This window comes from Mesorhizobium sp. BH1-1-5 (assembly GCF_020165615.1).
GTDB lineage: Bacteria > Pseudomonadota > Alphaproteobacteria > Rhizobiales > Rhizobiaceae > Mesorhizobium.
The window spans coordinates 1-57,671 of record NZ_JAIUIM010000021.1 but is presented as its reverse complement, the minus strand read 5'-3'; the positions used below and the strand labels follow the sequence as shown (position 1 = coordinate 57,671).

The 57,671-nt window shown below is 65.3% G+C and carries 46 protein-coding genes (1 of these 46 running past the window's edge); 24 read left to right on the top strand and 22 right to left on the bottom strand.

Annotated features, from left to right (window positions below):
- A protein-coding gene (locus LB572_RS24910; protein WP_224669595.1) for a GlxA family transcriptional regulator crosses the window boundary here: on the bottom strand, positions 1 to 311 show its 5' portion. Its footprint begins 670 nt before the window's first position; only the first 311 of its 981 coding nucleotides appear in the window; it begins with the start codon at positions 309 to 311; its stop codon lies off the left edge, out of view.
- 131 nt (positions 312 to 442) lie between these two features.
- Between LB572_RS24910 and LB572_RS24905 the strand changes: the two genes are divergently transcribed.
- The 12 genes from LB572_RS24905 (at position 443) to LB572_RS24850 (ending at position 17,943) form a co-directional block, all read left to right on the top strand.
- Positions 443 to 1,366 (top strand): 3-keto-5-aminohexanoate cleavage protein, encoded by a 924-nt coding sequence (locus tag LB572_RS24905; protein ID WP_140804716.1) that lies wholly within the window; start codon positions 443 to 445, stop codon positions 1,364 to 1,366.
- 14 nt (positions 1,367 to 1,380) lie between these two features.
- Positions 1,381 to 2,007 (top strand): HD domain-containing protein, encoded by a 627-nt coding sequence (locus LB572_RS24900; RefSeq protein WP_140804714.1) that lies wholly within the window; start codon positions 1,381 to 1,383, stop codon positions 2,005 to 2,007.
- A gap of 5 nt (positions 2,008 to 2,012) precedes the next feature.
- Complete coding sequence (locus LB572_RS24895) at positions 2,013 to 3,149, top strand: carnitine 3-dehydrogenase (protein ID WP_140804712.1); 1,137 nt, start codon at positions 2,013 to 2,015, stop codon at positions 3,147 to 3,149.
- Between the two features lie 4 nt (positions 3,150 to 3,153).
- On the top strand, positions 3,154 to 4,317 hold the full coding sequence (locus LB572_RS24890; RefSeq protein WP_224669594.1) for an acyl-CoA dehydrogenase family protein: 1,164 nt from the start codon (positions 3,154 to 3,156) through the stop codon (positions 4,315 to 4,317).
- Between the two features lie 64 nt (positions 4,318 to 4,381).
- On the top strand, positions 4,382 to 6,460 hold the full coding sequence (locus LB572_RS24885; protein ID WP_224669593.1) for an acetate--CoA ligase family protein: 2,079 nt from the start codon (positions 4,382 to 4,384) through the stop codon (positions 6,458 to 6,460).
- Positions 6,453 to 7,235: a carnitinyl-CoA dehydratase gene (locus LB572_RS24880; protein ID WP_224669592.1), complete on the top strand. Its 783-nt coding sequence runs from the start codon at positions 6,453 to 6,455 to the stop codon at positions 7,233 to 7,235. Before LB572_RS24885 ends, LB572_RS24880 begins: the two co-directional genes overlap by 8 nt.
- A gap of 26 nt (positions 7,236 to 7,261) precedes the next feature.
- Positions 7,262 to 8,203, top strand: a complete 942-nt coding sequence (locus LB572_RS24875; RefSeq protein WP_224669591.1) for an alpha/beta hydrolase — start codon at positions 7,262 to 7,264, stop codon at positions 8,201 to 8,203.
- A 365-nt stretch (positions 8,204 to 8,568) separates the two neighbouring features.
- Positions 8,569 to 10,533, top strand: a complete 1,965-nt coding sequence (locus LB572_RS24870) for a hypothetical protein (protein ID WP_224669590.1) — start codon at positions 8,569 to 8,571, stop codon at positions 10,531 to 10,533.
- Positions 10,534 to 10,544: 11 nt separating this feature from the next.
- Positions 10,545 to 14,423, top strand: a complete 3,879-nt coding sequence (locus LB572_RS24865) for a DUF11 domain-containing protein (RefSeq protein WP_224669589.1) — start codon at positions 10,545 to 10,547, stop codon at positions 14,421 to 14,423.
- 120 nt (positions 14,424 to 14,543) lie between these two features.
- The gene (gene rpe, locus LB572_RS24860) at positions 14,544 to 15,221 is read left to right on the top strand and encodes a ribulose-phosphate 3-epimerase (protein ID WP_224669588.1); all 678 of its coding nucleotides are present in this window, start codon (positions 14,544 to 14,546) and stop codon (positions 15,219 to 15,221) included.
- A gap of 260 nt (positions 15,222 to 15,481) precedes the next feature.
- On the top strand, positions 15,482 to 16,219 hold the full coding sequence (locus tag LB572_RS24855; protein ID WP_224669587.1) for a GntR family transcriptional regulator: 738 nt from the start codon (positions 15,482 to 15,484) through the stop codon (positions 16,217 to 16,219).
- 203 nt (positions 16,220 to 16,422) lie between these two features.
- Positions 16,423 to 17,943, top strand: a complete 1,521-nt coding sequence (locus LB572_RS24850) for a malonate--CoA ligase (RefSeq protein ID WP_224669586.1) — start codon at positions 16,423 to 16,425, stop codon at positions 17,941 to 17,943.
- Between the two features lie 308 nt (positions 17,944 to 18,251).
- Here LB572_RS24850 and nagA read toward each other — a convergent pair whose 3' ends face one another.
- From nagA to LB572_RS24830, 4 genes are read right to left on the bottom strand one after another with little or no spacing between them, the layout of a single operon-like run.
- The gene (gene nagA, locus LB572_RS24845; RefSeq protein WP_224669585.1) at positions 18,252 to 19,409 is read right to left on the bottom strand and encodes an N-acetylglucosamine-6-phosphate deacetylase; all 1,158 of its coding nucleotides are present in this window, start codon (positions 19,407 to 19,409) and stop codon (positions 18,252 to 18,254) included.
- The gene (locus tag LB572_RS24840) at positions 19,406 to 20,437 is read right to left on the bottom strand and encodes an SIS domain-containing protein (RefSeq protein ID WP_224669584.1); all 1,032 of its coding nucleotides are present in this window, start codon (positions 20,435 to 20,437) and stop codon (positions 19,406 to 19,408) included. The genes nagA and LB572_RS24840 overlap by 4 nt, the downstream gene beginning before the upstream one ends.
- A complete protein-coding gene (locus LB572_RS24835) occupies positions 20,434 to 21,213 on the bottom strand; it encodes a GntR family transcriptional regulator (protein WP_224669583.1) in 780 nt (259 codons plus the stop codon). Before LB572_RS24835 ends, LB572_RS24840 begins: the two co-directional genes overlap by 4 nt.
- Positions 21,210 to 22,091, bottom strand: coding sequence for a BadF/BadG/BcrA/BcrD ATPase family protein (locus LB572_RS24830; protein WP_224669582.1), 882 nt, complete (start codon positions 22,089 to 22,091; stop codon positions 21,210 to 21,212). Before LB572_RS24830 ends, LB572_RS24835 begins: the two co-directional genes overlap by 4 nt.
- A gap of 199 nt (positions 22,092 to 22,290) precedes the next feature.
- Here LB572_RS24830 and LB572_RS24825 point away from each other — a divergent pair, with 199 nt between their 5' ends.
- The 6 genes from LB572_RS24825 to LB572_RS24800 all read left to right on the top strand — a co-directional run bounded on the left by LB572_RS24825 (position 22,291) and on the right by LB572_RS24800 (position 28,605).
- Complete coding sequence (locus LB572_RS24825) at positions 22,291 to 23,199, top strand: N-acetylmuramic acid 6-phosphate etherase (protein WP_224669581.1); 909 nt, start codon at positions 22,291 to 22,293, stop codon at positions 23,197 to 23,199.
- Between the two features lie 53 nt (positions 23,200 to 23,252).
- Positions 23,253 to 24,512, top strand: a complete 1,260-nt coding sequence (locus tag LB572_RS24820) for an ABC transporter substrate-binding protein (protein ID WP_224669580.1) — start codon at positions 23,253 to 23,255, stop codon at positions 24,510 to 24,512.
- A gap of 243 nt (positions 24,513 to 24,755) precedes the next feature.
- Positions 24,756 to 25,685, top strand: coding sequence for a carbohydrate ABC transporter permease (locus LB572_RS24815; protein WP_224669642.1), 930 nt, complete (start codon positions 24,756 to 24,758; stop codon positions 25,683 to 25,685).
- A gap of 8 nt (positions 25,686 to 25,693) precedes the next feature.
- A complete protein-coding gene (locus LB572_RS24810; RefSeq protein ID WP_140804682.1) occupies positions 25,694 to 26,533 on the top strand; it encodes a carbohydrate ABC transporter permease in 840 nt (279 codons plus the stop codon).
- Entirely contained in the window at positions 26,530 to 27,591 is a 1,062-nt protein-coding gene (locus LB572_RS24805; protein WP_224669579.1) for a Gfo/Idh/MocA family protein, read from the top strand. The genes LB572_RS24810 and LB572_RS24805 overlap by 4 nt, the downstream gene beginning before the upstream one ends.
- 15 nt (positions 27,592 to 27,606) lie before the next feature.
- Positions 27,607 to 28,605 (top strand): ABC transporter ATP-binding protein, encoded by a 999-nt coding sequence (locus LB572_RS24800; RefSeq protein ID WP_224669578.1) that lies wholly within the window; start codon positions 27,607 to 27,609, stop codon positions 28,603 to 28,605.
- Between the two features lie 204 nt (positions 28,606 to 28,809).
- On the opposite strand, the gene LB572_RS24795 is transcribed toward LB572_RS24800, so the two are convergent.
- The 5 genes from LB572_RS24795 to LB572_RS24775 all read right to left on the bottom strand — a co-directional run bounded on the left by LB572_RS24795 (position 28,810) and on the right by LB572_RS24775 (position 35,425).
- Positions 28,810 to 29,655 carry a fumarylacetoacetate hydrolase family protein gene (locus tag LB572_RS24795; protein WP_224669577.1) on the bottom strand — a complete coding sequence of 282 codons (846 nt, stop codon included), beginning with the start codon at positions 29,653 to 29,655 and terminating at the stop codon, positions 28,810 to 28,812.
- A gap of 208 nt (positions 29,656 to 29,863) precedes the next feature.
- Complete coding sequence (locus LB572_RS24790) at positions 29,864 to 30,595, bottom strand: SDR family oxidoreductase (protein WP_224669576.1); 732 nt, start codon at positions 30,593 to 30,595, stop codon at positions 29,864 to 29,866.
- Positions 30,596 to 30,783: 188 nt separating this feature from the next.
- Positions 30,784 to 33,159 carry an aldehyde dehydrogenase family protein gene (locus tag LB572_RS24785; protein WP_224669575.1) on the bottom strand — a complete coding sequence of 792 codons (2,376 nt, stop codon included), beginning with the start codon at positions 33,157 to 33,159 and terminating at the stop codon, positions 30,784 to 30,786.
- A gap of 237 nt (positions 33,160 to 33,396) precedes the next feature.
- Positions 33,397 to 34,443, bottom strand: coding sequence for a deoxyribose-phosphate aldolase (deoC, locus tag LB572_RS24780; RefSeq protein WP_140804671.1), 1,047 nt, complete (start codon positions 34,441 to 34,443; stop codon positions 33,397 to 33,399).
- Positions 34,444 to 34,597: 154 nt separating this feature from the next.
- Entirely contained in the window at positions 34,598 to 35,425 is an 828-nt protein-coding gene (locus LB572_RS24775) for a ferredoxin--NADP reductase (protein ID WP_140804669.1), read from the bottom strand.
- A gap of 221 nt (positions 35,426 to 35,646) precedes the next feature.
- On the opposite strand from LB572_RS24775, the gene LB572_RS24770 reads away from it, so the two are divergent.
- From LB572_RS24770 to LB572_RS24760, 3 genes are all read left to right on the top strand, one after another.
- A complete protein-coding gene (locus tag LB572_RS24770; protein WP_224669574.1) occupies positions 35,647 to 37,719 on the top strand; it encodes a hydantoinase/oxoprolinase family protein in 2,073 nt (690 codons plus the stop codon).
- Position 37,720: 1 nt separating this feature from the next.
- On the top strand, positions 37,721 to 39,433 hold the full coding sequence (locus LB572_RS24765) for a hydantoinase B/oxoprolinase family protein (protein WP_224669573.1): 1,713 nt from the start codon (positions 37,721 to 37,723) through the stop codon (positions 39,431 to 39,433).
- Between the two features lie 124 nt (positions 39,434 to 39,557).
- Positions 39,558 to 40,631: a phosphatase PAP2 family protein gene (locus LB572_RS24760; protein ID WP_224669572.1), complete on the top strand. Its 1,074-nt coding sequence runs from the start codon at positions 39,558 to 39,560 to the stop codon at positions 40,629 to 40,631.
- A gap of 68 nt (positions 40,632 to 40,699) precedes the next feature.
- Here LB572_RS24760 and LB572_RS24755 read toward each other — a convergent pair whose 3' ends face one another.
- From LB572_RS24755 to LB572_RS24730, 6 genes are read right to left on the bottom strand one after another with little or no spacing between them, the layout of a single operon-like run.
- A complete protein-coding gene (locus tag LB572_RS24755; RefSeq protein WP_140804726.1) occupies positions 40,700 to 41,161 on the bottom strand; it encodes a MarR family winged helix-turn-helix transcriptional regulator in 462 nt (153 codons plus the stop codon).
- The gene (locus tag LB572_RS24750; RefSeq protein ID WP_224669571.1) at positions 41,158 to 41,742 is read right to left on the bottom strand and encodes an amino acid synthesis family protein; all 585 of its coding nucleotides are present in this window, start codon (positions 41,740 to 41,742) and stop codon (positions 41,158 to 41,160) included. The genes LB572_RS24755 and LB572_RS24750 overlap by 4 nt, the downstream gene beginning before the upstream one ends.
- Positions 41,735 to 42,619 carry a UPF0280 family protein gene (locus tag LB572_RS24745; protein WP_224669570.1) on the bottom strand — a complete coding sequence of 295 codons (885 nt, stop codon included), beginning with the start codon at positions 42,617 to 42,619 and terminating at the stop codon, positions 41,735 to 41,737. The genes LB572_RS24750 and LB572_RS24745 overlap by 8 nt, the downstream gene beginning before the upstream one ends.
- Positions 42,619 to 44,160 carry a 6-hydroxynicotinate reductase gene (locus tag LB572_RS24740; protein WP_224669569.1) on the bottom strand — a complete coding sequence of 514 codons (1,542 nt, stop codon included), beginning with the start codon at positions 44,158 to 44,160 and terminating at the stop codon, positions 42,619 to 42,621. The genes LB572_RS24745 and LB572_RS24740 overlap by 1 nt, the downstream gene beginning before the upstream one ends.
- Positions 44,157 to 46,940, bottom strand: coding sequence for a molybdopterin-dependent oxidoreductase (locus tag LB572_RS24735; RefSeq protein ID WP_224669568.1), 2,784 nt, complete (start codon positions 46,938 to 46,940; stop codon positions 44,157 to 44,159). The genes LB572_RS24740 and LB572_RS24735 overlap by 4 nt, the downstream gene beginning before the upstream one ends.
- Entirely contained in the window at positions 46,937 to 47,794 is an 858-nt protein-coding gene (locus LB572_RS24730) for an FAD binding domain-containing protein (RefSeq protein WP_224669567.1), read from the bottom strand. The genes LB572_RS24735 and LB572_RS24730 overlap by 4 nt, the downstream gene beginning before the upstream one ends.
- Before the next feature lie 302 nt (positions 47,795 to 48,096).
- On the opposite strand from LB572_RS24730, the gene pncA reads away from it, so the two are divergent.
- The 3 genes from pncA to LB572_RS24715 all read left to right on the top strand — a co-directional run bounded on the left by pncA (position 48,097) and on the right by LB572_RS24715 (position 51,324).
- The gene (gene pncA / locus LB572_RS24725; RefSeq protein WP_224669566.1) at positions 48,097 to 48,711 is read left to right on the top strand and encodes a bifunctional nicotinamidase/pyrazinamidase; all 615 of its coding nucleotides are present in this window, start codon (positions 48,097 to 48,099) and stop codon (positions 48,709 to 48,711) included.
- A 171-nt stretch (positions 48,712 to 48,882) separates the two neighbouring features.
- On the top strand, positions 48,883 to 50,304 hold the full coding sequence (locus LB572_RS24720; RefSeq protein ID WP_224669565.1) for a sodium:proton antiporter: 1,422 nt from the start codon (positions 48,883 to 48,885) through the stop codon (positions 50,302 to 50,304).
- A gap of 63 nt (positions 50,305 to 50,367) precedes the next feature.
- Positions 50,368 to 51,324, top strand: coding sequence for an ornithine cyclodeaminase family protein (locus LB572_RS24715; RefSeq protein ID WP_224669564.1), 957 nt, complete (start codon positions 50,368 to 50,370; stop codon positions 51,322 to 51,324).
- A gap of 27 nt (positions 51,325 to 51,351) precedes the next feature.
- Here the strand turns inward: LB572_RS24715 and LB572_RS24710 are convergent, their stop codons facing one another.
- The 6 genes from LB572_RS24710 to LB572_RS24685 all read right to left on the bottom strand — a co-directional run.
- Complete coding sequence (locus LB572_RS24710) at positions 51,352 to 52,080, bottom strand: ABC transporter ATP-binding protein (RefSeq protein ID WP_224669563.1); 729 nt, start codon at positions 52,078 to 52,080, stop codon at positions 51,352 to 51,354.
- A complete protein-coding gene (locus tag LB572_RS24705; protein WP_224669562.1) occupies positions 52,073 to 52,801 on the bottom strand; it encodes an ABC transporter ATP-binding protein in 729 nt (242 codons plus the stop codon). Before LB572_RS24705 ends, LB572_RS24710 begins: the two co-directional genes overlap by 8 nt.
- Positions 52,798 to 53,760 (bottom strand): branched-chain amino acid ABC transporter permease, encoded by a 963-nt coding sequence (locus LB572_RS24700; RefSeq protein ID WP_224669561.1) that lies wholly within the window; start codon positions 53,758 to 53,760, stop codon positions 52,798 to 52,800. The genes LB572_RS24705 and LB572_RS24700 overlap by 4 nt, the downstream gene beginning before the upstream one ends.
- Positions 53,757 to 54,638 (bottom strand): branched-chain amino acid ABC transporter permease, encoded by an 882-nt coding sequence (locus tag LB572_RS24695; RefSeq protein WP_224669641.1) that lies wholly within the window; start codon positions 54,636 to 54,638, stop codon positions 53,757 to 53,759. Before LB572_RS24695 ends, LB572_RS24700 begins: the two co-directional genes overlap by 4 nt.
- 210 nt (positions 54,639 to 54,848) lie before the next feature.
- Positions 54,849 to 56,153 carry an ABC transporter substrate-binding protein gene (locus tag LB572_RS24690; RefSeq protein WP_140811300.1) on the bottom strand — a complete coding sequence of 435 codons (1,305 nt, stop codon included), beginning with the start codon at positions 56,151 to 56,153 and terminating at the stop codon, positions 54,849 to 54,851.
- Positions 56,154 to 56,309: 156 nt separating this feature from the next.
- The coding region (locus tag LB572_RS24685) for a hypothetical protein (protein WP_224669560.1) at positions 56,310 to 57,671 on the bottom strand (1,362 nt) is incomplete at its 5' end.

Here is a 57,671-nt window from a genome sequence, read left to right as displayed (position 1 = left end):
GCAAGCAGCGCCGACGTGGCGTAGTTCTGGGTGCCGAAGCCGGCGACGACGACCAGCATGTCCGTCGGTTCGGCGGCATCGAAGCGGCCGCTGACCGCCACAGGCAAGCCGCAGGTGGTGACCGGCGCCTCGCCGGTGACCGAGACCAGCTTGAAGTCGAACAATGTCTCGCCGGAAATGCGGTTGGCCGCGCGCAGCGGGTCAACGGCGGAGGCGACGCACATGATCGACGAGCCCGAGAACACCAGGAACGTCACCTTGAGTGTTTCGCGTTCGGATCGAAAGATCGTCGGTTTTTCGCTTTTGATCATGAGGTCTTCGTAAAACGCAAAACAGTTTCCGGCAAGTCGGGCATTCTTGATGAATTCCCGTGCATGCCGTGCCGTTGTCGGCTCCCGCTTCTGGGTGGCATGCGTGGCTGATCGAATCTGGGAGGATCAAGATGCCGCTTGCGATGAACCGCGAGGTTTTCATTACCTGTGCCGTGACCGGTTCCGGCGGCACGCAGGACCGCAGCCCGCATGTGCCGCGCTCGCCCAAGCAGATCGCCGATTCGGCGATCGACGCCGCCAAGGCGGGTGCGGCGATCGTCCACTGCCATGTGCGCGACCCCGAGACCGGTAAGCCCAGGCGCGACGTGCACCTCTACCGCGAAGTGACCGAGCGCATCCGCGACGCGAACGTCGACGTCGTGCTCAACCTCACCGCCGGCATGGGCGGCGACATGGTGTTCGGCTCGACCGAGGCACCGCTGCCGCTCAATGAAAAAGGCACCGACATGGGCGGCGCGACCAACCGCATGGAGCATGTGCGCCAGTGCCTGCCGGAGATCTGCACGCTGGATTGCGGCACGATGAACTTCAACGAGGCCGATTACGTGATGACCAACACGCCCGGCATGCTGCGCGCCATGGGCGGCATGATGACGGCGCTGGGCGTCAAGCCCGAGATCGAAGCCTTCGACACCGGTCATCTGTGGTTCGCCAAGCAACTCGTCGAGGAAAAGGTGCTCAACGCCGACGCGCTGGTGCAGCTCTGCATGGGCGTGCCGTGGGGCGCGCCGGACGACCTCAACACCTTCATGGCGATGGTCAACAACGTGCCCTCGACCTGGAACTGGTCGGCCTTCGCCATCGGCCGCAACCAGATGGCCTATGCCGCGGCGGCGGTGCTTGCCGGCGGCAATGTCCGCGTCGGCCTGGAAGACAATCTGTGGCTCGACAAGGGCGTGCTGGCGACCAATGCGCAGCTCGTCGAACGCGCTGCGAGCATCGTCACCAATCTCGGCGCCAGGATCCTCGGGCCGGAGGAAGTGCGCAAGAAGCTCAACCTCACCAAGCGGGCGCCGATCGCAGCGGCGGCGTAAGGCGGGCGTTGGTCATGGCTGATACCGTCAAGTTCACCGCGATGAAGGACGGCGACAGGGAAGACTACGAATTCCTGACCGCCCATGAGATCGACTATGCCGCCAAGACCGGCGACCGGCTGCTCGATGCGCTCGTGCAGCTTGACGAGGGTCTTTCCGGCTACAAGATCACCCGGCTCGGCCATTCGCTGCAGGCGGCGACGCGCGCCTGGCGCGATGGTGCCGACACCGATTGGATCGTCTGCGCCCTGCTGCACGACATCGGCGACATTTACGCGCCCTACAATCACGACGAATATGCGGCTGCGATCCTGAAGCCTTTCGTGCGCCAGCAATGCACCTGGGTGGTGGAAAAGCACGGCGACTTCCAGCGCCTCTATTACGCGCATCACGTTGGTGGCAACCGGCATGCGCGCGAGCGCTTTGCCGGCCACCTCTATTTCGACGATTGCGACCAGTTCTGCGAGCGCTGGGACCAGTCGAGCTTCGATCCCGACTACGAGACGCGGCCGGTCGAGTTCTTCCGGCCCTTCGTGCTCGAAGTCTTCGCCCGCAAGGCCTATGACCCGGCGGTGATCCGCGCCGGCGAGCGCGTGGCCCTCACCAACCCCGATACAGCCAAGACGAGAACCGGAGCCTGACAAGCATGAGCATCATCAACAAGGCGGCCGCCATCGGCGGCGGTGTCATCGGCGCCGGCTGGGTGGCGCGGCTGCTGCTCAACGGCATCGACGTCTCGATCTTCGATCCCGATCCCGAGGCCTCCCGCAAGGTCGGCGAAGTGATGAAGGGCGCGCGCCGCGCCTATAAGCAGATGCTGCCCGGCGGCCTGCCCAAGGAAGGCAAGCTCACCTTCGCCAAGACCATCGCCGAGGCGGTAGCGGACGCCGATTTCATCCAGGAAAGCGTGCCGGAGCGGCTCGACCTCAAGCACAAGGTGCTGGCCGAGATCGACGCGCATGCGCCGGCCAACGCCATCGTCGGCTCGTCGACCTCCGGCATCAAGCCGACCGACATGCAGGTGGCGATGAAGAAGCACCCGGAGCGGCTGGTGGTCGGCCATCCGTTCAACCCGGTCTACCTCCTGCCGCTGGTCGAGATCGTCGGCGGCCAGCAGACTTTCCCCGAGGCTATCGAGGTGGCCAAGGAGCTCTACGCCTCGATCGGCATGAAGCCGGTGGTGGTGCGCAAGGAGATCGAGGCCTTCGTCGGCGACCGCCTGCTCGAAGCCGCGTGGCGCGAGGCGCTGTGGCTGGTCAAGGACGGCATCTGCACCGTCGAGGAACTCGACGACATCATGCGCTATTCCTTCGGCCTGCGCTGGGCGCAGATGGGCATGTTCCAGGTCTACCGCGTCGCTGGCGGCGAGGCCGGCATGCGTCACTTCATGGCGCAGTTCGGGCCGTGCCTGAAATGGCCATGGACCAAGCTGATGGACGTGCCGGAGTTCAACGACGAGCTGGTCGATCTCATCGCCACCCAGTCGGACGAGCAGGCGCACGGCCTGTCGATCCGCGAGCTGGAGAAGATCCGCGACGACAATCTGGTCGCGATCATGGAAGCGCTGTCGAAGCAGAACAAGGGCAAGGGCTGGGGCGCCGGCGCGCTGCACAAGGATTATACCAAGCAGCTCGCCAAGCTGGCGGCGAAGCCGGCCGCCAAGGCAGACGGCAAGGCCAAGGCCGCCAAGCCGGCGAAGAAGGCCGCAACGCCGGCAAAGGTTGAAAAGCCAGTAAAAGCTGGCAAGGCCGACAAGGCGAAAAAGAGCAAGAAGAAGGGCTGAGGCGATGGATTTCGGGCTTTCGGAAGAGCAGAAGCTGATCGTCGAGACGACGCGCGCCTTCGTCGAGAACGAGCTTTATCCGCATGAGCGCGAGGTGGAGCGCACCGGCGAGCTGCGCCGCGAACTGATCGACGAATTGAAGGCCAAGGCGATCGGGGCAGGCCTCTACGCGGCCAACATGCCGGCCGATGTCGGCGGCGCGGGTCTCGATACGGTGAGCTGGCTGCTCTACGAGAAGGAGCTTGGCCGCGCCAATTACGCGCTGCACTGGACCTGCGTGGCGCGCCCGTCCAACATCCTGCTCGCCGGCACGCCGGAGCAGCGCGAGAAATACCTGTTCCCCTGCATCCGCGGCGAGAAGTGGGACTGCCTGGCGATGACCGAGCCGGGCGCCGGTTCCGACCTGCGCGGCATGAAGGCGACCGCCGTGCAGGACGGCTCGGACTGGGTGCTCAACGGCACCAAGCATTTCATCTCCCATGCCGACATCGCCGACTTCGCCATCGTTTTCATGGCTTCAGGCGAAGAGGATTCGCCGCGCGGCAAGCGGAAGAAGATCACCGCCTTCTTCGTCGACAAGGGCACCAAGGGTTTTTCGGTGCGCGATGGCTACCGCAACGTCTCGCATCGCGGCTACACCAATTCGATCCTGGAATTTGACGACTGCCGGCTGCCGGCTTCCCAGGTGCTCGGCGAAGTGCACAAGGGTTTTGATGTCGCCAATTCCTGGCTCGGCGCCACGCGGCTGCAGGTCGGCGCAACCTGCCTCGGCCGTGCCGAGCGCGCGTTGTCGCACGCCATCGAATATGCCGCGCAGCGCCAGCAGTTCGGCCAGCAGATCGGCAAGTTCCAGGGCGTCTCCTTCAAGCTCGCCGACATGGCGACGGAGCTGAAGGCCGCCGACCTGATGGTGTTCGAAGCCGGCTGGAAGTACGATCAGGGCACCGTCACCGACCAGGACATGGCGATGGCCAAGCTGAAGGCCACCGAGATGCTGGCCTTCGTCGCCGACGAAGCCATCCAGATCCATGGCGGCATGGGGTTGATGGACGACCTGCCGCTGGAGCGCATCTGGCGCGATGCCCGCGTCGAGCGCATCTGGGAAGGCACGTCGGAGATTCAGCGACATATTATTTCGCGGGCGCTGCTGCGTCCGTTCGGAGCTTAGAGCATGATGCGCCAAAGCCAGGATCCGGCTTTGGACAGGATCGTGCTCAAACGAAAAGATGGCCATGCATAAACTCGAACGTCTCCTGCGCCCGAAATCGATCGCCGTGTTCGGCGGGGCGCAGGCCGCCGCCGTCGTCGCGCAATCGATCAAGATGGGCTTTGCCGGCGAAATCTGGCCGGTGCATCCGACCAAGGACGAGGTCGCCGGCCGCAAGGCCTACCGCTCCGTCGCCGACCTGCCCGGCGCGCCGGACGCGGCCTTTGTCGGCGTCAACCGGCATCTCACCATCGAGGTGATCAAGGCGCTGGCCGAGCGCGGCGCTGGCGGCGCCGTCTGCTTTGCCGCGGGCTTCCTGGAAACCGAGGCCTATGACGAGGACGGCGAGCGGCTGCAGGCGGAGCTCGTCACTGCTGCCGGCCAGATGCCGATCATCGGGCCGAACTGCTACGGCCTGATCAACTATGCCGACGGCGCTCTTTTGTGGCCCGACCAGCATGGCGGCATCCGGCTGGCCGAGGGCGGCAGGGGCGTCGCCATCATCACCCAGTCGTCCAACATCGCCATCAACATGACGATGCAGAAGCGCGGCCTGCCGATCGCCTTCCTGATGACGGCGGGCAACCAGGCGCAGACCGGCCTTTCGGAAATGGCGCTCGGCCTGATCGAGGACGAGCGCGTCACCTCGCTCGGCCTGCATATCGAGGCCTTCGATTCGGTAGCCGGCTTCGAGCGGCTCGCCGCGCGTGCGCGCGAATTGAAGAAGCCGATCATCGCCATGAAAGTCGGGCGGTCCGAGCAGGCGCGGCAGGCGACCGTGTCGCACACCGCCTCGCTCGCCGGCTCCGACGCCGCCTCCGGCGCGTTCCTGAAGCGGCTCGGCATTGCGCGCGTCGATTCCATTCCCGCCTTCATCGAGGCGCTGAAGCTCCTGCACATCACCGGACCCTTGCCCGGCTACAAGCTCTCGTCGATGAGCTGCTCGGGCGGCGAGGCTTCCGTGATGGCCGACAGCGCCGAGGGGCGCTGGGTGCATTTCCCGGCGCTTACCGATCAGCATCGCGCGCATGTCAAATCGACGCTCGGACCGCTGGTCGCGGTCGCCAATCCGCTCGACTACCACACCTTCATCTGGAACAACGAGCCGGCGATGACCGCCACCTTCACCGCCATGGTGTCGGGCGGCTTCGACCTCAACATGCTGGTGCTCGACTTCCCGCGTCCCGATCGTTGCTCCGACGTCGACTGGTGGGCGACGCTGCGCGCCTTCGAGGCGGCGCTGAAGACCAACAAGGCGCAAGGCGCGATCGTCTCCTCGCTGCCGGAGAACCTGCCGGAGGAATACACCGCCGGCCTGATGGCGCGCGGCATGGTGCCGTTGTTCGGCATCTCGGAGGCCATGGACGCCGCCCAGGCCGCCGCCTTCATCGGCTGGGCCTGGCGCGAGCCGCAGGCACAGCCGGTCGACACCACTGCGGCAGGCGCGTCCGAAGCCAAGCGCGTGACGCCGGACGAAGCCGAGGCCAAGGAAAGGCTGATCAAGGCCGGCCTGCCGGTGCCGAAGGGCGAGCGCGCCTCCAACGCGGTCGAGGCGGTGATCTCGTCGATGACGCTGGGCTTCCCGGTGGCGCTGAAGGCGCTCGGCGTGACGCACAAGTCGGAAGTCGGCGCGGTCAGGCTGAACCTCAAGGACGCCGAATCCGTCAGCGCCGCCGCGCATGATCTTCTGCCGCTCGGCACCGGGCTCTATGCCGAGCGCATGGTCCGCGACGGCGTCGCCGAGCTGATCGTCGGCTTCACCCGCGACCCGATGTTCGGCGTGGTGATGACGCTCGGCACCGGCGGCGTGCTGGTCGAGCTGTTGCGCGACAGCGTCACCCTGATGCTGCCGGCGACGCGCGACGACATCGAGGCGGCGCTGCGTGGATTGAAGCTCTATCCGCTGCTCGAAGGCTATCGCGGACGGCCCAGGGCCGACGTCGACGCCGCCATCGACGCCATCGCCGGCATTGCCGGTTTCGTGCAGAAGAACGAAGGCGAGATCGAGGAACTCGACATCAACCCGCTGATCGTCTGCGCCAAAGGCAAGGGCGCCTGGATCGCGGACGCCCTGCTCGTGCTTGGAGAAAAGAAGAATGGCTGACGTCATCACCACCCGCCGCGAAGGCGCTGTCCTCGAAGTCACGCTCGACCGGCCGAAGGCCAACGCCATCGACCTCAAGACGTCGCGGCTGATGGGCGAGACCTTCAAGGCGTTCCGCGACGATCCGGAGCTGCGCGTAGCCATCGTCAAGACGGCCGGCGACAAGTTCTTCAGCGCCGGCTGGGACCTGAAGGCGGCGGCGGCCGGCGACGCGGTCGACGGCGACTATGGCGTCGGCGGCTTTGCCGGGCTGCAGGAGCTGCGCGACCTCAACAAGCCGGTGATCGCCTGCGTCAACGGCATGGCGGTGGGCGGCGGCTTCGAGCTGGCGCTGTCCTGCGACCTCATCTACGCGTCGGACCATTCCTCCTTCGCGCTGCCCGAGATCCGCGCCGGCACGCTGGCCGATGCCGCGACGATCAAGCTGCCGAAGCGCATCCCTTACCACATCGCCATGGACCTCCTGTTCACCGGCCGCTGGATGGACGTCGCCGAGGCACATCGCTGGGGCCTGGTCAACGAAGTGCTGCCCAAGGACAAGCTCGAGGAGCGCGTCTGGGAGATCGCCAAGCTTCTGGCCAGCGGCCCGCCGCTGGTGTTTGCCTCGATCAAGGAAACGGCGCGGGTTGCCGAGGCGCTGACCTTCCAGGAGGCCATGAACAAGGTGACGCGTCGGCAGCTGCCGACAGTGGATGTTCTCTACGGGTCGGAGGACAATATGGAAGGGTTCCGGGCGTTTGCCGAAAAGCGCGATCCGGTTTGGAAGGGGAAGTGACTCTGCGGAGATGATGGCCACCCATCATGACCGACTACAAAACCCTCATCGACGCCGAAACCTGGGCCTTCATCGAGAAGACCAACTCCTATTATCCGCCCGATACGATCGACTATACGATCGAACAGCAGCGCGCGATCTACGACCGGATGTGCCGCGAGTTCTTTGCCGGCTATCCGGATGGCGTGACGGCAGAGACGACCGCCATTGCCACGCCAACCAACAGCATCCCGATCCGCATCTATCGCAACACCGTCCCGAACAAGGCAGCGATGGTGCTCTACATCCATGGCGGCGGCTTCATCCTGGGCGGGTTGGACAGTCATGACGATGTCTGCGCCGAGCTCTGCGCCCGCACCGGCTTCGAGGTGGTCTCGGTCGACTACCGGCTGGCGCCGGAGCATCTGCATCCGGCCGCCTTCGACGACGCCATGGGCGCCTTCGAGTGGGCCGCCAGGACCTACGACCGCCCAGTCGTTCTGTGCGGCGACAGCGCCGGCGGCAACCTTTGCGCGGCGACAGCGCATGCGACGCGCGGCCATGCCAAGAAGCCGGCCGGCCAGATGCTGATCTATCCCGGCCTCGGCGGCGACCGCTCGCACGGCTCTTACGTGACGCATGCCGAGGCACCGATGCTGACCGTGCGCGACCTCGATTTCTACAAGCATATCCGCACCGGCGGCGTCGACCGGACCGGCGACATCACGCTCTTTCCGCTCGCCGACGCCGATTTCGCCAATCTGCCGCCGACGGTGCTGCTCACCGCAGAGTGCGACCCGCTGTCGTCCGACGGCGAAGCCTATCGCGACCGTATCGTCGCGGCCGGCGGACACGCCACCTGGTTCGAGGAGCCGGGGCTGGTGCATGGTTATCTCAGAGCCCGGCACATGGTCGGGCGGGCACGGATCAGCTTCACCCGCATCGTCGAGGCAGTTTCGGCGCTGGGCCGCGGCGACTGGGTCTGGTAACGCCCCTGGCAGCCGAAACCGTTTTCCGCTCCGCGATCCTGACATGAACCTTTCCCTGCCTGACAGCGACTGATGGCCAGGCGCCGCAATGATGCGGCCCGGAAAGGGAAAGCCCCATGACCAGAAACCCAGGGACTCCGCGGTCTCCGGGAACAACGGGAGTCCAGCGCGATCGCCGCCTTCGGGAAGGGGTGGACGCGCTGGGCTTTCGGCTCGTTCCGTTGACCCTGCCCAGGAGCAGGCGTATCGTCAAAAAGAGGAAAGCAGACAATTCGATCGGGGAAGAACGTGCCGCAACGCCGCGCCTTGCCCTGGTTGGCGCGATAGAACCGGACGTTCCTTCCAGCGGCTTCGGGGGGAGTTCAATGTCTGGCGTTCGCGGCTCGTTCCTGCGTTCCCGTGGCGGCCGTTTGCGCCGCGCAATCGCGACAAATAGCGGAATTCTCGCCCTGGCGCTGTCCGCCGGCCTCTGGTTTGGCGGTGCGGCGCAAGCGCAGGAAACCCAGATCATCTATCCCGGATCGATGGCGGTCACCGGCTTTCCGGGCACCGTGATCCCTAATTTCGATCAGGGCTTGCCGCCCGGCGTCGATCCGGTCGACGAGACGTTCATCGACGCGTCCCGCGCATCCTTGCGCGTTTTCGACGTCTCGCATCTCGGCGGCCCGGCCTCGGGCCAGCTCGTCTTCACGCCTCCGCCCTTCGAGGTAACGGCCGGTCAGATCGGCGAGGTGTTCGGCCTCACCTATGACGACGGCATACGTGACGGCGTGCCGTCGGGCATCCCCAACCTTTACGCGGCCGCGACCTCGCTGCATGGCGTCGAGATCGTCACGCCGGACGCCGACAGCGACGGACGTCCGGAGCGGCAGCGCCGCGGCGCTGCTGGCGCCATTTTCATGGACGGCCAGTTCGGCACCGAGAATGGCGGCGGCCCGGGCACGATCTGGAAGATCGATGGCATCACGGGCGCCGTCTCGAAATTCGCCGACATCGACACCAACAGCGGACCCGGCATCGGCAATCTTGCCTTCGACCCGATCCATCGCGAGTTCTTCGCGTCCGACCTCGACACCGGGCTGATCCACCGGATCGACGCCAACGGCCATCTGATCGACACGTTCGACCATGGTGTCGCCGGGCGGCCGGCACATGGGCTTAGCCCCGTCGCCGACGACGGCGCAATCATGGACATCCAGGGTGCGGCCTTCGATACGGAAGACCCCGAGACCTGGGGCTATACGCAGGACGAGCGCCGGGTCTGGGCGGTTTCCTATCATGGCGGCCGGCTCTATTATTCGGTCGGCGAAAAATCCGAGATCTGGTCGGTCGGCATTGCGCGCGACGGCACATTCGCCGGCGATCCGCGCTGGGAGCTGACGGTCAAGGCGGACAACGACTATGCGGTCACCGACATCGCCTTCGACAACAAGGGCTTCATGTATCTCGCCCAGCGCGGCCCGGTCGAAAACCGGCACGATTACAGCCGCTTCGCCGATTCCGGCAAGGGCGAGCTGATCCGCTACTGGCGCGAGGACCCGGACGATCCGTCTACCGAATCCGTTTGGGTCGAGGTGCCGCAGGAATACGCAGTCGGCTTCCCGCAAGGAAATCGCCAGTCGGCCGGCGGCGTCGATTTGCAATATGGCTATGACGCCGATGGCAATCTCGACACTTCCGTCTGCACCGACACCGTCGTCAACACCGGCGACAAGTTGCGCGACAACCCCGAGCTTGCCGAGCGGCTCGCCGCCGGTGGACCGTTTGCCGTGCATGGCGTGCAGCTGACGCCGAGCGCGTTGGTCAAGCCGGCCAACGTGCCGCCTTTCGGCTCCTGGTTCGTCGATTTCGACGGCTATTTCGAAGACCCCGAGGTCGAAGACCATGTCGGCGACGTCAGGGTCTGGCGCCCCTGCGAGGGCCGCGCCGGCTACTATGAGGAAATCCCCGGCGGCGGCTATCTGCCTCCGTTCTATCCGCCCGACTTCCCGCCGCCCGGCAATCTGCCGCCCTGCGTCGACGTCGAGGACGTGCACTATTACTGCACGCCGCGCGGGCTTCGGGCCGAACTCACTCTCCATGACCATGCCGGCTTCGGCGGCGATTCGATCAAGGCGCAGTCCAGGACGCCCGGCGTCGGGGTGAACACTCCCATGTCGCATGTCCCGGGCAAGCCCTACACGGTCGACATCACCGGCCACAATCCTGGCGACACCGTCAATGTCGGGCTCTGCTTCTTCCGCAAGTCCGACCAGGACAAGGGTGGCTACTACCCTTGCTGCAAGATGACGCTGCCGCTCAGAACGCCAGCCGTCAGCTGCGAACGTTGAGGGAGGGACAGATGACAAATCTCGGCCTTTCCCGCCTCGCTTCGCGCGAAACGAAAACCGTCATGGAGACGATCATGAAACCCCTGTCATACGCCAGGCGCGGCGCGCGCTGGCTGATGGCGGCCGGTATCGCGGTCGCCATGCTGCCGGCCCTGCCGGCGCTCGCCGAAGACACCGCCCCGGCGAAGCTCACCGAAGTCGCCGGACCGGAACCCAGGCTCGACCTGGACAACCCGCGCGTCGTCAACCCCGAACCCGGCCGCATCGTGCCCTTCTTCACAAAGACGGGCGGCCAGCGCGGCTGCGACTATGTCTATTACACGCTGACCTTCGGCCTGCGCGGCAACGAACAAGCCTTCGGCAATCCGGCTTTGGCCAACGCACTCAAGAACGCCAAGATCGAGTTCAAGGACCAGCTTCCGCATGGCCTGAAGATCGTCAGCGTGAATGTGACCGGCGACGGCACGGACGCCGGCGGCGGCCCGCTGCCGGCGGCCACGATCAGCAGCTCGGCCAATCCCGACGATACGGCGACGGTTTCCGACTTCCGGATCTCGGCTTCCGATCTCGACGGTTCGGGCGCGCCGAACGAACGCGTCATCACCTTCCGGATCCTGGGCAAGATCGACCAAGCGGCGTTTCCAGCGCCGGCCAATGTCGACAACCAGGGCCTGATCAAGGTGACGGCCGGAACCGGCACCGGGACGATCGTCCCGTCGCAGGATCCGAGCAAGCCGGATGACGGCAACATCCTCACCGGCGAAAAGACGACGGTGCGCATCGACGTCACCAAATGCAACCCGCCGCCTCCGCCTCCCGGCAAGGAATGCTTCAAGGTCGAGCGCGGCACGGTCGACTGCGTGCCCGGCGGCGGCGCCTTCATCTACCACATGCCGGTCGGCCCGGAGATGGGCGGCAAATGGGTGCAGGTGTCGACGACGACGCCCGGTGTCAGCATCGTTCCCGACGCGCAGAAGGTGCCGGTCGGCGGCGGCGTGCTGAACTGGAAGATCATCGGCGCTTCGCCCGGCGAAGCCATCCACCTTATCGTCACCGGCATCGAGACCTATGCCGGGCCGAAGGAAGGCTGGGGGCTCTGCTGCACGCAGGTGATCGACATCATCATCCCGCGCGATTTGAGATGCCCGCCGAAGGACAAGGAGCCGGATCTCAAGGTCGAGAAGCATGCCGACGTGCCGCGTTGCACGATGGCCGGCGGCTGCGACTTCACCATCATCGTCACCAATGTCGGCGACGCGCCCTATAACGGCAAGATCGTGCTCGACGAGGTGACGCTGCCGGCAGGCTCGGTGCTGACCTCAGGGCCGAATGCGCCCTGGGTCTGCGCGCCCGGCACGACGCCGATGACCTGCACCTTTCCGCCGACCACGCTCAACCCCGGCGCTTCGGTCAACCTCAAGCTCGGCTTCAAGCCGGCGGGCGGCTGGCAGGGCAGCGTGCTGCGCAACTGCGCCGCCTATGACTACCAGGCCAGCGGCAAGCCGCTGTTCGGCAGCCAGCAGAACGACCGCGGCTGCGCCTCGATCCCGATCTGCCGGCGTGGCGATCGCGATCCGCAGTGCAATCCGCCGGTCGAGAAGAAGGTCGACCTGATCCTGAAGAAGCGTGCCCGCATACCGGTCTGCACGCCGGACGGCGTCTGCTACTTCGTGATCGACATCATCAACGACGGCACCGCCATCTATAACGGGCCGCTGACGGTGACCGACACCTATCCCGGCGGCGCGCCGACCTCCTCGACCTTCGGGCCGAGCCCGCCCTGGACCTGCGGACCGAACGGCCCCGGACAGTTCCGCTGCGACAATGCCGGCATCTCGCTGCCTCCGGGCGCCTCGACGCCGATCGTCGTCAAGGCGGTGATGCCGGCAAACTACCGGCCGGATAGTGTCGAGAACTGCGCCGAGGTGAAAGGCATTCCCGGCGAGGTCGACCTCGCCAACAACAAGGCCTGCGCTACCGAGCGCATCCGCCATCCGAACGGCGGCCAGCCCGGCCTGCGCATCACCAAGACCTGCGGCGGCGATCAGCTCGTTCGCGCCGGACGTGTCGCTTGCCGCATCACCGTCACCAATGCCGGCACCGCCGCCCCCACGGGACCGGTGCGGGTCAACGACGCCGCGACGCTGGTGTCGGGGGGCGCGCCGGTGCAGGTCCAGACCGTGGCCCCCGACGGCGCGGAGTGGAGCTGCGGGCCGGTGCCTGCCAACGCGCTGTCGTGCCAGATTCCCGGCGCCGTGATGACGCCCGGAACCTCCAGGCACTTCGACGTGACGGTGAGCGGCAATGGCGCGTTCGAGAACTGCGCGCGCGGCTCCTACGGGCCGGCGCCGGGCGACGACATCGTCTATCCGATCAACCAGGCCTGCGCGAAAGGCGGCGGCACTTCCACCATCCGTGTCGAGAAGACCGGCGACGCCGAGTGCCAGCCCGGCCAGCCCTGCTCGTTCGAGATCACCATCACGAACGATGGCCAGAGCCCCTTCTCCGGTCCGGTCCGCATCGGCGATGCGATCGGCGTGGAAGGTCTCGGCCGGCTGGAAGGCGTCGAGATCACCTCGATCGATCCGCCTTTCGGCTGCTCGCCGGAACCAACGACGCTGCCTCTATCCTGCGTCGCCAACCTGACGCTGGGCGCGGGCGAAAGCCACACCCACCACGTCACCGTGATCCTTCCCGAGGAAGGGCGTCTTGCCGATCTGCAGGGAACGGTCAACGGGCAGAACTGCGTCGGCGTGCTGCCCCCGGACACGCCGGTGCAGGGCGGCGGCGAGGTTCTCGACCGCGACCTGACCAATGTCCAGGGCGATCGCGGCAGGGCCTATGCGTGCCACCCCTTCAGCATCAGGCATGAGGTGAAGAACCAGTGCTCGTTTGGACTGGTGCTGAACTCGGCCGGCCGCTGCGTCTGCCCGGAGGGCACCACCTTCCGCAACGGCCAGTGCACTGGTGGCGGCACCAAGCTTGTACCGCTGCCGGTGCCGCCGCGCTGCGTTTTGCTGCAGGGCCAGATCCGGACGGAGGACGGACGCTGCGTCTGCCCGCGCGGCACGGAGCTGGACAACGGCAAATGCGTGCGGGGCGAAGAGCCGCAGGAGCCGCAATGCACGCTGCGTCCGGGCCAGTATCGCGACCAGGACGGCAACTGCGTGTGCCGCCGTGGCGAGCTGGTGAACGGCGTCTGCCAGGTCATCGGGCCGAAATGCACGATCCGTGGCGCGGTGCCGACTTCGGACGGCAATGGCTGCGCTTGCCCGGACGGTACGCATCTGGACCGCGTGGTCAAAGCCTGCGTGCCGGACAAGCAGCCGCCCGCTCAGTGCCGTATACGGGGCCAGTCCCGCAATGGCGACGGCGATTGCGTCTGCCCGAGCCGGACGGAAGTGCGCGACGGCGCCTGCCGGCCGATCGTGTCGAGGCAATGCCCGATCCGCGGTCAGGTGCGCGACACCAGCGGCAACTGCGCCTGCCCGGACGGCTTGGAAGTGCGGGGCAAGGCCTGCCAGCGGCCGAAGCCTACGCAGAAGCAGTGCACCATCCGCGGTCAGGTCCGCACCAAGCTGGGTGACTGCGTCTGCCCGCGCGGGACCGAAATCCGCGACGGCGCCTGCCGCAAGCCGCAGCAAGAATGCGCGCCGGGCTCGCGCTTCATCGAGGGCCAGTGCCAGCCGATACTGACCAAGCGGCGCTGCCCTGTCGGCACGACCGGACGGTTCCCGGACTGCACGCCGATCCGCAGGCGGCCGGGGGTCGAGATCAACCCGGGCATGCTGCTCAACCCGGACGTGCTGCAGCAACTGGTGCCGCAGCGCCAGCCGCGGCGCGTGCTGCAGGATCCGGCAGGCGCCAACATCCAGAACTACAAGCCGTAATGTTATACGGATAAAGACGACGACCCGCCGGAGCGATCCGGCGGGTTTTTCTTGTCCGCTTGGCTGCAAAATGCTCTAGGCAGTCCTGACATTCGCGTCTGAGATAAGGCCAGCCGACCCATGACCAAAAAAACCCTGATCGCGCCATCGGTGCTGGCGTCGGATTTTTCGAAGCTAGGCGATGAGGTCGAGGCTGTCGCGGCCGCTGGCGCCGACTGGATCCATCTCGACGTGATGGACGGCCATTTCGTGCCCAACATCACCTTCGGGCCGCCGGTGATCAGGGCGATCCGCAACCGCACCAAGGCCTTCTTCGACTGCCATCTGATGATTGCGCCGGCCGATCCTTACCTGGAGGCCTTCGCTGAGGCCGGCTGCGACGGCATGACGGTGCACGCCGAGGCCGGCCCGCATCTCGACCGCTCGCTGCAGACCATCAAGAGCCTCGGCAAGAAGGCCGGCGTCTCGCTCAATCCGGCGACGCCGGAAACGGCGATCGAATATGTGCTCGACCGGCTGGACCTCATCCTGATCATGACCGTCAATCCGGGCTTCGGCGGCCAGGCCTTCATCCCGGCGATCGTCGACAAGGTGAAGCGGGTCAAGGCGCTGATCGGCAGCCGGCCGATCCACATCGAGATCGATGGCGGCGTTTCGGCCGAAACGGCGCCGCTGGTGACCACGGCCGGCGCCAATGTGCTGGTGGCGGGCGCCGCCGTCTTCAAGGGCGGCAGCGTCGAAGCCTATAGGGCAAATATCGAAGCAATTCGCACCGCTGCCGACAGGGTCGCCAATTAAACGTATACCTGCCTCGTCTCTCGCAAGAGTTGCACAATCGCGGCGACAATTGAACGGCTGTTCAATATATGAAGCAGCGCGGGAATATCGGCTTTTCCCTAGATTCTACTTTGTTCGATAAATAGACGGTTCACCTTGTCTTAAAGTCGAATATCGTCATCTTCCGCTTGAGGCGCCGTTGCCCGGCTGTATGATACATGTACGGGAATTGCTTCGCCAAGGGGCCCTGGCAAACCAGGGGCAAAGCAACAGGAGTTCGATTGACAAACGGAAACACCGAGCCGGGCGAAAGCAAGGGCGGCAAAAGCACGCTTGCCAGTTCGGTCTACCAGCAGCTCCGTGACGACCTGCTGCGCGGCGCCCTGGAGTCCGAGACGAAACTGCGTGTCGAATGGGTCGTTTCCCGCTATGGCGCCGGCGCCTCGCCCGTGCGCGAGGCGCTCAACCGTCTGGCCGCCGAGGGCCTGCTCGGCCGTCACGACCAGCGCGGCTTCTTCCTGATGCCCGTCAGCGGCGCGGAACTGGAGGAATTGACGCGCACATGCTGCTGGCTGGAAGAGCGGGCGCTGCGCGAATCCATTGCGCACCGCACCGCCGAATGGGAAGAGCAGCTGGTGCTGGCCCTGCACCGTCTCGCGCGCGCCGAGCGCCGCCTGCCGGAGGATCCGGCAACCAACAATCCGGAGTGGGAGAAGCTGCACCGTGCCTTCCATCGCGCGCTGATCGCGGCATGCCGGTCGCACTGGCTGATCGGCTTTTGCGATCAGCTTTCCGATCAGGCCTCGCGCTACCGCCTGATCTCGCAAAACGCGCCGGGAATGGGACGCGACGATCTCGGCGAGCATCGCATGATTGCCGAGCGCACGCTGGATGGCGACGCCGACGGCGCGGTCGAGGCGCTTCTCAGTCATTACCGTCTCACCGCGGCGATGTGCATGGAACGCTTCGCCCAGGGCTATGACCCCAGGGCCGGCGCCGGCAAGGCGCGTCGCCGATAGCGACGGAAACCGCCACGCAGTTTTTGCTCCGGCCGCCAAATCTGGTATTCGCTCAGGCGGGCGCAACGCATGGGCCATTCGGCATGCGCCTAGAGCGTTTCACCGTTTCACGAAAACGGCGAACCGCTCTATCTCCTTGTTTTGACGCAATTCCGGACGGAAAACTGCATACACTTTTCCTCGAATTGCTCTAGAGGACATTCATGACCAACCATCTGTTCGATGCTTTCAGTTCCCGCATGCCGACGCCTGGCCGGCTGCTGATGGAGACGGATGACGGCCGCTCGATCAGCTATGGCGACATGATGGCGAAATCGGCGCAACTGGCGCATGCGCTGGCGCGGGCCGGCGTCGAGCCCGGCGACCGCGTCGCCGTCCAGGTCGAGAAGAGCCCGGAGGCGGCGCTGCTCTATCTCGCCTCGTTACGCGCGGGGGCGGTCTTCCTGCCGCTCAACACCGCCTATACGCTGCCCGAGCTCGACTATTTCTTCCGCGACGCCGAGCCGAGGCTGATCGTGTGCGATCCGGACCGTCTTTCGGGTGTCGAGCCGCTTGCCGCGTCGATCGGCGCCACGGTGCTGACGCTCGGCCGCGACGGGCAGGGAACGCTGGCCAGCCAGGCTTCGCGGCAGGCGACGGAGTTCAGCGATGTCGCGCGCGGGCCGGACGATCTTGCCGCCATCCTCTACACCTCCGGCACGACCGGCCGCTCCAAGGGCGCGATGCTCAGCCACGAGAACCTCGCCTCCAATGCCCGTGTACTGGTCGAGCAGTGGCGCTTCGGCGCCGACGACGTGCTGATCCACGCGCTGCCCATCTTCCACACGCATGGCCTATTCGTTGCCACCAACGTCATCCTGATGGCCGGCGCGACAATGTTCTTCGAGCAGAAATTCGATCCCGCGCGCATCCTGTCGCTGATGCCGCGCGCGACGGCCTTGATGGGCGTGCCGACCTTCTATGTCCGGCTGTTGCAGCAGGACGGCCTGACGCGCGAGGCGGCGAAGGCCGTCCGGGTCTTCATCTCCGGCTCGGCGCCGCTGCTCGCCGAGACGCACAAGGCCTGGCGCGAAAGGACCGGCCACGCCATCCTCGAGCGCTACGGCATGACCGAGACCAACATGAACACGTCCAATCCCTATGACGGCGAGCGGCGCGCCGGCACGGTCGGTTTCCCCTTGCCCGGCGTCTCGTTGCGCATCACCGATCCCGAGACGGCCAAGCCGCTGGCCCAGGGCGAGATCGGCATGATCGAGGTCAAGGGTCCGAACGTCTTTGGCGGCTATTGGCGCATGCCGGAGAAGACCAGGGCCGAGTTCCGCGACGACGGCTTCTTCATCACCGGCGATCTCGGACTGATCGATGCCGACGGCTATGTCCACATCGTCGGGCGCGGCAAGGACCTGATCATCTCGGGCGGCTTCAATGTCTATCCGAAGGAGATCGAGAGCGAGATCGACATGCTCGACGGCGTCAGCGAAAGCGCGGTGATCGGCGTCGCCCATCCCGATTTCGGCGAAGGCGTCACCGCGGTCGTGGTGCGCAAGCCGGGCTCGGCGGTAGATGCGGCCGGTATTAGCGCCGCCATCGCCGGCCGGCTGGCGAAGTATAAGCATCCCAAGCAGGTGATCTTCGTCGACCAGCTGCCGCGCAACACGATGGGCAAAGTGCAGAAGAACGTGCTGCGCGAGGCGTATAAGGATATCTACGACAAAGCCGGCTAAGGAATGATCGGTTGGCCGAACCTCGATTGGCGTTCGTGCAGATCGCGAACCTTGGCATTAGCCAAATTCTATCGTGCGTTCGTCATCCTAGGGCGGAGCAAGGAGCGAAGCGACGCGCGCAGACCCTAGGATCCATTCCGTGACGCCAAAGCGTTGCAACGGTTACAGAATTCTGCACCGTTGCACTTTGCATCATAGGTCGCGGAATGGATCCTCGGGTCAAGCCCGAGGATGACGACGCGCGAGAGTATCCGGCCAACTGCGAAAGTTTGCGTTGGTTTCCGAATTGGATGGTGGGATCGAGCGGCCTACGCCCCAAACACCTTCTCACCGCCGATCCAGACGCTCCTGACATCCAGCCCCTCCGACAGGCCGACGATGTCGGCGGCAGTGCCGTTGGCGAAGCGACCGAGGCGATGGGCCTGGCCGATAGCCTCGGCCGGATAGAGCGAGGCCATGCGCAGAGCCTCGTCGAGGTCGAGCCCGACGACGCGGTGGACGTAGCGAACGGCCGAAATCATGTCGAGATCGGCGCCGGCCAGCGTGCCGTCGGCAAGCCGGAGACTGCCGCCCTTGCGGTAGATGGTGCGGCCGTTCAGCGTGAACGACGTCATGTTAGTGCCGATCGTGGCCATGGCGTCGGTGACGAGCACGATCTTGCCCGGCCCCTGCTTGCCGCGCAGCGCAAGGATCATCGTTGCCGGATGGACATGGATGCCGTCGGCGATGATGCCGGCGTAGAGGCCGCCGGTGTCGATCGCCGCGCCCGCCAAGCCCGGCTCACGGTTGCCGATCTGGCTCATGGCGTTGAACAGATGCGTGACCACCGTGGCGCCGGCGGCGGCAAAGGCGCTGGCCGTCGCATAATCGGTATCGCTATGGCCGAGGCTGACGACGACGCCGGCCTTGGCCAGCGCCGTGACGCGATCCGGCTGGACCGATTCCGGCGCGATCGTGGTAAGCAGGACGGGAAGCTCCCTGCGCGCCGCGATCAGGGCCGCCTGGTCGGCATCGGTCATCGGCCGGATCAGCGCCGGATCATGCGCGCCCTTGCGGGCAATGGAGAGATGCGGCCCCTCCAGATGCAGGCCGAGGAAGCCCGGCACCTTTTCCCTGGTGGCCTCCGCGCCGGCGGCGACGGCGGCGGCGGTGATCGCCGGCGTGTCGGTGATCAGCGTCACCAGCAGCGCCGTGGTGCCGAAGGGCGCATGCGCCCGGCAGATGGTCTCGAGCGAGGCGACATCGGGATGGTCGTTGAGCATCACGCCGCCGCCGCCATTGACCTGGATGTCGACGAAGCCAGGCACCAGCAGGCCATCGGTCTCGACCGCCGGAACGCCGGACGGAATGGCGCCTGCCGGCAGGATGGCCTCGACAACGTCGCCATTGACGACGAGGGCGGCATCATTATGCCAATCGGCGCCGTCGAAGATGCGGGCGCCGGTGAGTGCGAAACGGTCGCTCATACGGTTTCCGTCACCTTGCGCAAATTGCGCGGCGTGTCGGGGTCGAGGCCGCGATGGCGGGCGAAGGCCTCGACGAAGCCGTAGAAGGACACGATCAGCGGCAACGGATCGGTCAGCGGATGGCCGGTGGCGACATACGGCAGAAGCCTTGCGGCCTTCGCCTTGTCGGAGGTGATGAAGGCGGCGGCGCCCTTGGCCGTCAACCCGTCGGCCGCCTCGGCAACCGAGGGTTCGGACGCATCGCGCGCAGCGAGCGCCAGCACCGGAAAACCCGGCCCGACCAGCGCCAGCGGCCCATGCATGACCTCGGCGGCGCTATAGGCCTCGGCGTGCATGGCGCAGGTTTCCTTGAACTTCAGCGCCGCCTCGCTGGCGATGGCGAAGGACGGGCCGCGACCGAGGATGAACAGCGACTGCGGGTTCTCCAGCGCGCCGGCGAGCGCCATCCAGTCGCAGGCGATCGCTTTCTCGAAATGGCCGGGCAGGCCGGCGAGCGCCTTAAGCAAGGGCTGGTCATCGGTGGCGTGCGCCATCAACGCCAAGCCGGCGACGGCCGAATTGACGAAGGTCTTGGTGGCGGCGACGGAGCGTTCCGGCCCCGCCAGGATGTCGATGGCATAGTCGGAGGCGCGCGCCAGCGGCGAGTCGGCCGTGTTGGTGATTGCGACGGTCAGCGCGCCGCCGGCCCTTGCCGTTTCGGCCATGGCGACGATGTCGGGGCTCTTGCCCGACTGCGACACCGCCAGGCAGGCGGAGCCGCGCAGCCTGAGCTTGGCGCCGTAGATGGACGCGATCGACGGCCCGACCGAGGCGACGGCAAGGCCCGCCGTCAGCTCGACGGCGTATTTCATGAAGGTCGCGGCATGGTCGGACGAGCCGCGCGCCACGGTGACGACGAAATGCGGGTCGCGCTCGCGCAGGCCTCGACCGGCCTCGGCCAAAGCCGAGGCCGAGCCGTCGAGAAGGCGGGCGGCGGCTTCCGGGATCTCGTCGATCTCGCGTCGCATATGGGTGGTGTTTGCCATCATGGCCGGATCTCCTCTCCCGGCCCGGTCAGCCGGAGTTCCGCGACGAAATCATAGGCGTCGCCCCTGTAGACCGAGCGGGTGAACTCGATCACCTTGCCGCTCGCCAGATAGGAAATGCGCTCGATCTGCAGTCCGGCAACCCCCGGCGGCACCTCCAGGAGGCGCGCGTCGGCATCGCCGAGATTGGTGGCCGAGATGCGCTGCACGGCGCGCACCGGGCGATTGCCGGTCGTGCCAAGCGCCGCATAGAGCGAGGAGCCGATCGCTTCGGGATCGGGCAGGACGCTGGCCGAGAGCGCCGCGCGCTCGATCGCCAGCGGCGTGTCGTTGGCGATGCGCAGGCGCGCGACACGCGCCACCAGCTCGGTCGAGGACAGGCCAAGCACCATCATCTCGTCCGGCGACGGCGCATAGAGGCCTCGGTCGAGCCAGACCGAGCGCACGTTCATGCCGCGGCGCGCCATGTCCTCGGTGAAGGAGGTGAGCCGCGACAGCGATTGCTCGACGCGCTCCATGCGCGGCGCGACGAAGGTTCCCGAACCATGGCGCTGGACGAGAATGCCGCCCTTGACCAGGTCCTGCACCGCCTTGCGCACGGTGACGCGCGAGATATCGGCCTTGCTGGCGATGTCGCGCTCGGACGGCAAGGCATCGCCGGGGCCGATCAGGCCGCGATTGACCGCTTCCTCGATGCTTTTCCGCAGCTGCAGATAGAGCGGCGCGCCGCTCTGCGAGGATTCTCTCAGCATAGCGAAGATCTGGTCGGCGGCGCTCATCGGCCGGCCTCCGGGCCCCTGGCGAAGATGCGCAGGGCCATCTGCACGGCGCCGCCGAGCGCGTCGTCGAGCGGAGCTTTCAGCAGCCTCTGGTAGCGCGCCGACAGGCGTGGCGCGTAAAGTGGCGCCAGGCCGCCGAGCAGGCAGAGCGGTGCATCGTCGGCGAGGTCCAGCGCGCCGAGCGAAGCCTCGACGTCGGCAACCGCCTTGCCGAGGATCCAGTTGGCGACGAGGTCGCCCTTTTCGGCATGTTCGAAGACCTTTGGCGCGAAGCCGCCGAAATCGCCCGGCTTGGCGTTGGTGGTGAATTCGACCACGTCTTCGGGATTGTTGCGGAAGACGGCGAGCATGGCGTCCGTCAAGGGCGAGCCCGAACGGATGCCGTCATAGGCAAGCAACGTCTGCTCGAGCAGGTCGCGGCCGATGCGGGCGCCGCTGCCCTGGTCGCCGACCTGGAAGCCCCAGCCGCCGATGGCGCGCGACTTGCCATTTTTACGCGCCATATAGGCGGTGCCGGTGCCGAGAATAGCCATGGCGCCGTCACCGGAACCGACCGCGCCTTCGAGCGCGATCTCGGCGTCGGTTTCGACGCGGCTTTGGCTGAACGGCAGGATAGCCTCGAGCTGCTGGCGATAGGTGCCGACATTGGCGCCGGCCAGGCCGAGAATGGCCGGCGTGTGCGGGATCAGCTCCGGATCCTTGCCGGCGGCGAGGAACGCCTGCCTGGCCGCTTCGACGATGTTGGCGCGGGCGCCGGTGAGGTCGGTGCGGATGTTGGCGGCGCCGCTTTTGGCGCGGCCGACGACGGCGCCGTCGACGGTCGCAAGGGCCGCCCTGCAGCTGGTGCCGCCGCCATCGATGCCAAGCACGAATTTCACGCGATTTTCTCCTCGGCCGGATAATACCAATAAAATACCAATAGCCAAGAGTTAATTTCGGTTCAAAAAAGATTAAGGCGTATTTTATTGAAAACCCACGTTAATTTGCCGGCAAGCGAGTTCCATGGCCTGAAATTCGTTAATGCATGTGGACAAGTGGTATTTTTTTGGTATTGTCCCATCAGTTGGAGGAAAATGGATGGCCGAGACGCGCACGGAAGCGCTCCACCAGAATGCCGAGGGGCTGGATGTCCAGGCCCCGGAAGCCATCCTGGCGTTCCTGGCCAATGCCCAGATCGAAGCCAGCAAGGCCGTGCATGGCGCCATTCCGGCGATTGCCGTTGCCGCCGAACTCATCGCGAAGCAGTTGAAGGGCGGCGGCAAGCTCGCCTACGCGGCGGCCGGCAGCTCCGGCCTGATGGCCGTTGCCGATGCGCTGGAACTGCCCGGCACTTTCGGCATTGCGCGCGACCGCATCGCCATCCTGATCGCCGGCGGCGATGAAGCTTTCCGCACGCTTGCCGGCGGCCCGGAAGACGACATCGAGGAGGCAGCAAACGCCGTGGCGAATGCCAATATCGGCAAGGGCGACTGCCTGATCGCCATTTCCGCCAGCGGCTCGACCCCTTACGCGGTCCAGGCGCTGCAAGACGCGCGGCGCCGGGGCGCGGCAACCATCGCGATCGCCAACAACAGAGGCGCCGCGCTCTTCAAGCAGGCCGACGTCGCCATCCTGCTCGAAACGCCGCCGGAGCTGATCGCCGGCTCGACGCGCATGGGCGCGGGCACCGCGCAGAAGATCGCGCTCAACATGCTGTCGACGCTGACCGCCATCCATCTCGGCCATGTCCATGACGGCTACATGGTCAACCTCACCGCCGACAACATCAAGCTGCGCGACCGCGCCGTGCGCATGGTCGCCGCCATCAGCGGCAAGAGCCGCGACGACGCCGCCCGCCTGCTCAAGGAAAGCGGTGGTGTCGTCAAAACCGCCATTCTGCTCGCCGCGGGCGCCACCAACGCCGACGCGGCCGAGAAGATACTGGAAGGAGCCGGCCAGAAGCTCAGGCCGGCGCTTTCCGCGATCGAGGGGAGCAAGGGGCGCTGAGCCCCTGTTCTCATCAAAACCGAACCTGAAAAAGGTCAACAGGGAGACTGAAGATGAAGACCAAACTACTGACGGCCCTTCTGCTCGGCACAAGCATCCTCGGCACGACCGGGATGGCGCTTGCCGACGACGTGACGCTCAACATCGAAAGCTGGCGCGGCGACGACCTGACCATCTGGAAGGACAAGCTGATCCCGGCCTTCGAAGCCAAGAACCCCGGCATCAAGGTGGTGTTCGCGCCTTCGGCTCCGACCGAGTATGACGCGGCGCTCGGCGCCAAGCTCACCGCCGGCTCGGCCGGCGACCTGATCACCTGCCGCCCCTTCGACAAGTCGCTCGAACTGTTCAAGAAGGGCAACCTCGCCGACCTGACCTCGCTGCCGGGCATGGAGAACTTCTCGCCGGTCGCCAAGTCCGCCTGGCAGACCGATGACGGCAAGTCGAGCTTCTGCGTGCCGATGGCCTCGGTCATCCACGGCTTCATCTACAACAAGGACGCGTTCGACAAGCTCGGCCTCAAGGTGCCGACGACCCGCGACGAGTTCTTCGCCGTGCTCGACAAGATCAAGGCCGACGGCACCTACATTCCGATGGCCATGGGCACCAAGGACCTCTGGGAAGCCGCGACCATGGGCTACCAGAACATCGGCCCGAACTACTGGAAGGGCGAGGACGGCCGCGCCGCGCTGATCAAGGGCGACCAGAAGCTGACCGACAAGGACTGGGTCGCTCCCTATGAGGAACTGGCCAAGTGGAAGCCCTATCTCGGCGACGGCTTCGAGGCGCAGACTTATCCGGACAGCCAGAACCTGTTCACGCTCGGCCGCGCCGCCATCTACCCGGCCGGCTCGTGGGAAATCGGGTTGTTCAACACCCAGGCCCAGTTCAAGATGGGCGCCTTCCCGCCGCCGGTCGAGAAGGCCGGCGACACCTGCTACATCTCCGACCATACCGACATTGGCATGGGCCTGAACGCGGCGTCGAAGCATTCGGAAGAAGCCAAGAAGTTCCTCTCCTGGGTCGCCTCGCCTGATTTCGCCACCATCTACGCCAACGCGCTGCCGGGCTTCTTCAGCCTGAACTCCTCGCCGGTGAAGATGGAAGACCCGCTGGCGCAGGAATTCGTCTCCTGGCGCGGCAAGTGCAAGTCGACGATCCGCTCGACCTACCAGATCCTGTCGCGCGGCACGCCGAACCTCGAGAACGAGACCTGGGTCGAATCGGCCAACGTGATCAACGGCACCGACACGCCGGAAGCCGCGGCCAAGAAGCTGCAGACCGGCCTCGACAGCTGGTACAAGCCGGCGAAGTAAGAGCATCGAAAAGCGATGCCGGCCGGGCCCGAGCCCGGCCGGCGTTCAAACAGTTCCAGATAGCGATTGTCGGCGCAGCCTCCCGGTCCTACCCTCGATCTTGCGGGGAAGACGGAGCCGATCTGTCGCTGGCCTTGTCTTCCCCCGAAGGGGACAGCCAAGCCGCGCATCGAGGCATCAGCTAGCATCAACCGAACTGGAACCCAGAGACGGCGGGGAACCGAACTCATGGCTACCGAAACTATGGCGGCAGAAAAGCGAGCGAAAAGACCGATCCGCTGGCATGTCGGCGTCTTCCTGGCGCCAGCGGTGCTGGTCTACACCGCATTCATGATCCTGCCGCTGTTCGGCACACTCCAACTCTCCTTGTTCCGCAACATCGAACAGACCCAGGTCTTTGTCGGGTTGGGCAATTTCCGCACGCTGTTCGGCGATCCGAACTGGTCGGTGAATTTCTGGAACGCGCTGCGCAACAATCTCTGGTTCTTCATCATCCACATGCTGGTGCAGAACCCGATCGGCATCCTGCTGGCGGCGCTGCTTTCCAGCCCCAGGCTGCGTTTCACCGCCTTCTACCGCACGGCCATCTTCGTGCCGACGATCCTGTCCTTCGTCATCGTCGGCTTCGCCTGGAAGCTGATCCTGTCGCCGATCTGGGGCGTGGCGCCGCATCTTATGGACCTCGTCGGGCTGAAGAGCTTCTTCACGCCGTGGCTCGGCAAGGAGCAGTATGCGCTGACCGCGCTCAGCCTGGTCTCGGTCTGGCAGTTCGTCGGCATTCCGATGATGCTGATCTACGCGGCGCTGCTGTCGATCCCCGACGAGGTGATCGAGGCGGCCGAATGCGACGGCATCACCGGCTTGGCGCAGTTCTGGAAGATCAAGCTGCCGCTGATCCTGCCCTCGATCGGCATCATCTCGATCCTGACCTTCGTCGGCAATTTCAACGCCTTCGACCTGATCTACACCGCGCAAGGGGCGCTCGCCGGGCCGAATTATTCGACCGACATACTCGGCACCTTCCTCTACCGCGCCTTCTTCGGCTTCCAGCTGCAGGTCGGCGATCCCAATATGGGCGCCGCGATCGCCACGATCATGTTCCTGATCATCCTCGCCGGCGTCTGCGTCTACCTGTTCCTCGTGCAGACGCGCCTGCGTCGCTACCAATTCTGAGGCGCGCCATGAGCACAGCCACCCGTTCCTTGCCCCGTACCATCGGCGCGCATGCGATCCTTATCACCTACACGGTAATCGCGCTGTTCCCGGTCATCCTGGTGGTGATGAATTCGTTCAAATCCCGCGCGGGCATCTTCGGCGCGCCGCTGACGCCGCCGACGACGAAGACCTTCGACCTGATCGGCTACACCACGGTGTTCGGCCAGGGCGATTTCTTCCACTATTTCCAGAACAGCCTCGTCGTCACCGTCGCCTCGCTGTTCTTCGTGCTTTTGTTCGGCGCTATGGCGGCCTTCGCGCTGTCGGAATACCGCTTCCGCGGCAACACGCTGATGGGGCTTTATTTGGCGCTCGGCATCATGATCCCGATCCGCCTCGGCACCGTCGCCATCCTGCAATTGATGGTGGCGAGCGGGCTGGTCAACACGCTGACGGCGCTGATCCTGGTCTACACGGCGCAGGGCCTGCCGCTGGCGATCTTCATCCTGTCGGAATTCATGAAGCAGGTGTCCAACGACCTGAAGAACGCCGGGCGTATCGACGGGCTCTCGGAATACACGATCTTCTTCCGCCTGGTGCTGCCGCTGGTGCGGCCTGCGATGGCGACGGTCGCCGTCTTCACCATGATCCCGATCTGGAACGATCTGTGGTTCCCGCTGATCCTGGCGCCGTCGGAAGAGACCAAGACGGTGACGCTCGGCGCGCAGCTCTTCCTCGGCCAGTTCGTCACCAACTGGAACGCGATCCTGGCGGCGCTGTCGCTGGCGATCCTGCCGGTGCTCATCCTCTATGTCATCTTCTCGCGGCAGCTGATCCGCGGCATCACGTCGGGAGCCGTCAAGTGAGTTCGGAAAAACCTCTCCGTGTCGTCGTTGCCGGGCTCGGCAATATGGGCCGCAGCCATGCACTGGCCTATCACGACAATCCGGGCTTCGAGATCGCCGCCCTAGTCAACCGCTCCGACGTGCCCCTGCCGGACGGGCTTACCGGCTACGGCATCAGGCGCTCCTTCGAGGACGCGCTGCGCGACGAGAAGCCGGATGTGACGGCGGTCGCCACCTATTCCGACAGCCATGCCGACTATGCGGTGCGGGCGTTCGAGGCCGGATGCCATGTCTTCGTCGAAAAGCCGCTGGCAACGACGGTGGCCGACGCCAGGCGCGTTGTCGATGCCGCCAAGGCCAATGGCAAGAAGCTGGTGATCGGCTATATATTGCGCCATCACCCGTCCTGGGTTCGGCTGATCGCCGAGGCGCGCAAGCTAGGCGGCCCTTATGTCTTCCGCATGAACCTCAACCAGCAATCCTCCGGCCACACCTGGGGGACGCACAAGCAGCTGATGCAGACCACTTCGCCGATCGTCGATTGCGGCGTGCATTATCTCGACGTGATGCTGCAGATCACCGATGCGAGGCCCGTCGAAGTGCGCGGCATGGGTGTGCGGTTGAGCGACGAGGTGGCGCCGTCCATGTACAATTATGGCCACCTGCAGGTGCTGTTCGAGGACGGCTCGGTCGGCTGGTACGAGGCCGGCTGGGGACCGATGATCTCGGAGACGGCCTTCTTCGTGAAGGACGTGATGTCGCCCAAGGGCTGCGTCTCGATCGTGATGAAGGAGGGCGTCAAGTCCGACGACATCGACACCCACACCAAGACCTCGACCATCCGGCTGCACAGCGCCGAGACCGGGCCGGACGGCAAGTTCGCCAGGGAAGACCAGCTGCTGTCGATGGAAGGCGAGCCGGGCCATCAGGAGCTTTGCGACCTCGAGCAGGCCTTCCTGCTCAAGGCCATCCGCGAAAATATCGACCTCACCCGCCACATGGACGATGCCGTGAAGTCGCTCGCCGTCTGCCTTGCCGCCGACGAGAGCGTGCGCAGCGGCAACGCCGTCAAACTCTAGAACAGGAACGAAGCCGTGGGCTCGCTGAAGATCGAGAATGTCAAAAAGGCTTTCGGGCCGGTGGAGGTGCTGAAGGGCATCGACCTCGAGGTCAATGACGGCGAATTCGTCGTCTTCGTCGGCCCGTCCGGCTGCGGAAAATCGACGCTGCTGCGCGTCATCGCCGGCCTGGAGGATTCGACGTCGGGCCGCGTGCTGATCGACGGCGCCGATGTCTCGATCACGCCGCCGGCGAAACGCGGCATCGCCATGGTGTTCCAGACCTACGCGCTCTATCCGCATCTGACGGTGAGGAACAACATGGCGCTTGGCCTGAAGCAGGCCGGCACGCCGGCGGCCGAGATCGAGCGCCGCATCAAGATCGCCTCCGCCATGCTGTCGCTGGAGCCCTATCTCGGGCGCCGGCCGGCGGAACTGTCCGGCGGCCAGCGCCAGCGCGTCGCCATCGGCCGCGCCGTGGTGCGCGAGCCAAAACTGTTCCTCTTCGACGAGCCGCTGTCGAACCTCGACGCGGCGCTGCGCGTCAACACCCGCCTGGAGATTGCGCAGCTGCACCGGCGGCTGAAGGCGACGATGGTCTACGTCACGCACGACCAGGTCGAGGCGATGACGCTGGCCGACAAGATCGTGGTGCTCAATGCCGGCCGCATCGAGCAGATCGGCAGCCCGATGGAACTCTATAATGCGCCGGCCAACGAATTCGTCGCCGGCTTCATCGGCTCGCCGAAGATGAATTTCATCGATGGTGCCAAATTGGGCGAGACGGCCAAGACCATCGGCGTGCGGCCGGAGCATCTCACCGTCGACGCGAAGTCCGGCGCCTGGAAAGGCACGGTGGTGCATGCCGAGCATCTCGGCGCCGACACCAACCTTTATCTCGACTGCGAGAAGGCCGGGCTGATCACCGTGCGCATCTTCGGCGTCTACAATGCCGAACCGGGCTCGGTGCTTTACGCGACGCCGGATGCGGCGAAGACGTACCGGTTCGGGGCCGATGGGAAGGTTTTGAAGTAGCGCCAGCTTCCCCTTCTCCCCCTGTGGGAGAAGGTGGCCGCGAAGCGGCCGGATGAGGGGTGTTGGAAGGATCACGACGCAGCAGAACTAGGCGCCCGGGAACCCTCAATCTTCGAGATTGCACTCCGTTGGAGCACCCCTCATCCGTCTCGGCGCTGCGCGCCGATCCACCTTCTCCCACAGGGGGAGAAGGGGAAGTCGGCGTTACACGTCCGCCCTGAAAGTCTGCTTCTGCTGGCCGAGCCCTTCGATGCCGAGCTCGACGACGTCGCCGGCCTTCAGGAACACCGGCGGCTTCATGCCGAGGCCAACACCGGGCGGGGTGCCGGTGGAGATGATGTCGCCGGGATGCAGCGACATGAACTGGCTGAGATAGGAGACCAGATACTTCACGCCGTAGACCATGGTCTTGGTCGAGCCGTTCTGCATGGTCTTGCCGTTGACGGTCAGCCACATCTTGAGGTTCTGCGGGTCGGCGACCTCGTCCTTGGTGACCAGCCACGGGCCGGTCGGGCCGAAGGTGTCGCAGGACTTGCCCTTGGTCCACTGGCCCTGGCGCTCGGCCTGGAAGGCGCGCTCGGACACGTCATGCGCGACGGCGTAGCCGGCGACATAATCCAGCGCGTCATCCTCCGAGACATACTTCGCCGTCTTGCCGATGACGACGGCAAGCTCGACCTCCCAGTCGGTCTTTTCAGAGCCGCGCGGGATCAGCACATCGTCATCCGGTCCGACGATCGCCGAGCTTGCCTTCATGAAGATGATCGGCTCGGACGGCACGGTGGCGCCGGTTTCGGCGGCGTGGTCGGAATAGTTGAGGCCGATGCAGATGAATTTGCCGGTGCCGGCGACGCAGGCGCCCAGGCGCGGCTTGCCGGAAACCACCGGCAGCGACTTCGAATCGAGTTTCGAGAGCATTTCCAGCGAGGCTGGATGAAGCGTCGTGCCGGCGATATCGGCGACATGAGCGGAAAGGTCGCGGATCGTCCCATCCGCATCGAGCAGGCCAGGCTTTTCGCTGCCAGCTTCGCCATAGCGCAACAACTTCATCTCAACTTCTCCACCTTGCGGCCAATGGCCGTTTTCACAAATCCCGTCAAAGCCAGCGGACCGTAATCGTCGACCCTGCCGGCGGCAAGCGCGCCATTTGTCCGAGCCGGCCAGCCGGGAGGATTTTCAGACGCTTCGATCCTTGTTCGGCAAACGCTATCCGGGATGCGATCTTCCTGTATTCGCTGACGATCTTTCGCGGCGGCGATCAGATCGACCAGCCGCCGTCGATGTTGTAGGCCTGCCCCGACGTATAGGTGGCGCCGGCCAGATAGACGGCGAGGTCGGCGATTTCCTCCGGCGTGCCGAGCCTGCCCATGGGCTGGCGGGCGATGAAGGCCGCGCGGGCCGCGTCATAGTCGCCCTGGGCATGCATGCGATCCTGCAGCGACGGGCTTTCGACCGTGCCCGGGCAGATGGCGTTGCAGCGAATGCCCTTGGCGACATAATCGGCGGCGACCGCCTTGGTCAGGCCGACCACGGCCGCCTTGGTCAGGCCGTAGACGAAGCGGTTCGGCACGCCCTTCTGCGAGCTTGCCAGCGACGCCATGTTGATGATCGAGCCGTCGCCGCGCTCCAGCATACCCGGAAGCACGGCGCGGATGGTGCGGATCATCGAACGGACGTTGAGGTTGAGCGCGAAGTCGAGATCCTCGTCCTTCATCTCGAGGATCGAGCCGCCATGGACGAAACCGGCGCAGTTGAACAGCACATCGACCCGGCCGATCTCAGCGAAGGCAGAAGCCACGGCCGCGTCGTTCAGCACATCGAGCTTGCGGGTCTCGATGCCGGGCGTCTTGCCCAATTCGGCCAGCAACGGCTCGTTGATATCGGTGGCGTGCACGGTCGCGCCCGCCTTGGCGAAAGCCAGCGCGCTTGCCCGGCCGATGCCTTGCGCCGCCGCGGTTATGACCACGATCTTGCCTGCCAGATCCGCCATGCTTTTTCTCCTCGCCTGATGCATCCGCCTCTATCGATGGCCGGCCCCGGCGTCGTGTGCCAGACAGCCAGCATCGTGCGGTCAGATTTCTGCTTCACATATAAAGATGTTTTTTCTCGTTAAAGAGCAAGGGCACGAGCGTCAAGCCCGAACGCGATCACCTTCGCGGCAGTCTTCAGCGAGAAACATCAGTCGCCGTAGGGAACCCAGATGTTCTTGACCTCGATGGCGCGGCGCAGGAAGGCCTCGCCGGCAGCCTGTTCCGACGCCCAGTCGAGCGTGCGGCCATTGCCGGTCCAGACGCGCTTGAGGTTGCCGATGGAGTCGGCTTCCGCCTTGGCGCAGGTGTCGGCATTGGCGAACACCCAGAGCCCGTCGACATCATCATGCTTGGCCAGCACGCCGCACAGCTCGGCGCTGCGGCCGGTGACGATGTTGATGGCGCCGGCAGGCAAGTCGGAATATTCGATCACCTGGTAGAGGTCGGTGGCCAGAAGCGGGTGGCGTTCGGATGGCACAGCTACCACGGTGTTGCCCATGGCCAGCGCCGGCGCGACCAGCGAGACGAAATTGAGCAGCGGCTGGTTGTCCGGTGCGACGATGCCGACGACGCCCACCGGCTCATGCAGCGCAAGTGTGACGACACGGGCCGGCGGCTGATGGACGCGGCCCTCGAACTTGTCGGCGAGGCCGGCATAGAGGAACAACCGCTCGATCGACTGCTCGATCTCCTCGCGCGCGGCCTTCGACATCACGCCGGTCAGCTGGACAAGGCGCGCGGCGAACTCGTCGGCGCGGCCCGACAGGTTCTCGGCGAAGTAATAGAGCACCTGGCTGCGGTTATAGGCGGTCGCATCCGGCCAGGCCTTGCAGGCACGCGCGGCGGCGACCGCGTCGCGGATATCCTTGCGGTTGCCGAGGCCGACTTCGCCGGCGAGCTTGCCCTTGGCGGTGGCGACGCCGAGCGAGTAATTGCCGTCCGGCCGCACCTGCTTGCCGCCGATGAACAGCTTTGCCGTGCGGTCGATGGCCAAGCCGTCGGCCTGCTCGACCGGCTGGGCCGAGCCGGTCGCGGCCGGCTTGATGGCAGGGCCGACCGGCAGCTTGGCGGCGAGATATTCGAACATGCCCTCGCGGCCGCCCTCGCGGCCGAAGCCGCTCTCGCGATAACCGCCGAAGCCGCAGGCGGCGTCGAACATGTTGGTGCCGTTGACCCACACCACGCCCGCCTTCAGCTGCGGCGCGACATGCAGGGCTAGGTTGACATTCTCGCTCCACACCGAAGCGGCAAGGCCGTAGCGCGTGTTGTTGGCAAGCTCGATCGCTTCCTCGGTATTGCGGAAGCTCATCGTCGCCAGCACCGGGCCGAAGACTTCTTCCTGCGCCAGAATATTAGCCGGCGAAACAGCTGTTGCGAGCGTCGGCAGGTGATAGTAGCCCGTCGTCGGCAGCGTGGCGTCAGGCTGCCAGCAGATGGCGCCCTGTTTGGCGCCCTCGGCGATGAGACCCTTGACGCGGTCGAGCTGCGTGCGGTCGACCAGCGGGCCGATATCGGTGTTCTTGTCGAGCGGGCTGCCGACACGCAGCCGGCTCATCCTGACCTTGACCTTGGCGATCAAGGCTTCCGCAATGCCTTCCTGCACCAGGAGGCGCGAGCCGGCGCAGCAGACCTGGCCCTGGTTGAACCAGATGCCGTCGACCAGACCCTCGACGGCGCTGTCGAGGTCGGCATCCTCGAAGACGATGAAGGCCGACTTGCCGCCGAGCTCCAACGACAGCTTCTTGCCTGAGCCGGCCGTCGCCTTGCGGATGATCTTGCCGACTTCCGACGAGCCGGTGAAGGCGATCTTCTGCACACCGGGATGGTTGACGATGGCCGCGCCCGCCTCGGGGCCACCCTGGACGATGTTGACGACGCCCTTCGGCACGCCGGCGCGTTCGCAGATCTCGGCGAACAATATGGCGGTGAGCGGCGTGAATTCGGCCGGCTTCAGCACCACCGTGCAACCGGCGGCAAGCGCCGGCGCGATCTTCCAGGCCAGCATCAGCAGCGGGAAATTCCACGGGATGACCTGGCCGACGACGCCGACCGGCTTGTGATCGGGGAAATCCTTCTCGAGCGTCTGCGCCCAGCCGGCATGATGGATGAAGTGGCGGATCGCCAGCGGCACGTCGATGTCGCGGCTCTCACGGATCGGCTTGCCGTTGTCGATCGATTCCAGCACCGCGAACAGGCGCTGGTGGCGCTGCATGGCGCGGCCGATAGCGTAGAGAACTTTTGCGCGGGCGTAGCCTGAGGATGCCGACCATTTGGGCAGCGCCTTGGCGGCCGCGGAGACCGCAGCGTCGATATCGGCGGCACCGGCGTCCGAGATTTTGGCCAGAAGTTTTCCCGAGGACGGTTCGCTGGTGTCGAACGTCTTGCCGCTGGCCGCCGCTTTCCAGGCGCCGTCGATGAACAGCGCTTTTGCGAAGTCGCGCCCGGCGAGCCAGGCATCCGCCTCGTTGCGGGCTTCCGGCGCCGGACCATATTCCATGGCGTGATAGCGTTCGAGGATGTTCATGGATTTGTTCCTTGAAGGTTGGCGCCAAGCCTAGCACCCCTCATCCGACCGAGCTTCGCTCGGCCACCTTCTCCGACAAGGGGAGAAGGGAAGGCGCATGTCTGCGGGCCACTCGGTTGCTCACAATGGTATTCGATTGGCAGACCGGGGCAGGGCCTGTCCTTCTCCCCTTGTGGGAGAAGGTGTCGCCGGAGGCGACGGATGAGGGGTGTTCCAGTCATCGCCGCGCTGACAAACTCACGCCATCGCGTGGCGATGGTTGGCCGAATAGTGGCCGGTCAAATGATGTTCGAGCTGGCGTTCGATGTCGGTGAGCAGGCTGGAGGCGCCGAAGCGGAACAAGGCCGGATCGAGCCAGGGCCGGCCGAGCTCTTCCTTCATCAGCACCAGCCAGTCGAGCGAGACCTTCGCTGTCGAAATGCCGCCGGCCGGCTTGAAGCCGACGAGATAGCCGGTTTCCTCGAAATAGGCGCGGATGGCGCGCACCATCGCAAGCCCGACGGGAAGCGTGGCGTTGACGCTTTCCTTGCCGGTCGAGGTCTTGATGAAGTCCGCCCCCGCCATCATCGCCACCATGGAGGCAAGCATGACGTTGCGCAGCGTTGCCAGGTCGCCGGTGCCGAGGATGACCTTGAGATGCGCATCGCCGCAGGCGGCGCGCATGGCGACGATCTCGTTGAACAGCTCGCGCCATTTTGCGCCGTAGACCAGGCCGCGCGGAATGACGACGTCGATCTCGTCGGCGCCGTCGCGCACCGAAGCCTCGATCTCCTGCAACCGGGTCGACAGCGGCGCCAAGCCATGCGGGAAGGCGGTCGAGACCGCGGCGACATGGATGCCGGTGCCGCGCACGGCGTCGACCGCGGTGGCGACGAAGGGATGGTAGACGCAGACCGCCGCCGGCCGGATGATTTCGCCGGCAATACCGAGACCCTCGACGATATCCCGGCGCAGCGGGTTGATCGCCTTGGCGCAGAGCCGGCGCACGCGTTCGTCCGTGTCGTTGGAGTTGAGCGTGGTGAGGTCCATGCAGGCGATGGCGCGCAACAGCCAGGCGGCCTGGTTGTCGGCCTTGATCGAGCGCCGCTTGGTCAGCGTCGCGACACGGCGCTCCAGCGCCGAGCGGTTGACGCTGCGCACTGATTCCAGGAAGCCGAGATCGAGCTTCATGCCGGGATTGCGGGCGATGCCGTGTTCCAGCGGCACTGGCGTGTTGGCGGCGGCGCGCGCCGGCAGCGGCATCACCTTGGAAGCTCCGGCACCTGCTTCGCGGATCGTGCTCATCTCCTGCCCTTTCACTCAGCGACCTCAGCCGAAGATAACCCGCGAAGTTGTCCTTCACGAGTCCTTCAGTGGGTCATAGCGGAAAAAGGCGGCGAAAGCAGCCAATTTTTGACCGCATGGTCAAAACTGCAAACTTGACAGGACGGCGATCTGATCAGCCGACGAAGGCACGCTCGACGACGAAGCTGGCCGGATGGCTGAGCGAACCTTCCTGGAAGCCGAGGCTTTCGGCGAGTTCCTTGACGTCCTTCAGCATATGCATCGAGCCGCAGATCATGATGCGGTCGGTCTCGGGATTGAGCTTGTCGATGCCGAGGTCGGAATAGAACTTGCCCGAGCCGATCAGCGCGGTGATGCGGCCCATGCGCGCCGACTCTTCCCGCGTCGTCGAATTGTAGAGCGTCACGCGGCCGCCGGTCAGCTCGCCGATCAGCGGATCGCTTTCGAGCGCGGCGACCAGTTCCTGGCCGTAAATGAGCTCGGCGTTGTCGCGGCAGGTGTGAGTGAGGATGACCTCGTCGAACTTCTCATAAGTGTCGGGGTCGCGCAGCAGGCTGGCGAAGGGCGCGATGCCGGTGCCGGTCGAGACCATGACCACGCGCTTGGCGGGCGTCAGCGCGTCGAGCACCAGCGTGCCGGTCGACTTCTGGCGCATGATGACGGTGTCGCCGACCTCAATCTTCTGCAGCTCGGAGGTCAGCGGGCCGTCCGGCACCTTGATCGAGAAGAATTCGAGCTCGTCGTCCCAGGCGGGGCTGGCGACCGAATAGGCGCGGAAGATCGGCTTCTCGGCATTGGGCAAGCCGATCATGACGAACTCGCCGGAGCGGAAGCGCAGCGACTGCGGCCGGGTGATGCGGAAGGAGAACAGCCGGTCGGTGTAGTGCTTCACCGACACCACGGTCTCGGCATAGACATTGGCCGGGATCGGGAACTGCAGCGGCTTCGAGCCGGCAACGCTCAACGCGGATGTCGTGTTCATTCCAACCCAACTTTCCGGCCCAGACGGAACGCGCTGGCGCCAAACTTTCTCCTGCGCGCCCGAACGGTCAGGTTCCGGCGTGCTCTCTGCACACTGCCAAGCGGTAAGCTCTTGTGTCCGGAATTTATTAGTATACAAATGATATTCAGGTCAAGATGGCAACGTAAAACGCCTTTCCAAACCGAGGCATATCCGTAGTCCTGGCATTTCGAGTTTCGGCAATGAATGAGAAATTTTCGGCGTCGGCGGGAAGCGTCGTTGCCGGCATCGATGTCGGCGGAACCTTCACCGATCTGCTGCTGATCGACGGCAAGGCGGGTGGCAAGGTCCATATCGCCAAGACGCCGACGACGGTGGAAAACCAGGCTTTCGGCGTGGTCGCCGCGCTTGGCGCGACCGGCTTTCCGATCGACGGCATCGACCTCATCGTGCACGGCACGACGACCACCACCAACGCCGTGCTGGAGCGCCGGCTGGCGCGGACCGGTATGATCACGACACGCGGCTTTCGCGACGTGATCGAGCTCGGCCGCCGCACAAGGCCGCAGGCCTATGGCATGACCGGAACCTTCGTGCCGGTCATTCCCCGCGACCTTCGGCTCGAAGTGTCGGAACGGGTCGAGGCTTCGGGCGCCGTACGCATCCAGCTCGACGAAACCGAGATGCGCGATGCGGTGAAAAAACTGCTCGAAGCCGGCTGTGAGTCACTCGTCATCCATTTCCTGCACTCCTACGCCAACCCCGCGCATGAGCGACGTGCCGCCGAGATCGCGGCGGAGCTTTGGCCGAACGGGCATATCACCACCGGACATGCGCTGCTTTCGGAAGCGCGCGAATTCGAGCGCGGCGTGACGGCGGCGGTCAACGCCTCGGTGCAGCCGATCCTCGAGCGCTATGTCGAGCGGCTGCGCAAGGAACTCGGCGCGAAAGGCTATGCGCGCGACTTCCTGATCATGAACGGCAATGGCGGCATGATCTCGGCCCGCTTCGTCACGCTGGAATCTGCCAAGACCGTGATGTCTGGCCCGGCGTCGGGCGTGATCGCCGCCGCCTATACGGGCAAGCGCGCCGGCTTCGGAAATCTCGTCACCTATGACATGGGTGGCACATCGACCGACGTGGCGCTGATCCGCAATGCCGAGCCCGCCGTCTCGAACGAGATCGAGATCGAATATGCGATGCCGATCCATGTGCCGATGGTGGCGGTGCACACGGTCGGCGCCGGCGGCGGTTCGATCGCCCGCGTCGATGCGGCCGGGCTGATCCAGATCGGCCCGGAAAGTGCTGGCGCCAATCCCGGCCCGATCTGCTACGGGCGCGGCGGCACCGAGCCGACCATCACCGACGCCAATCTGGTGCTGGGCCGCCTGGCGCCGAAGAAGCTGCTCGCGGTCGACAATCCAGTCACCGTCGAGCGCGTGACCGGCATTTTCGAGGAGAAGATCGGCAAGCGCACCGGCCTTTCCGGCGTCGAGGCGGCGGGCGCGGTGCTGCGGCTCGGCAACATGAAGATGGCCGGCGCCATCCGCATGGTTTCCGTCTCGCGCGGCCACGACCCCCGCGATTTCGCACTGTTCGCCTTCGGCGGCGCGGGGCCCTTGCATGCGACGGCGCTGGCGCGCGAACTGGGCCTGCCCAGGGTGCTGGTGCCGGCGCGCCCAGGCATCACCAATGCGCTTGGCTGCGTCGTCGCCGACATGCGGCATGACTTCGTCAACACAATCAACATGCCCGTTGCGAGCGTCGATGAAGCCAAGCTTCGCGAGGTGCTGGAACGGCACCGGGACGAAGGCGAGGCGTTGATCGCCAAGGAAGCCGTCAAGCCCGACGCGATCCGCGTCGCGCATACCGCCGACATGCAGTTCGTCGGCCAGACGCACATCATCAACGTGCCGCTGCCCTCGTCTTCCGTCTCACGGGAAACATTGCAGCTTCTGTTCGAAAAAGCCTATTTCGCCCGCTTCAAGGTCGAGCTGCCGGAGATCCGCGCCAATCTCGTCAACCTCAACACCTCGGTCACCGGCGTACGGCCGCAGATCGACCTGTCGCGGCTGATCGACCCGGCTGGACGCGGGGCAACGCTCGAGGAAGCGCGGCGCGAGATCCGGCCGGTCTGGTATCACGGCATTTGGCACGACACACCGGTCTATGCCCGCGAAAGGCTGCCGCTCGACGCAACAATCGAAGGGCCGGCGATCCTGGAGCAGATGGACGCCACGACCGTGCTCGAACCTGGCGACCGCGCACGCTCGGACGCCGACGGCAACATCATCATCGACATCGGCGAGGCCTAAGATGGCAAAGCTCGACACGATCACGCTTTCGGTGCTGCAGGCGGCGCTGCAACAGGTCTGCGACGAGATGGACCTGACCTTCTCCCGCGCCGCCTTCTCGCCGGTCATCGCCGAGGCCAATGACCGCTCCGACGGCATCTATTCGGCGGTCGACGGCTCGCTCATCGCGCAAGGCAGCCAGGGCCTGCCGGTGTTCGTCGGCGTGATGCAGTATTCGACCAAGACCGTGATCGAGATGATCGCCGACGGGCGCTGCCTCGCTCCTGAAGCGGGTGACATCTACATCGTCAACGATCCCTACCTCGGCGGCACGCATCTGATGGATGTGCGCTTCGTCATGCCGGTCTATCGCAGCGGAAAAATCTTCTGCTGGCTTTCCAACACCGGCCACTGGCCGGATATCGGCGGCTCGGTGCCGGGCGGCTTTTCGGCCTCGGCCACGGCGGTCGAGCAGGAAGGGCTCAGGCTGCCGCCGGTGAAACTGTTCAAGAAGGGCGTGCTCGATCCGGAGATCTACGCCATCATCTGCTCGAATATCCGCGTTGCCGACCAGCGCATCGGCGACATCCGCGCGCAGGCCGCCGCGCTGCTGATCGGCCAGGACAGGCTCAATGAAATCCTGGATCGTTACGGTGACGAAACCGTCATCGAGGCGATTGCCGAACTGCGCCGCCGCGCCGCCGAGCAGATGCGCGCCTCGATCGCCGTCATCCCCGACGGTACCTACCGCTCGCAGGCCTTCGTCGATTCCGACGGCGTGGTGAACGAGCCGCTGACCATCAATCTCGCTGTCGCGAAGAAGGGCGATACGCTCACCTTCGATTTCGCGGGCTCATCGAAGCCGTGCGCCGGGCCGATGAACAGCGTGCTGGCGACGACCTTGTCGTCGGTCTACCTCGCCATGCGCCATATCTTTCCGGAAGTGCCGATCAGCGCCGGCGCCTTCGAGCCGCTGCACGTCAAGCGGCCGGAAGGCACGTTCCTCGACGCCAAATATCCTCGGCCCGTGTCAGGCTGCGCGGCGGAAGTCTCGCAGCGCATCGCCGAAGCCGTGTTCGCGGCGATGGTGCAGGCGCTGCCGGAAAAGGTGACGGCCGCACCCGCCGGCTCCAGCGGCAATTTCGCGCTCGGCGGCAACGACCCGGCGCGCGGCCGCGACTATGTCATGTATCAGATTTCCGGCGGCGGCTACGGCGGCAACGCCGGCCATGACGGACTGAGCAATGGCTGCTCGACCATCGGCATCTCGAAGTCGCCGCCAGTCGAGATCATGGAGCAGGCCTTCCCGGTACTTTACCGGCACTATGCGCTGCGCGAGGGCTCCGGCGGCGCGGGGAAACATCGCGGCGGCTTCGGGCTCGCCTATGAAGTCGAGATCCTGCGCGGTGAAGCCCGCGCTTCCTTCGTTATGGACCATGGCCGCTTCGGGCCACAGGGCGCTCTCGGCGGCAAGGATGGCGCGCCGAACAGCGTGACCGTGTTCCGGAACGGCGAAGCGCATGTGCCGCCGCATCTTTCCAAGGAGCAGGACATCGCGCTCAAAGCTGGCGACCGCGTGCGCGTCGGCACGCCGGGCGGCGGCGGCTATGGCGATCCGCGCGAGCGCGATCCGAAGCAAATCGCCGAGGATGTCAGGCTTGGCTACTATACGGCCGAGCAGGCCAGGGAGATGTTCGACGCCGGTATTTCGTCACCGCCAACCTCTCAAGTATAGCGTACGTATATTACATATCCCTAATGCTATTGTTTCCGGGCGCTTCAAACACAAAGCAATCGGATAAGGATGTATTAAATAAACAACTATAGATAGAACCTCGACGGCGTTTCGGGGGACGTTGATGGTGCTATCCGGCGATTTACTTGAGGATGCAAGTTCACTAGGCCAGGCGCGGTGGCAACTCGGTCGGCTCGCGCGTTGCCCTGAATTGGGCAATGTTCCGCAAAAGCTGTTTGGGCTCTGCCTGGTCTATATTGCCGTGGCGGCGCTGATCTGGCCGTCGGCATATTACACGATGGCGCAGATGTATTTGCCGCGGCTCTTCGTCCTTGGGCCGCTCGGTTTTCTGGCCGTGGCGATCCCGGTGGCGATGGCCTTGTCGCCAAAGGCTCCGCTCACATTCATCGCGATATCGATCCGTGCCAATGGGTTGCGGGCGGCGATCATCGTGATCGTGTTCATCCTGACGCTCTCCGCGTTCACGACCTACAAGGTGAACATACCCGACATCGTTCCCTTTTACTGTGACGAAGCCCTGGCCGATTTCGGCGAGCTGCTGCACGGCCAGGCGCCATGGCGCATCGTTCACGCATTCGATTCCGACCTTCTGGCGATGGTCGTGTCGGTGACCTATGCCAAGCTCTGGTTTCTCGAATGGTTCGGCTTGGTGTTTTTTGCAGCACTGCTCGCCAACCAGCCGGTGCATCTGCGATATCTCACCGCGATGGCCCTTGTGCTTGTAGTGGTCGGAACGGTCATGGCGACGCTGTTTTCCTCCGTCGGCCCGATCTTCTACGATGAGTTGGTGGGTGGCGATCGCTATGCGGAGCTTCTGGAAGTGTTGAAGCAGCGGCCCGGCAACGAGCACGTGCTGTCTTATTCCAGCTACCTTCTTGCTACGTACAGGACCGACATGCTGGCGCTTGGTTCCGGGATTTCCGCCATGCCCAGCATGCATGTGGCGATCGCCACGCTGAACGCGTGCTACCTTGGGCGGCTCAACCGTTGGCTCGGCATTGCGGGCTGGGCATTCGCGATCGCCATCCTGTTCGGTTCGGTGTATTCGGGCTGGCATTATGCTGTTGACGGCTACGTCTCGATGCTGGTCGTGGTCTTGATCTGGCGGCGCACCGCAAGCATCAGCGACGGCAAACCGGATCCTTTCCGCCTGATGCAGGCCGCGCAAACGCTCTAGGGCAATTCCGGGCGGAAGGCTACGGCGAGCCGCCGAGCCCAACCGCTCACACTTTTCCTGGAATTGCTCTAAGCCAGCTTCGCCAGCAGCCGCAAAAAGGTTGCGGTCTCCTTGGCCGTCAGCGGCGCCAGTGTTTCCTCTGTAATCGTGCGGGCAAGCGGGATCAGCCGCTCGATCGCCGCGCGGCCTTCCGGCGTCAGGTTGACCAGCAGCCGCCTTTTGTCGACCTCGTGCTTGGAGACTTCGACCAAGCCCCGCGCCTTCAGCCGGTCGATGACGCCCTTCACGGTGGCGGCGTCCATCGCGATCAGCGTTCCGAGCTGGTTCTGCGAGGTCTCGCCGATGTCATGAAGCTTGGCCAGAGCAGCGAATTGCGGCGGCGTGAGATCACCAATATGCGAGGCGAAGAGCGCGACATGGCGCTGATGCGCCTTGCGCAGGATGAAGCCGACCTGGTCCTGCAGATGGTAGTTGTTCTCGTCGCCGTCTTCGGCCTCTACGAGCCGCAGCAGATTGTCCTCGCCGCTCATCTCAAACCGTCCCATGCCTTGATGTCCTGCGCCGCCAGGCCGCCCATACGGTTGTGGACGCGCGGACCACAGGTCATGGCGAGGCAGAACAGGATCTCGTCCGGACGCGGGCCATCGCTGATGCCAACCTCCATGGCGTCGAAATGGCTGCGCACATAGGCGGCGTTGATATGGCCGAGCGGCACGTCGAGCTTTGAACCGAAGGCGCCGACCTTCTTGGCCGACGGCACGATGGCCTTGGCGTCGCCGAGGCGCTCGCGCATGGCATAGCCGCCCGGCACGTGCCAGAGCGCGCCGTGCTCCAATTCGCCGGCGGCGCCGACGATGGCGCCCTTGCCGTAACCGTCTATCTTCTTCACGTCGCCGCCGAGCGCCGCGATCAGCCTGTCGGAGAGCAGAAGCCCGAGCGGCTTCAGGTCTTCCATCGCGTCTTGCAGGTCCTCGACATAGCGGCCGGCGAAGGGGTTCTTGACCACGGCGAGAGCCGCCGCGCGAAGGCGGGGTTCTTTCGCCACAGGGCCGCCATCATGGAAAATCTCCTCGGTCAGCACCGCGACCTTGCGGATCGGAAAGTCAGGCATGGGCAGTTTCCTTCGCTTTATGTTTGTTGGGCGCGGCGAGCGACACCGAGCCACTGATGCGGGCCTCGCCCGCGAGAAACAGCGCCGATGCGGCGATCAGGCCGCGCCGGCGAAAATCTTCGGCGACGGCAAGGCCGTTGTCCAGCGCCCGCGCAATCTCGCCGGGCGCGAGCGCGCCGACGCTTTGCGTCACCAGCATCTCGCCGAGATCGCTGTCGGGCGCCAGGTAGCGCGCCGCGGCGCGGGCGATGGCCGGATGTCCAGGCAGGTCGACGGCATTGGCGATCAGCGTCGCCGCCGCGTCGGCCTCGGCGCCAGTCGGCGCGAGAACGGTGACGGCGTCGGCAATACCCAGCGAAAACGACCGGCCGCGCCAGCCGCTGGTGGCAACGCCGCGCACGCCATCTTCGGCGCGGATGGTGACACGATCAGCCATGCCATTGCCGGTGCCGGCGATCGCCACCATCATCGACTGGCTGATGCCAAGATGGAGAGCGCAATCGCCGCCATTGTTGACGTAAGCGCGCTCAAGCCGGCGACCGGCGAGCATTGAGCCAAGAATTTCGTCGGCTACCGAACCGGCAACGGCGGCCATCGGCGTGATGAAGCATTCCGCCAACGGCATGACGGCTGCTTCCATGCGGCGCGCGGTCGGCCCCGCGAAATTGCGTGGCGCCAGGAAGAATGCCGGCAGGCGCAATTCGGGAAGCTCTTCGACCACCTCGATCAGGATCGTCTGAAAGCGAGCGACCGCCTGTTCGTAAGCGGCGCGGCATTCATCCATTTCGCCGAAGGCCTCGACGATCAGGTCGATCGGCCCATGGTTGAGATGGAGCCGCCTGCCGTCGGCAAGCCAATGCGCCTGCGGGCCGTTCATCAGCCGGCACCATTCGCCGCCGCACGCCGCAGCTGCGCCAGCGGCGGCCAGGGGTTGTTGATCGGAGCCCCGGTGTTGCTGCGCGGATTGAGATACTCGCCGCCCTTGGCGAGGATATCCTCGACGCTGCGTATCTCGTTCTCGTAGCCGCCGAGCCGGACATAGTCGTCGCGGCGCAGCGTGAATTCGATCGGCGCCACAAGGGCCGGCGTCGGCACATAACCAAAAGCGCCTTCCGGCACGCGGGTGACGTCGACCATCAGCGTGATGCCGCCGCCCGGCCAGACATAAACCGGTGCACCGCCGACGGTCACATAAGTCTTCAATCCCTGCACCGAGCGGGTGAGGTTGACAGGGTTTTCGGTGACGCCGGCGCGCAGCGAACCGCCAGCGCCGCCGATGAACAGCACCGTGCACAAAGCCGGCTCGCAATTGTCCTCGATCAGCCCGACGGATTTTTGCAGCCGCTCGGGAAACGGCCTTTGGACCGGCTTCAGCTCATCGTCGAGCTCGTAATAGGCGAACTGCTCGCCGGTGGTCGACACCATCAGCAGCGACAGGCCGGGACGCGCGCCCTTCTTGGCGTTCCAGTCGCCCAGGATCGACAGCGGGTCGGAGATCGTGGTGCCGCCCCAGCCGAGGCCCGGTTCCGAGACCTTGAAGTAGCGGCCAGGGGTCGAACGGCGGCCGATGATCTTGATGCCCGTATCCTCCCAGCCCAGCACCTTGCCGGCCTGGTGCTCGGAGACGACGCCGGTGATGTGGTCGTCGACCACCACCACCTCGTCGACGAGGCCGCGCCATTGCGTGGCGAACATGCCGATGGTGGCCGAGCCGCAGCCGACGCGCATGCGGTGCTCGACCTTGCCGTCGATGACCGGCGCCTTGCCCGCCTCGACGACGACCGTCGCGCCGCCGTCGATGGTGAGCTCGACCGGCTTGCGGTTGCACAGGTTGAGCAGCGCGTCGCAGGTGGCGCGGCCTTCCTGCTTGGAGCCGCCGGTGAGGTGATGGACGCCGCCGAGCGACAGCATCTGCGAGCCGTATTCGCCGGTCGTGACATGGCCGATCGCCTCGCCTTCGACACGCACGATCGCCGTCTCGTCGCCGATATGGCGGTCGGTGTCGATCTTCACCTTGACGCCGCAATAGGAGAAGATGCCTTCGGTGACGACGGTGACGAGATCGACGCCTTCGACCTCCTGGCTGACGATGAAGGGCGCCGGCTTGTAATCCGGATAGGTGGTGCCGGCGCCGATGGCGGTGACGAAGCGGCGGCCGGTGTTGACCAGCTCGCCGTTCCAGGCTTCGCCCTCGGCGACGAAGGGCACGACCGCGCCGCCGGCCTCGGCGGCGTGGTCGAGGATGGTCAGCGGATCCATGCGCACAATGCGGCCGCCGACATTGCCGTAGCGGTCGCAGGCGCCGGTACGGCCGTCGGCGATGTAGCACATGACAGGGCAGGCGTCGCAGCGGATCTTTTCCGCCAGCTGCTTCTCGCCCGGATCGTGGGTTTCGAAACGTTCGGCAAGCTCGCTCATCGGCGCGCCTCCTTCTCACGGATCGCCGCCAGGATACGGCTCGGCGTCGCCGGCACCTTGGTGACCAGGACACCGGTGGCATGGCGGATGGCGTTGAGGATCGCCGGCGCCGTCGGGATCAGCACATGCTCGCCCAGGCCCTTGGCGCCGAAGGGTCCTTCCGGGTCCGGAACCTCCACCAGAATGTGCTCGACCGGCGGCACGTCGCCGATGGTGGGGATGAGGTAATCGTGCAAGTTCTCGGTGCGGCCGGGGATATATTCCTCCATCAGCGCCATGCCGATGCCCTGCGCGATGCCGCCCTCGATCTGGCCTTCGACCAGCACCGGATTGATCGCCTTGCCGACGTCATGCGCGGCGGTGATCCTGATCAGCTTCACGGTGCCGAGCTTGAGGTCGACCTCGAGTTCGGCGATCTGCGCGCCATAGCCGTAGACGGCATAGGGCTTGCCCTGGCCCTTGGCGTCGAGCGGCAGCGTCGGCGGGTCGTAGGTTTCCTCGGCGACGAAGACGTAGCCATCGGCATCGGTCTTGAGCGCCGACAGATCGATGCGCCGCGCGGCATCACCTTCGTGGATGGAGATGCTTGCGCCGTCGAGCGCGATCGTCGCTTGCCCGGAGACGTTGGCGAAGCGCAGGATTTTTTCGCGCAGCGCGCGCCCGGCCTTTTCAGCGGCCTTGCCTGTCACAAAAGTCTGGCGCGAGGCGGATGTCTTGCCGGCGTCGGGCGTGATGGCGGTGTCGGCGCTCTTCAGCTTGAACCTGTCCAGCGGCAGGCCGAGCGCGTCGGCGCAAATCTGGGTGATGACGGTGTTGGAGCCCTGGCCGATGTCGACGGCGCCCTGGTGCAGCACGACGTCGCCGGAAGCCGAGATGCCGACTTTGATGGTCGAGGGATTGGGCAGCGAGGTGTTGCCGCAGCCATACCAGCAGGAGGCGACGCCGACGCCGCGTTTGCTCGCCGTGTTGGTGGCATTGAAGGTTTCGGCATCGGCCAGCGCGCGCGCCCAATGCGGCTGAAGCTGCTCCAGGCATTCGCCGATGCCGACGCCCGTTTCCAGAAGCTGGCCGGTGACGGTTTCGCAGCCGTCGCGCAGGCAATTCTTCAGGCGGAAATCGAGCCGGTCCATGCCGAGCTTGCCGGCAAGCTCGTCATAGAGCATCTCCTGCATGATGGTGGACTGCGGCACGCCGAAGCCGCGGAAAGCGCCGGCGATCGGGCCGTTGGTGTGGATGGCATAGCCGGTCGCCCGGTAGTTCGGCGTCAGATAGGGGCCGGAGGCATGCACGGGGACGCGATTGGCGACCGTCGGCCCCCAGCTGGCATAGGCGCCGGTGTTGAAATCGCCCTCGAAGACCATGCCGGTGACACGTCCCTCGGCATCGGCGCCGATGGTCGCTTTCATCTCGGCCGGATGGCGCTTGGTGGTCGACATCATGGATTCGTTGCGCGTGTAGGCAAGTGCCGCCGGCCGCCCGGTCTTCATCGCGACAAGGCCGATGAGCGGCTGCAGCGAGACGTCGAGCTTCGAGCCGAAGCCGCCGCCCGTGGCGGTCGGCACGATGCGCACCTTGTCGACGGCAAGGCCCAGCACCTTCGCCGTCTCGTCGCGGTCCATGTAAGGCGCCTGGGTGCAGGCGACGACGACCAGCGTATCGCCATCCATATAAGCGTAGCCGGCTTCCGGCTCGATATAGGCATGCTCGACGAAGGAGGTCTCGATGGCGCCGGAAACGGTGGCGGCCGCGCCTGCCAGCGCTGCTTCCGGATCGCCGCGCTCGACCAGGCCGGAGGTGAGCAGGTTCGCCGGACGGTGGCTGTGGATCAGCGCGGCACCCTCGGCCTTCGCCTCGCCGGGCTGCAGCATATGCGGCAGCTCGGTCCAGGAAATCGGAAAATCCGTCAGGTCGAGATCGAGGATCGTTTCGCGCTCGCCCGCCACCAGCGCCACCGCCTCGCCGCGCAGCCGAGCAAAACCCTCGGCCAGCGCCGGCTGGTCGGCGAAGGGGCCGATGGCGCCGAAACAGTTCTTGCCTGGAATATCGACGGCGGTGAAGACGCCGGCGATGCCGGGGTGTGCGTCCGCCCATGTCTGCAAATCGCCGAAGCTGAAGCGGGCGTGATAATGCGGTGAGCGAACCACCAGCACCGATAGCGCATCGGCCGGAAAAGAGTCGCCGCCAAACTTCTCGTCGCCCGTGACTTTCGGCACGCCGTCAAGGCGGATCGGCGAGGCGCCAACGGCGTGGCCTGCTTGCGGCAGGCGAAGGTCGACGCCGTTCATATGCCGCGAGGCCTGCATCACCGCCGCAACGATTTTTCGATAGCCGGTGCAGCGGCACAGCACGCCGCCCAGCGCGTCCTGCGTCTCGGCTTCGCTCGGCGTTGGATTGCGCTCCAGCAGCGCGGTGGCCGCGACCAGCAGGCCGGGCGTGCAGATGCCGCATTGCGCGGCGCCGTGTTCGAGGAAGGACGCCTGCAGGGCGGACAGCCTGCCATTGGCAAGGCCCTCGACGGTGGTGACGGAAGCACCTCGCACCGAGGCCGCTGGCATCAGGCAGGCGCAGACCGGATTGCCGTCGACGAGCACCGTGCAGGCGCCGCAATCGCCGGCATCGCAGCCGACCTTGGTGCCGGTCAGCCGCAACACGTCGCGCAGAACCTGCGACAGGCGCCTGACCGGCGGCACCGAAACGCTGACGGCGGCACCGTTGACCTCGAAAGCAATGTCGGCGCGTTCAATGCCGGATTGGGCGATGCCGGACTGTGCCATGTTCATGCGGCCACCTTGCCTTGGTCGAGCCCGATCGCAGCGCGCACGGCGCGAACGACGATCTCGCGTGCCGCATCCTGCCGGTACTCGGCGCTGCCGCGCACGTCGGCGATCGGTGACAATTCATCCATCGGCGCGGGCAGAACCGCATCGGCAAGTGCAGGCGTGGCCGGCTGGCCGCGCAGGGCGGCCTCCACGCCGGCGAGACGGCGGGCGACCGCCGAGCATGAGCCGACGGCGATCGCCGCTTCGGCAACGACGCCATTCTCGACCACGAGCCGCGCCGCCGCCATGGCGATCGAGATGACGAGATAGCGCCGCGCGCCAAGCTTGACGAAGGCCGAATTGCCAGCCGTGGAGCGCTTCGGCACGCGGATGGCGGTGACCATCTCGCCGGCCTGCAGCGCCGTGCGCCGATTGCCCAGGATGAATGCGCCGAGCGGCAGATGGCGGATGGCTTTCGCCGAGCGCAGCTCGACATCGGCGTCGAGGGCCAAAAGCGCCGGCACGCCGTCGGCAGCGGGCGAGGCGTTGCAAAGATTGCCGGCAACCGAGGCGACATTCTGGATCTGGACCGAGCCGACTTCGCGCGCCGATGCCTTCAGCGCATCGAATGCGGCTGGCAGGGAGTGGCGGACGACGTCGGTCCAGGTCGTGCGGGCGCCGATCCGCCAATGCTCGTCCGTCTCGGCGATGCCGCGCAATCCGGCGAGACCGTTGATGTCGAGGATGTTGTCACGGAAGGGTTTGGCGCCCTGCGCCGGATAGAAATCCGTGCCGCCGGCCAGAATGCGCCAACGATCCTCGCCAAGCAAAGCGAGCGCCTCGTCGACCGTGGTGGGTTTCGCGTAACGGATCACGCTTTGCCTTCCCGAAAAGGGCCTTCCCAGAGCTTAGGCCTTCCCGTGGCCTCCCGAAGTGCCGGCTTCGGATCTTCTTGCCGGTCCCCGGACCGGTCAAATTCATTCGTATGCAAATGATATCAGGCCGGTCGGAATTGTCAAAGCCGGAGTTTGCGCCGCCAACACCTGAACGCGATTGTTATGGCGCCGGAGGTTGACGCCGCCGGCCATCTGGTCAAGGTTCCCTCTTCGGTCGCGTCAGCGGCTTTTGGACTGGAGCCCGCAAGCCAGACGAGAGGGCTGAAACGAGAGGGAGCCGCATGGCCGAAGAAGCGCTCATCGTCATCGACCTGCAGAACGATTTTTGCCCCGGCGGCGCGCTGGCGGTTGCCGGCGGCGACGAGATCGTGCCTTTGGTCAACGACCTGATCCGGCGGACCGATCATGTGATCCTGACGCAGGACTGGCACCCCGCCGGACATTCGAGCTTCGCCTCCAGCCATCCCGGCAAGCAGGCCTTCGAGACGATCGAGATGCCTTACGGGCCGCAGACGCTGTGGCCGGATCATTGCATCCAGGGGAGCCTCGGTTCCGATTTCCATTCAGGGCTTGCCTGGACCAAGGCGGAACTGGTGATCCGCAAGGGCTTCCGCACGGCGATCGACTCCTATTCGGCCTTCTTCGAGAACGACCATAAGACACCGACCGGCCTTGGCGGCTACCTCAAGGAACGCGGCATCGACACCATCACCCTGGTTGGGCTGGCCACCGATTTCTGCGTCGCCTTCTCGGCGCTCGACGCGGTGAAGCAGGGTTTCAGGACGACCGTGCGGCTCGACGCCTGCCGCGGCATCGACCTCAACGGCTCGGTCGAGACGATGCTGAAGCGCATGGACGAAGCCGGCGTGACGCTCGAAAACCATTCGGCGGACTGACCGGGCTGTGGGGAAGGTTCCCCCTCACCCGGATTGCCAGCCGAATTGCGAAGGGCAATTCGGGGCAATCCGACCTCTCCCCGAGGGGAGAGGAGGTAGCCAGTTTGCAGCGTCGGGATGCGGGTTCCTCCTTCTCCCCTTGTGGGAGAAGGGAGGGCGCGGAGTGGCCAGATGAGACGGCTTTTTCCGCTCGCCGTGCTCGCCATGGCGCTTCTGTTTCCAGCACAAGCGCTGGCCGCCGAAATCCGCGAACTGCCGGGCGCCGTCATGTCGCTATGGTGGGCACTTCCCTTTGCCGGCCTGCTCTTGTCGATCGCGACGGGGCCGCTGCTCTTCCCGCATGTGTGGGAGCATCACTATGGCAAGATCGCCGCGGCCTGGGTCGTGCTGGTGGTCGTCCCGCTGGCGGTCGCGTTCGGGCTTCCCGCGGCGGGCGAAGCGGTGCTGCACACGCTGCTCACCGAATATATGTCCTTCATCGTCCTGTTGTTCGCGCTCTACACGATTTCCGGAGGCATCCTGCTTGCCGGCAACATCCACGGCACGCCGCTCACCAATGCCGGGCTGCTGCTCATCGGCGCGGCGCTTGCCTCGGTCATCGGCACGACCGGCGCCTCGATGATCCTCATCCGGCCGATCCTGCGCGCCAACGACAACCGGCCGTTCAACGCCCATGTGGTGATCTTCTTCATCTTCCTGGTCTCCAACATCGGCGGCTCGCTGACGCCGCTCGGCGACCCGCCCTTATTCGTCGGCTTTCTGCGCGGCGTCGATTTCTTCTGGACGACCGCGAATCTGTGGCGAGAGACGCTGTTCACCGGCGGCCTGGTGCTCATCGCCTTCCTGGCGCTCGACATCGTGCTGCATCGGCGCGAGGGCGGCATGCCGAAGATCAAGGACCCTACGCCGGACACGAAAGTGCGCCTGCGCGGACTGGCCAATTTGCCGCTGCTTGCCGGCGTGATCGGCGCGATCCTGCTTTCAGCGAGTTGGAAGCCGGGCACCAGCATCCCGATCCTCGGCGTCAGCCTCGAGCTGCAGAACCTCGCCCGCGACGCCATCATCCTGGCGCTGGCCTTTCTGTCGCTTCGCGTCTCCTACAAGAGCCATAGGGAAGCCAATGGCTTCACCTGGGGGCCGATCGCCGAGGTGGCGAAATTGTTTGCCGGCATTTTCGTCTGCATCGTGCCGGTCATCGCCATCTTGCGGGCTGGCCATGAAGGCGCGCTGGCGCCGCTGGTGGCGCTCGTCACCTCCGCCGACGGCCAGCCGAACAACCTCGCCTATTTCTGGCTGACCGGGGCGCTGTCATCCTTCCTCGACAATGCGCCGACCTATCTGGTGTTCTTCGAGCTTGCCGGCGGCAACGCGCAGCACCTGATGACCGAGGCTGCCTCGACGCTGGCGGCGATCTCGGCCGGCGCGGTGTTCATGGGCGCCAACACCTATATCGGCAATGCGCCCAACTTCATGGTCTATGCCATCGCCCGGCATCGCGGCTTCAAGATGCCGGGCTTCTTCGGCTATATGATGTGGTCCGGCCTGGTGCTGATCCCGACGTTTTTGATTGCCGGGTTTTTGTTTTTCAGGTGAGCTGGAAAAGCCATCGCCGAGGAGCGACCGTCGAAGGCGAGCCATTCGTGGGGGACAATGACCATGCAAGCCGAAAGCCTGCCCTATCTGTCAGCCGAGTTCCTCGACCGCCTGACGATTTCGACGTCCGAGGTGGTCGACGAAATCGAGCGGCAGATCATCGGTCAGAGGCAGGGCGAGGTGTGGTGCGCGCCGAAGGCCGTGGTGCGGCCGGGCGACGACCGCTACATCATGGCCACTCTCGGTGTCGCGACCGAGCCACCGCTGCTGGCGACCAAATCGCTGGTGGTCAATCCCCGCAACGCCCAGCGCGGACTTGCTACCCTCAACTCGATCGTCACCCTTCTCGACGCCGAGACGGGACTGCCGCTTGCCGTGGTCGACGGCAATTGGGTGACCGAGAAGCGCACGGCCGGTCTAAGCGCTGTCGCGGCAAGGCGCCTGGCCCGGCCCGACTCGGCCAGCGTCGCCTTCATCGGATGCGGCGTTCAGGCGCGTGGCCATCTCGAGGTCCTGGCAGACCTTTTCCCGTTGCGGGAGATCAGGGCCTTCAGTCGGGGCAAAGCCAGTCGCGACGCATTCTGTCGTATGGCCGAGACGCGCGGTCTTACCGCGATGTCCTGTGATAACGCCAAGGCGGCGGTCGAAGGGGCCGACATCGTGGTGACGACGGTCACCCTGGTGCCTGAGCCCACACCATTTCTGGATGCGCGCTGGCTGAAGGCCGGCGTCTTTGTGACGATGACCGATCTGGCCCTGCCCTGGCTGCCGGAAAGCATGGCTGTCTTCGATCGCATTGTCATCGACGACCTGGCGCAAGAGGCGCAGGTGAGCAAGCCGATGGTGAAGTCCGAGCTCGTTGCAGGCGACTTGACGGGTTTGGTCGGTGGCGATGTGCCGGGGCGCCAGGGCGCAGGCGAGCGAACGGCTTTCGCGTTCCGCGGCATCGCGGTTGGCGATCTCGCGCTGGCCGGCCTGGCATTCGTGCGCGCGAAAGCGGTCGGCGCGCTGGGTGCATAGCCCAATTCGGTGTTGGCGTCAGTCGCTTCAGCCCACGCCGACATAGCGGCGCACGGCTGACGGGTCCGCCCGCAAAGCCTCGACATCGACAGTCTCGCGGTTGCGGCCGTTCTCGATGAAACAAACCCTGTCGGCGACCGACAGCACGGCGTCGACGCGCTGCTCGACCAGGATCGTCGAGACACCAAGCTCGCGCAGCTTCGCCACCGTCTCGCGGATCTTGGCGATCATCGACGGCATCAGCCCCTCGGTCGGCTCGTCGAGCAGGAGCACCTGCGGCTCGAGGCAGAGCGCGCGGGCCATGGCCAGCATCTGCTGCTCGCCGCCGGAGAGCGTGCCGGAGCGTTGCCTCAGCCGTTCCCTAAGCAGCGGGAAGAGATCGAGCACGCTCTCGCGAGTCTGCTTGCCCTTGCCGCGCGCCATCAGGCCGATCTCGATGTTTTCCGCCACGCTCATCTCGGCGAACAATCGCCTGCCCTGTGGCACATAGGCGACGCCGGCCTTCGGCACGTCATGCGCAGCGAGCCCGGTCAGTTCCTTGCCGTCCAGTTTGATCGAGCCGGCGGACGGCGGGACCAGCCCCATAATCGCCTTCAGCGTCGTCGTCTTGCCGGCGCCGTTGCGGCCGAACAGGCAAAGCACCTCGCCCTTGTTCAAGATGAGGTCGAGGCCGTAGAGCACCTGCACCTCGCCGTAGAAGCAATCGAGGCCGGAAATGGTGAGCAGGCCGCCATTGGTTCTAACGGAGTCAGCCATGGGTCGCTCCGAGATAGGCGTCCTGCACCTCGGCATTGGCGCGGATCTGCTCCGGCGTGCCCTCGGCCAGGATCTTTCCCGAATTGAAGACGGTGATGCGGTCGGCGAGTTGCATGACAACCGGCATGTTGTGCTCGATCAAAAGCACCGTTGCGTCCCTGGCGATCTCGCGCACCAAAGTGATGAAATTGTCGATCTCGCTATCGGCGAGCCCCTGCGTCGGCTCGTCGAGGATGAGCAGGCGCGGCTTCAGCGCCAGGCCCATCGCCACTTCGAGCAGGCGCTGGTGGCCATAGGACAATTGCCCGGCCAGCGTGCCGGCGCGATCGGCAAGGCCGGTGCGCTCGAGCGCGGCCATGACGCCGGTCCTGACCTGCCCCTTCGTGCGGCCGTCGGTCAGCGTGCGCTGCACCGGCAGCGCGACATTGTCGAAGGCGGTGAGGTTGGCGAAGACGCTGGTGATCTGGAAGGTGTAGGCGATGCCGAGGCGAACCCGTTTGTAGGCCGGCATGGTGGTGATGTCGGCGCCGTCGAAGACGACCATGCCGGAGGACGGCCGGATGCGGCCCGAGAGCAGGCTGACGAAAGTGGTCTTGCCGGCGCCGTTGGGCCCGATGATGGCGCGGATCTCGCCCGGCATCAGCGCGAAGTCGACGCCGTCGACGGCGCGCAGTCCGCCGAAATTCCGAGCCAAGCCTTTGGTGGTGAGCAGCGGCATCATGACAGCCACCCCAACCAGCGCTCGCGGATGCTGCCCAGGACGCCTTTCGGGAAGAACAGCACCAGAAGGATCAGCGCCACGCCGACGATCAGGAGATAAGCGGAGGTGAAGCCGCTGGTGATGTCGGTTACATAATACATGAACAGCGTGCCGATCAGCGGCCCGAGCGTGGTCGCGGCACCGCCGAGCAGCACCCAGAGCAGCGGCAGAATCGAATATTGCACGCCAGCGAAGCTCGAGCCGACATAGCCGAACAGCAAGGCATAGGCGGCGCCCGACGCCGCGCAGATGGCGCCGGAGGCAACGACCGCGGCAAGCTTGTTGGCGACGGTGTCGTAGCCAAGCATTTTTGTCCGTTCCTCGTTCTCGCGGATCGCGACCAGCACGCGGCCGAAGCGGGAACGGACAATCGCAAGCGTGACGAGCAGCACGACCGAAAACAGCGCCAGCGCGCTCATATAACGCACGGTCGGCTCGGTCAGGTCGAGAGATGCGCCGCCGATCGCGATCACCCGCGATGACTGCTGGATGACCAGGCCCTGGTCGCCGCCGGTCCAGACGGCGAAATAGAGGATGAGCAGGTAGAAAACCTGGGCGAACATCATGGTGACGATCATGAACGCCACGCCGGAAGTGCGCAGTGCCAACAGGCCTATGACCAAGGCGAGGACTGCGCCGCAGGCGACACCGGCCACAAAAGCTTCCGGCACACCCCAGCCAAGGTGGTAGACGGTCAAGCCCGCGCCATAGAGGCCGGCCGAGAAGAACATGGCGTGGCCGAGGCTGAGCAGGCCGACGTAACCGAAGAGCAGATTGTAGCCCATGGCGAAGACGGCGAGCGCCATGATGCGGGCGAACAGGCCCTGGTGATAATCCGGCAGGACGAAATTCAGCGCGAAGAGAAGCGCGATGACGCCGATATGCAGGGCGTAGGTCTTTGCCGGCGAAGCATCCCTCATCTGGACGTCGACCCGAACAGGCCTTGCGGACGGAACACCAGCACCATGGCGACGACCAGCGTGGCGATGATCTTGGCCAGCGTCGGCGAGAAGAACATCGAGATGATGCCGTCGGAAAGGCCGATCAGGATGGCGGCGACGACAGTGCCGCGCAACGAGCCGAGACCGCCGATGATGACGACGATGAAGGAGAGCAGCAGCGGGTCCTGCCCCATCAGGTAATGCGCCTGGCTGATCGGCACGATCAGCACCGCGGCGATCGCCGCCAGCATGGCGCCGACGGCGAAGACGCCGGCATAGACGCGCTCGACCGGGATGCCGAAAGCCTGCGCCGTCTCGCGATCATATTGCGTGGCGCGCATGATCAGGCCGATTTTCGTGCGCGTTAGCACCAACCAGGTGATCACCAGCAAAATGGCGGAGGCGGCGACGACCGACAGCTTGTAGCCGGAATAGCCGAACCAGGGCAAAAGGATGCGATAGCTGAAAGGCGGTTCAACCGGGCGCGCCTCAGGACCGTAGAAGGTCAGCGCCAGCTGCTGGATGATGTAGAGCATGCCGATGGTGGCGACGATGGTGCCTTCGGGATTGTAATTCAGCCGGCGCAGCACCAGCCGTTCGGCAATGAGCGCAACCAGCCCGACCAGCAAGGGCACGATCACCAGCGCGGCACCGAAGCCGATGGCCGGATGGCCCGAGATCGCCGTCGAAACCGCCCAGGCGAGCACCGCGCCCAACATGAAGAACTCGCCATGCGCGACGTTGACGACGCGCATGACGCCAAACACCAGCGACAGGCCGAGCGCCGTCAGCGCCAGCACGGCGGAGGTGACGAGGCCTTCGAGGGCGGCGAGGAGGAGGTGAGGTCCGAAGTGCATTACACGCAGGCAGGTGCCAAGCGCACCCCTCTCTGCCCTGCCGGGCATCTCCCCCTCAAGGGGGGAGATTGGCTGTCCCTACCGCTTTCGCCAGTCGCAAAGGCCGATAGGTGGCCGCCTTCGCACGAGCTGCTGATCTCCCCCCTCGAGGGGGAGATGTCCGACAGGACAGAGAGGGGGGCCTGGGCGCTCACGCTGGTTGGAATGAACCTACAGCGCCTGCGTCGTGTAATCCCCTTCCGGCTCGTAGAGGCCGTCCTCGATCTTGGTCTTGTGCACGACCTTGAGCTTGCCGCCTTCGACCTTGGAGATGTTCTGGATGCCGAAGCACTGGTGGATCTTGCCGTTGAAGGTTTTCGGACCCTGCGGATGCTCCGGCCCCTCGGCGAATTCCTTCAGCGCCTCGGTCGCCTCGACCAGCTTGGCGCGGTCTTCGGGCCCCTTGTAGCCGGCATCTTCCATCGCCTTTTTGACGACATAGAGCGTTTCCCAGCAGCCGAACATGTGGGCGGCGGTGGAGACGTCCTTGGCGTCGCCGACGGCTGCGCCGTTGTCGTCGATGCCGACGGCGGCGCGGTAGGCTTTCTGCGCCGCCGAGTCATCGGCCTGCGCGTAGCGCGGCGAGCCTTCCCAGAAATGGCTGCCGTCGAGGAATTCGAGGCCGGGGCTGTTGATGTCGACGGCTTCGAGCGAGTCGATGAAGCCGAAAAGCTGCGGCCGCTGCGAGCCGTAGAATTCGCCGAGCTCCTTGACGAAGGTGAGCACCGCCGGGCCGACCATGACGTGATAGATCACTTCGGTCTCGGCCGGGATCTGCGGGAAGTACTTCGTGAAGGAGCTTTCCGTCGGCGGGATGGCGATCTGGGCGATCACCTCGGCGCCCTGCGCCTTCAGCGCCGGCGGCAGGTAGTCGCGATGGTCATAGCCGAAGGCAAAGTCGGGGAAGATCTGCGTCACCTTCTTGCCGGCATTGGCCGCGATCCACGGCGCCATCGACTGGATCTGGCTCTTCACGTCGGTGATGCCGGGCTGGAAGACGTAACGGTTCAACTTGGTGGAGGCGACGTGATGGCCTTCGCTGACTACGAAATAGGGGATCTTGTTCTCGCCGGCGGCGGGCGCGGAGCCGATCACGACATGCGAGAACAAGGTACCGAAGACGATGTCGGTCTTGTGCTGCTTGGCGAACTTCGCCACCACCTCGGCGCCGCGCGCCGGATCGGTGCCGTCATCTTCGATGACCAGCTCGACCTGACGGCCGCTGATGCCGCCGGCATCGTTGATCGCCTTGACGGCGGCGGCGCTCGTCTTCTCGTACCAGCGGCCATAGGCGGCGCCGATGCCGGTGCGGTGCGACTGGAAGCCGATCTTGATCGGCGCCGAGCTCTGCGCCTGGCTGTAGCGGACGAAGCCCGGCGCCAGCCCCAGGCCCGCGCCGGCGGCGATGCCCTTCAGCGCGGTGCGGCGCGACAGCGTCGTCTTGGAGAGATCGAAAAATCCGTTTTTGTCAGCCATGTCCGTTCCCCTGTTTTTTCAGTCTTGACCAGCGATAAGGCGGCTAAACCATCCTCTTCCCGAGGATGGGAAAATTGCATGTGTACAAACTAAATCACCAAAGCTTTGGCCTGGCAAGCGAGCTTTACCCGACGGCATCGGAGGCGCGCCCTTGTGTCATCCGACGGTCGGCGTGGCAAGCAGCCAAAGGCCGAAGATCGTGTAGGCGATCATCAACAGCGTGAGCGGAAGCTGGCTGAGAGCCGCGCGGGAGGCTTGCGGATGCAGCCGGGCGGCAAGGCCATGCGCAACGAGCACGGCCAGCACATGGCCGGCTATGATCACGCCCGCCTGGACATTCCACAGCCACCAGGCGGACCGGGCGCCGGCGACGACGCCGGCCTCGACCATCATGTTGGCGGTGCCGAACAGGTTCCAGCCGCGCGCGAACGGGTCGGACAGGGCGACCAGCGCATACTGGCCGTCGATGAGCAGCACGGTGAGGTAATGCGCGATGTGATAGGCAAGCGCGATCGGCACGATCGACCAGACCAGCAGGCCGGCGGCTTCCGCGAAAGATTGTCGGTCTCCGGCAAGGCGTTGGCCAAGAAAGACGGTCAGCGCGAACACGACCGCGAGCAGGAAAAAGGTAAGCACCAGGCCAAAGCTGCCGATGCCGATCAATGCCGTGCGGCCGGGATATTCCAGCGGATTGACGCCGAACAGGCCAAGCCAGAAGAAGGTTTTCGACAGGCCATCGAAGGACACCGAAGAGAGCGCCAGCAGAAGAAAGGCCGTGCCGCTCAGCGGCAGCGGCCCGGCCGCCAGCAGCTTGGCGCCGGGCCAGCAGAGCGAGAGCCGGCCATCGAGGCGTTCGAACGGCGCGAAGCGGGAGACCATGGCGAAGAAGACTGTCAGGAATTCGCCCCGCCTGCTCCAGGCGCCGTAGCCGAAGATGAGCATGGCGGCGAAGCTCGCCAGCCAATAGAGGCCGGCAGCGTATGCCAGGCGGGCCGGATCGTCGGGGGCCGGATCGATCAGCTCGAACCAGGCGAAGGCGAAGAACAGCACGAAGGCCGGCCAGAAGCCGAGCCAATTGGGCAGGCGTGACGGCTTTGCATCGTCCGCGCGAAGGCCGAAGACGCGAGATGCGACGCGCCACGGTCCGCACCATGGGTTGAGCCACGACCAGAGGTCGCCCAAGACGCCCTGCAATAGTGTGAAGCCGGCCCAAAGCAACGTCCAGATCACCAGCGGCAGCGGGTTGGAGAGCGGGTCGCGGCTGCCGAAGATGCCGGCGGCGATCAGAAGTGCGAAGCCGGCAAAGGAAATGAGGCTGACTATGGTGCGCGGAGCGTCGCTGACGGTGAACAAGGACAAGCGACGGCGCCAGAAGCGGCCGAGGGCGGCACGCGACAGCAGCGCCAGGACGAGGAAGCTGACGGCGACGGCAAGCGCGCCGCCGACGAGGTAGTAGCCGGTCGGGAGAAGCAGCACATGGCCGCGGTCGGAGGCGTGGGCGAAGGCGGGGGTAGGGAG

Excerpts from the sequence above, each read along its gene's own strand:
- LB572_RS24765 (WP_224669573.1), top strand. The coding sequence starts at position 37,721 with ATGGCAAAGCTCGACACGATCACGCTTTCGGTGCTGCAGGCGGCGCTG.
- LB572_RS24880 (WP_224669592.1), top strand. The coding sequence starts at position 6,453 with ATGGCTGACGTCATCACCACCCGCCGCGAAGGCGCTGTCCTCGAAGTC.
- LB572_RS24700 (WP_224669561.1), bottom strand. The coding sequence starts at position 53,760 with ATGAGGGATGCTTCGCCGGCAAAGACCTACGCCCTGCATATCGGCGTC.
- LB572_RS24835 (WP_224669583.1), bottom strand. The coding sequence starts at position 21,213 with ATGAGCGCCGCCGACCAGATCTTCGCTATGCTGAGAGAATCCTCGCAG.
- LB572_RS24850 (WP_224669586.1), top strand. The coding sequence starts at position 16,423 with ATGACCAACCATCTGTTCGATGCTTTCAGTTCCCGCATGCCGACGCCT.
- LB572_RS24905 (WP_140804716.1), top strand. The coding sequence starts at position 443 with ATGCCGCTTGCGATGAACCGCGAGGTTTTCATTACCTGTGCCGTGACC.
- LB572_RS24885 (WP_224669593.1), top strand. The coding sequence starts at position 4,382 with ATGCATAAACTCGAACGTCTCCTGCGCCCGAAATCGATCGCCGTGTTC.
- LB572_RS24715 (WP_224669564.1), top strand. The coding sequence starts at position 50,368 with ATGCAAGCCGAAAGCCTGCCCTATCTGTCAGCCGAGTTCCTCGACCGC.
- rpe (WP_224669588.1), top strand. The coding sequence starts at position 14,544 with ATGACCAAAAAAACCCTGATCGCGCCATCGGTGCTGGCGTCGGATTTT.
- LB572_RS24895 (WP_140804712.1), top strand. The coding sequence starts at position 2,013 with ATGAGCATCATCAACAAGGCGGCCGCCATCGGCGGCGGTGTCATCGGC.
- LB572_RS24740 (WP_224669569.1), bottom strand. The coding sequence starts at position 44,160 with ATGAGCGAGCTTGCCGAACGTTTCGAAACCCACGATCCGGGCGAGAAG.
- LB572_RS24870 (WP_224669590.1), top strand. The coding sequence starts at position 8,569 with ATGTCTGGCGTTCGCGGCTCGTTCCTGCGTTCCCGTGGCGGCCGTTTG.
- LB572_RS24865 (WP_224669589.1), top strand. The coding sequence starts at position 10,545 with ATGACAAATCTCGGCCTTTCCCGCCTCGCTTCGCGCGAAACGAAAACC.
- LB572_RS24790 (WP_224669576.1), bottom strand. The coding sequence starts at position 30,595 with ATGGCGGATCTGGCAGGCAAGATCGTGGTCATAACCGCGGCGGCGCAA.
- LB572_RS24755 (WP_140804726.1), bottom strand. The coding sequence starts at position 41,161 with ATGAGCGGCGAGGACAATCTGCTGCGGCTCGTAGAGGCCGAAGACGGC.
- LB572_RS24695 (WP_224669641.1), bottom strand. The coding sequence starts at position 54,638 with ATGCACTTCGGACCTCACCTCCTCCTCGCCGCCCTCGAAGGCCTCGTC.
- LB572_RS24815 (WP_224669642.1), top strand. The coding sequence starts at position 24,756 with ATGGCGGCAGAAAAGCGAGCGAAAAGACCGATCCGCTGGCATGTCGGC.
- LB572_RS24775 (WP_140804669.1), bottom strand. The coding sequence starts at position 35,425 with ATGAACACGACATCCGCGTTGAGCGTTGCCGGCTCGAAGCCGCTGCAG.
- LB572_RS24795 (WP_224669577.1), bottom strand. The coding sequence starts at position 29,655 with ATGAAGTTGTTGCGCTATGGCGAAGCTGGCAGCGAAAAGCCTGGCCTG.
- LB572_RS24810 (WP_140804682.1), top strand. The coding sequence starts at position 25,694 with ATGAGCACAGCCACCCGTTCCTTGCCCCGTACCATCGGCGCGCATGCG.
- LB572_RS24690 (WP_140811300.1), bottom strand. The coding sequence starts at position 56,153 with ATGGCTGACAAAAACGGATTTTTCGATCTCTCCAAGACGACGCTGTCG.
- LB572_RS24890 (WP_224669594.1), top strand. The coding sequence starts at position 3,154 with ATGGATTTCGGGCTTTCGGAAGAGCAGAAGCTGATCGTCGAGACGACG.
- LB572_RS24735 (WP_224669568.1), bottom strand. The coding sequence starts at position 46,940 with ATGAACATGGCACAGTCCGGCATCGCCCAATCCGGCATTGAACGCGCC.
- LB572_RS24840 (WP_224669584.1), bottom strand. The coding sequence starts at position 20,437 with ATGATGGCAAACACCACCCATATGCGACGCGAGATCGACGAGATCCCG.
- nagA (WP_224669585.1), bottom strand. The coding sequence starts at position 19,409 with ATGAGCGACCGTTTCGCACTCACCGGCGCCCGCATCTTCGACGGCGCC.
- deoC (WP_140804671.1), bottom strand. The coding sequence starts at position 34,443 with ATGAGCACGATCCGCGAAGCAGGTGCCGGAGCTTCCAAGGTGATGCCG.
- LB572_RS24750 (WP_224669571.1), bottom strand. The coding sequence starts at position 41,742 with ATGCCTGACTTTCCGATCCGCAAGGTCGCGGTGCTGACCGAGGAGATT.
- LB572_RS24900 (WP_140804714.1), top strand. The coding sequence starts at position 1,381 with ATGGCTGATACCGTCAAGTTCACCGCGATGAAGGACGGCGACAGGGAA.
- LB572_RS24705 (WP_224669562.1), bottom strand. The coding sequence starts at position 52,801 with ATGATGCCGCTGCTCACCACCAAAGGCTTGGCTCGGAATTTCGGCGGA.
- LB572_RS24770 (WP_224669574.1), top strand. The coding sequence starts at position 35,647 with ATGAATGAGAAATTTTCGGCGTCGGCGGGAAGCGTCGTTGCCGGCATC.
- LB572_RS24785 (WP_224669575.1), bottom strand. The coding sequence starts at position 33,159 with ATGAACATCCTCGAACGCTATCACGCCATGGAATATGGTCCGGCGCCG.
- LB572_RS24760 (WP_224669572.1), top strand. The coding sequence starts at position 39,558 with ATGGTGCTATCCGGCGATTTACTTGAGGATGCAAGTTCACTAGGCCAG.
- LB572_RS24820 (WP_224669580.1), top strand. The coding sequence starts at position 23,253 with ATGAAGACCAAACTACTGACGGCCCTTCTGCTCGGCACAAGCATCCTC.
- LB572_RS24875 (WP_224669591.1), top strand. The coding sequence starts at position 7,262 with ATGACCGACTACAAAACCCTCATCGACGCCGAAACCTGGGCCTTCATC.
- LB572_RS24720 (WP_224669565.1), top strand. The coding sequence starts at position 48,883 with ATGAGACGGCTTTTTCCGCTCGCCGTGCTCGCCATGGCGCTTCTGTTT.
- pncA (WP_224669566.1), top strand. The coding sequence starts at position 48,097 with ATGGCCGAAGAAGCGCTCATCGTCATCGACCTGCAGAACGATTTTTGC.
- LB572_RS24745 (WP_224669570.1), bottom strand. The coding sequence starts at position 42,619 with ATGAACGGCCCGCAGGCGCATTGGCTTGCCGACGGCAGGCGGCTCCAT.
- LB572_RS24825 (WP_224669581.1), top strand. The coding sequence starts at position 22,291 with ATGGCCGAGACGCGCACGGAAGCGCTCCACCAGAATGCCGAGGGGCTG.
- LB572_RS24710 (WP_224669563.1), bottom strand. The coding sequence starts at position 52,080 with ATGGCTGACTCCGTTAGAACCAATGGCGGCCTGCTCACCATTTCCGGC.